This is a genomic window from Streptomyces spororaveus, from assembly GCF_016755875.1.
Lineage (GTDB): Bacteria > Actinomycetota > Actinomycetes > Streptomycetales > Streptomycetaceae > Streptomyces > Streptomyces spororaveus.
Genome location: NZ_BNED01000005.1, coordinates 2,560,354 through 2,616,638 on the forward strand (window position 1 = coordinate 2,560,354; position 56,285 = coordinate 2,616,638).

Below are 56,285 nucleotides of genomic sequence, written 5' to 3' on the forward strand. Positions count from 1 at the left end.
GTGGGCGAGGGCCGGCACCAGGTAGCCGAGGGACTTACCGGTGCCGGTGCCGGCCTGGATCAGCCGGTGGGAGTTGTCGTCGATCGCTTCGGCGACGGCTTCGGCCATGGCCACCTGGCCGGGGCGCTCCGTGCCGCCGACGGCGGAGACGGCGGCGTGCAGCAGGTCGGGGAGGGAGGGCTTCGTCATAGCACTGCCAACCCTACGGGGCCGCACCGACAACGGACGCACCGGCGAGTGATCACGGCCGGTACAAGGGGTTCGGTACGGTGCCGTGCTGCACGGCGTGCGGGCGGTCGGGGCGGTCTCGGTAGCCGTCCTCGTAGAGCCGGTTGCGGTTCAGGCAGAGCCGTCCGATGCGTTCGCCGAGCAGGTCGAAGAGCTCGTAGCGCTCCTTGAGCTCCGGGAAGCGGGCCTGGTGGCGCAGGATCTCCGCCCGCACGAGCGACCAGAACTCGCTCTCCGGGACACCGAGGCCGTCCTCGCACAGGGCCGAGAGGTAGCGGAACACGCCGACGAACAGCCCGGAGTGGATGAACTGGGGGAGGAAGTCGGCCGGCTCGGTGAGCAGGACCGCCCGCACCTCGTCGGGCAGGGACTCCAGCTCCGGCAGCGGTTCGTCACTGATGTTGACGTCGTCCACGAAGTCCTTGACCGCGAGCCGGACCGGGACGTCGTGCTCGTCGAAGATCACGATGGTGTTCTCGCCGTGCGGGGAGAAGACGGTCCCGTAGCGGTAGAGGAAGTGGAGCAGTGGGGGCAGGAGGGCGGCGAAGAGGCGCTGCAGCCAGACGGCCGGGGCCAGCCCGGACCTGGCGACCAGCTCGGCGGTGAAGGAGCGGCCGCGCGGGTCGGTGTGCAGGAGGGAGGCGAGGGTGCGGGCGCGCTCGCCGGGGGCGAGCAGGCCGGTGAGGGGCTCGCGCCAGATCGCGCCGAGGAGCTCCTTGTACTGGTAGGGGACCTCGGGCAGCTCGTCGTAGACGGGGTGGCGGACGGTGACGGAGGCGACCTCGCCGAGCAGGACGACCCGGCACTCGTCGCGGAGGAAGGGGTCGCCGTCGCGGAGGGAGTGGATCCAGGCGGTGACGGCGGGGGCCGCGAGCGTGAGGTCGCCGGGCAGGCCGCGCCAGACCATGGTGTTGAAGACGGAGAGCGGGAGTTTGACGCTGTGCCGGTCGGGCCGGCTGACGTTGAGGAAGGTGCGGACGGACTGCTGCGGGAGACGCACGTCGGGGTCGGCCGGCAGCGGTACCAGGGCGCAGGAGGCGAGCGCCGGGGCGAAGAGGGGGAGGACGACCTCGTCCCACTGCCAGGGGTGGACCGGCAGGTAGAGATAGTGGAGCGGGTCGAGGCCGCGGTCGCGCAGGGACCGGTCGAAGGCGGCCCGGGTGACGGGGTCGAGCTCGGCGGTGTAGAGGCGGGCGGGGTCTTCCAGGCCGGCGGTTCCCCGGTAGGTGGCGAGCGAGGTGTGGGCGGCGAGCCAGGGCAGCCGCTGGCGGGTGCGGGCCTCGGGTGCCCAGGCCGCGGTGTCGGAGGCGGAGAGTCCGAGGCGTCCCTTGTTGGGGACGAGCCAGGGGTGGCCGGTCTGGTGGCCTTCGAGGCCGGCGTAGTCGAGGTCGGCGAGGACGTCGGCGGTGAGTGCGGTGTGGTCGAGCCGGGCGTCGGCGGTGAGGGTGGCGCTGAGCTCGCGGACGAGGTGACCGAGGGTGGGTCCGTCGAGGCCGAGGAGGGTGCGGGCCCGGATGAGGAAGGCGTACGGGTCCCCGAAGGCGGCCGGGCTCCCGAGGTGGCCCGGCACGCCGGGTGAGGGAGGTGAGCCCGGCGCGGGCGCGGGTGGGGTGAGGGTGATGGTGTCCGGGGTGACGTGCCAGCTGCCGTACGAGCGGCGGCGGGCGCGGAAGCCGAGGCTGCTGCCGTCGTCGAGGGTCAGGGTCCAGGCGTCGCCGGCGGCGGCCGGGGTGGGGACGGGCCGGACGATCTCCTCGTAGGCGAACTCGCCGATCATCTTGGCGAGCAGCCGTCGCGCGGCGACGTCCCAGGTCGCGCGGTTGAGTTCGGGTGGGATGCAGGGGTGCTGGGGTGAAGGTGGCACGGCGGGTTCGGCGGCGTCGTGGGCTGCGGGGAAGTTCGGCACGGGACTCCTCGGAGGTCGGGAACTCTGCTCCGCTACGCAGAGTTATCAAAGGGAGAGGTGCGAAGCCGCCGACGACGGGTCGGGGTGTGCGGTGCGGCACTCAGAGGAGATTGCGCAGCACCCGCTCCCGGACCATCAGGGCGGCCCGCTTCTCGGGAAGGTCGATTTCCGCGGAGCAGCGGAAACCGGAGCTCAGGAAGGCCGATACGGAGGGGGTGTTGCGGATGTCCGGTTCCGCGACGACGCGTGTGCAGCGGGGGCGGTTGCCGAGGACCAGGTCGGCCACGGCGCGCAGCAGGGCCGTGCCCAGTCCGCGGCCACGGTTCGTGCCGTCTCCGATGAGCAGGTGGATACCCATGTCGTGGGGGCGCGCCGGGTAGTAGCCGGAGAGCGGGTCGAGGTCGGCCCGGTAGATCTCCCAGTAGCTCATCGGTGTGCCGTCGAGGAGACCGAGGCAGGGGATGCTGCGGCCGTCGCCGTCGAGCTGGGCCCGCAGGTGGGCCGCGGTGACGGCGGCGGGGCCGGCGAGCTCCCAGTAGGCGGCCACCTCGGGATCGTTCATCCAGCCGGTGAGCAGCTCCAGGTCGCGGCCGGGTCGCACGGGTTCGAGGCGGAAGGCGCCGGCGGGTGTGGTGACGCTGCCCCAGATGGCGGGGGAATCGAGCAGGTCGGCCTCGGCGAGCAGGGGCAGCAGGTCCGCGTTGAGGCGCTGTTCGCGCCTGCCGTCGGCGACTTCCAGGAGGCCGGTGGCAGAGCGGGCATCGTGGGCGGAGCCGGTGGCTGCGACCGGGGCCGGGGCTGAGGTGTCGGTGGAGGGCATCGGGGCTCTTCTCCGCGTCGGCGCCGACGCGTCAATCGTGAAGGGGGTTGGTGATGGTGACGTAGACGGACTGGGTGTCGACGGGGCCGACCAGCTCGTCGAGTCCGCCCAGGCGGGTGAGCAGGTTCGCCTTGCAGCGCAGGGTGGGCGAGTCGAGCAGCCGGGCGGGGAGCGGGCCCAGGCCCGTGGCCTTGGCGAGGAAGCGGCGGAAGGCGGCGAGGAGGACGCGTTCGTCCGCGAGCCGCTGGGATCCGAAGGCGCCGATGAGGCCGAGCACGTTGTTGATGCCGAGGTAGTAGGCGAAGCGTTCGTCGGTGACGGCGTCGGAGACGAAGGTGTCGCTGGCGCTTCCGATGCCGGGGAGCCGGTGCTCCAGTTCCGCGCGGCGGGATGCGCGGAAGTAGTAGCCCTGGTTGTCGCGGTAGCGGCCGCCGATGGGCCAGCCGGCCGGGTCGAGGAGCACCAGGGTGTTCTGCTGGTGCGCTTCGAGGGCGATACCGGCGAGGGCGTCGAAGGCGAGGACCGGCAGGACCACGTGGTCGAGGTAGCGCAGGAACCACTCGGCCGCGACGGCGGACGTGGTGTGGCCGGTGGCGGTGGCGAGACCGGTGACGAGTTCCGCGAGGCGGGAACTCATGGTGGTCCGGCCGGGCCAGGGGCGGGGAGCGGTGAGCGCGGCGATGCATACGGGGTCGTCGCCCGAGCGGAAGGGGTTGTGGCGCAGCAGGGCGTCGAGTCCGGGCACGGGGGTCCCGTCCGGGGCGTCCACGGCGACCCAGGCGGGGTCGCGGACGATGTCGAAGGCGGGGTGGGACGCCTGCCACTGCTCGGCGAGGCCGGTGCGGAGCAGCCGGTGCACCTCGACGCCGCGGTGGAGTTCCTTGCGGAGGTTCTCCCGGCGGGAGTTGGTGATGCGCAGGCCCAGGGAGAGCTTGAGCATCGCGGGGGCGCCCGGGCGGTGGACGGTGCGGACGGAGGAGGTGGGGTACCAGGGCTCGCCGTGCGGGCCCAGGTCGTGCAGGAGTCCCGCGTCGAACAGGGCGGTGACGGCGGGGCGCTGGAGGAGGTCGCGGGCCTGCCAGGGGTGCAGGGGAAGGGGGGTGGTGCCGTGGGGCAGGGGGATCCCGGGGGCGAGCCGGCCGAGGAGCTGCGGGGCGGAGACGGGGCGGCCGCTCTCGGTCCAGGCGGATTCGGTCGCGAGAGCCGCGGGTTCGACCGCGAACCAGTGCAGGGGGAAGGAGCCGTGGAGTTCGGGTGAGTAGCGGCGTACCTCGGCCTCGGAGAGTCCTTCGCGGCTCTTCGGGTCGGGCTGGAGGGGGTGTCCGAGGAGGAGTGCCTGTTCGGCGGTGAGGAAGCGGTCCCCTCCGACGGGGGCCGGGGCGGTGGGGCGTTCGCGCCGGTCGGCGATGAATTCGGCGGTGCGGCGGACCGAGTCGGCCACGCGGCCGACGAGGTCGGCGGCGCCGCGGCCGCCGCTCGTGCCCTCACGGGAGATGAGCGCGGCGATGGTGACGGCGTCGAGGGAGGGTGCGGCGGCGGCCGTGCCTTCGAGCCTGACCGCACCGAATCGGTGCCAGCCGGTGTGGGACCAGTGGCGGACCGGGACGATCAGGGCGGCGCCGGAGGCGGGAAGGGGGATGCGCAGGGGGGTTCCGGCGGGGCCGTCGGGGCGGCCGAGACCGGATTCGCGGACCCAGCAGCGGAGCAGGTTCTCCACGGCCGCGGCCTCGGCGGCGGTGGCCGGGTCGGGGTGGTTGAGGAGGTCGGGCAGGGTGGTGGGCTCCAGACGGAGGGGGCTCGTCCATCCGGAACGGGGCCGGGGTGTTCCGTCCTTCTGCCTCGGCACGGTGGCCGTTGCCCCGGCGGGGGCCCCGGTACCGGCTCCGGTGCCGGCTCCGGTGCCGGCCGTGGCCGCCGGCTGACGGAGCTGCTCGGCCGGAGCGCCGGGTGCGCCGGCCGGGCCCGGCCGCGCGTGCTCGGCCGTGGCCCCGTCGGCGTGGGGCAGCGGGCCGCCGGCCGGGGATGGGGCCGGCGCGTCCTCGGCGGGTGCGGGCCGGGCCGGCGGGCCGGCCGCGGGCCCCGAGCCCTGCGCCTCGGGCAGGTCGGGCCGGGGCGCCGGAGAGGGCGGCTGCGCGGCCTCCCGTAGCGGCGCCGCGGCGCCGTACAGCGATGACGGCTGCCCCGGGGCGACGGCCTCGGGGTCCGGGATCGGCTGCGGCGGCGACAGCGGCTGCACCGGTCCCGCCGGTGCGGCGGGCCGGTCGGGAGACGGCGGTTGGGTGTCTGTGATGGGGGTGGACTGGTGCGGGTCTGGCATCGCGGGTCCTCGGGGGTACGGGTCAGTGGGTCCGGCGGGAGGCGGCCGGGATGGCGTCGGCCAGGCGGTCGAGGACCGCCGCGGCCTGCTCGTCGGTCAGGGTCAGCGGGGGCAGGAGGCGGACCACGGCGCCGTGACGGCCGCCGAGTTCGACGATCAGGCCGCGGTCCAGGCATTCCTGGCGGACGGCGGCGGCGAGGGCCGGGGCGGCCGCCCCGGTGTCGGGGTCGACGAGTTCGACGCCGATCATCAGTCCCCGGCCCCGTACCTCCCCGATGCAGGCGTGGCCGCCGGCCAGGCCGCGCAGGGCCGCCAGCATCCTCTCCCCCAGGGTGGCGGCCCGCTCGGCGAGCCGGTTCTCACGGACGAACGCGAGCGTGGCGGTTCCGGCGGCCATGGCGAGCTGGTTGCCGCGGAAGGTGCCCGCGTGCCCGCCGGGGGCCCAGACGTCCAGACCGGCCCGGTACACGATCACGGCGAGCGGCAGACTGCCGCCGATCGCCTTGGAGAGGACCATGACGTCGGGCACCACCCCGGCGTGGTCGACGCCCCAGAAGGCGCCGGTCCGGCCGACACCCGTCTGCACCTCGTCGGCGATCAGCGGGATCCCCCGCGCCGCGGTGATCTCGCGCATCCGCCGCAGCCAGCCGTCCGGGGCGGGGATCACCCCGCCTTCGCCCTGCACGGGCTCGACGATCATTCCGGCGGGGGCGGGCACCCCGCCCTTCGGGTCGTCCAGCAGGTTCTCCGTCCAGCGCGCGGAGAGTTCGGCGCCCTCGGGCCCGCCGACGCCGAACGGGCAGCGGAGGTCCTGCGGGTATGGCAGCCGGGTCACCCGTACTCCGGGGGCGCCCCCCGAGGCGTCCAGGGCCCCGGCCGTCATGCCGTGGTAGGCCCCGGTGAAGGCGAGCAGCCCGGAGCGGCCGGTCGCGGTGCGCACCAGCTTGAGCGCGGCCTCCACGGCATCCGTGCCGGCGGGCCCGCAGAACTGGATGCGCGCGTCGGCGGCCAGCTCGGGCGGCAGGTTGGCGAAGAGCTCGGTGGTGAAGTCGTCCTTGACCGGGGTCGCGAGGTCCAGCACGTGCAGCGGTGCACCCGAGTCGAGGACGCCCCGGATGGCTTCGAGCACCACCGGGTGGTTGTGCCCGAGGGCGAGCGAGCCGGCGCCGGAGAGGCAGTCGAGGTAACGCCGCCCGTCGGCGCCCTCGATGGTCAGCCCGCGGGCCCGCACGGGGACGATGGGCAGCGAGCGCGCGTACGTCCGGGCGGCGGACTCCCGCTGCGCCTGCCTGCGCAGGATGCCCTCGGGGGCGAGGGGACCCCCCGGCCCGTCGCCTGCGTCCGGGCCGTGCGGCACGTGTCGGCCGTGCGGACCGGGCTCCCGGCTTCCCTGCGTCGGCACTTGAAGCGGGATCTCTGTCGCGGCCGCCGCCGCGGCCGGCTCGGTGACAGCCACGAGTGTCGGTCCTCCCGCAGTGATTGCTCTTCCGGATTGCGTCTCGAACATGAACGCTGCTCCCCCATCCCCCGTACGTACCAACGACGGTGACGGCGACGGATCACGGGTTGACTCAAGATCCTTGTCACGCAAGGCAAAGAGGGCCAGGAACCGCGGCCCCGGCCTGTGTCGTCCTCGGCGACAGCGGCATAGTGGGGGCCTGCACTCCACTCCTCGAACTCCCAGGGGGACGAACGACATGCGACCGAACCGACCGGTCACCGCGATTCTGTGCGCGGCCACGCTCGCGCTGACCGCGGCTGCCTGCGGCCCCGGCGACGGGGAGGCCGGCGGCGACGCCAAGCCGACCGTGGCTGCGAGCCTGCCGAGCCAGGACGGGGGGATAACCATCCCCGACCAGCTCAAGGACAAGCTCAAAGAGCACGGATTCGACATGGAGAAGTGGAAGGGGGGTGAGTGGAAGAACTGGAAGAGGGAGGACTGGCTCCGCGAGGCGGGCGACTACATCAACCCGGTCATCGAGGGCCTGTGGGACCCGGACCGCATGCGTGACGCCGAGCAGCCGCAGCGCCCGTCGGTCGACCCCGACGCGGGCAAGGACCAGGGTGTCACCGACCCGACCCCGGTACCGGTGACGGCCAAGGTGGCCAATCCGCCTTACCACACGAACATTCCGGCGTCCGGCAAGGTGTTCTTCGACGGCCCCGAGGGCTCGATGGTCTGCTCTGCGACCGTCGTCAAGGACCCGGCCCACCCCGGCAAGTCGAACATGGTCTGGACCGCGGGCCACTGCGTGCACGCGGGCAAGGCCGGCGGCTGGTACCGCAACATCGCCTTCGTCCCGTCCTACAACAACGCGGGCAAGCCGGCGGCTCAGCTCAAGGGCGCGCCCCGCGAGCAGGTGGCCCCGTACGGCGTCTGGTGGAGCGACTGGGCGCAGACCTCCGACCAGTGGATCGCGAGCGGCGGCCCGACCGGTGGCGCGGGTGCCCCGTACGACTTCGCGGTGCTGCACGTGGCGCCCGAGAAGGGCAGCACCAAGTCCCTGGAGGAGACGGTCGGTTCGGCGCTCCCCGTCGAGTTCGGCGCTCAGTCCGTGCCGAAGGTCGCGAGCATCACGGCGACGGGCTACCCGGCGGCGGCTCCGTTCGACGGCCAGCGGGCCTTCCAGTGCACGGACAAGCCGGGCCGGCTGTCCCTGAACGCGAACGACCCCGTGATGTACCGCATCGGCTGCACCATGACCGGCGGCTCCTCCGGCGGTGGCTGGGTCGCGGCGGGCGCCGACGGCAAGCCGGCGCTGGTGTCGAACACGTCGATCGGCCCGGCCAAGGCGGGTTGGCTGGCTGGACCCCGGCTGGGGCCTGAGGCGAAGGGCATCTTCGACGCCGTCAGCCGCAAATTCAAGTAGGGCACAAGTACTGACATGACGGCTGAGGCCCCCTGCGTCGCAGGGGGCCTCAGCCGTTGCTTCGTCGAGCCGTCGAGCCGTCAAGCCGTCAGACGGTCAGGCGCGCTCAGTGCTTCGCGAGCGCGTACGGCGCCAGGTCCGCAGCCAGTTCCTGGTGGACCCGCGCCTTGAGCAGGGTGCCGTCCGGGGTGTGCTCCTCGGAGATCACCTCGCCCTCGGCGTGCGCCTTGGCGACCAGCGAGCCGCGCGTGTACGGCACCATGGCCTCCACCTCGACCTCGGGCCGCGGCAGCTCGGAGTCGATGAGCGCGAGGAGCTCCTCGATGCCCAGGCCCGTCCGCGCCGAGACGGCGATGGAGTGCCGCTCGATCCGCAGCAGCCGCTGCAGCACGAGCGGATCCGCGGCGTCCGCCTTGTTGATCACGACGATCTCGGGCACGTTCACCGCGCCGACCTCGCGGATCACCTCGCGCACCGCCGCCAGCTGCTCCTCCGGCGCCGGGTGCGAACCGTCCACGATGTGCAGGATCAGGTCGGAGTCCCCGACCTCCTCCATCGTGGAGCGGAAGGCCTCGACCAGGTGGTGGGGCAGGTGCCGGACGAAGCCGACCGTGTCGGCCAGGGTGTAGACCCGGCCGCTCGGCGTCTCGGCCCGGCGCACGGTCGGGTCGAGGGTGGCGAACAGCGCGTTCTCCACCAGTACGCCCGCGCCCGTCAGGCGGTTGAGCAGCGAGGACTTGCCCGCGTTGGTGTAACCGGCGATGGCGACCGAGGGCACCTTGTTGCGGCGCCGTTCCTGCCGCTTGATGTCCCGGCCGGTCTTCATCTCCGCGATCTCCCGGCGCATCTTCGCCATCTTCTCGCGGATCCGCCGCCGGTCGGTCTCGATCTTGGTCTCACCGGGGCCTCGGGTGGCCATGCCGCCACCGCCGCCGCCACCCATCTGCCGGGACAGCGACGCACCCCAGCCACGCAGGCGCGGCAGCATGTACTGCATCTGCGCGAGCGCGACCTGCGCCTTGCCCTCTCGGGACTTGGCGTGCTGGGCGAAGATGTCGAGGATCAGGGCGGTCCGGTCGACCACCTTGACCTTGACGACGTCTTCGAGCGCGATGAGCTGGCCGGGGCTGAGCTCGCCGTCGCACACGACGGTGTCGGCGCCGCTCTCCATGACGATGTCACGCAGTTCGCGCGCCTTGCCCGAGCCGATGAAGGTGGCCGGGTCCGGCTTGTCACGGCGCTGGATCACGCCGTCGAGTACGAGGGCACCCGCCGTCTCGGCGAGGGCGGCGAGCTCCGCGAGGGAGTTCTCCGCGTCGTTCACCGTGCCGGAGGTCCAGACCCCGACCAGTACGACGCGCTCCAGGCGCAGCTGCCGGTACTCGACCTCGGTGACGTCTTCGAGCTCGGTGGAGAGGCCGGCCACGCGGCGCAGCGCTGCGCGCTCCGAGCGCTCGAACTGCTCGCCGTCCCGGTCTCCGTCGATCTCGTGGCTCCAGGCGACGTCCTCTTCCATCAGGGCATCGGCCCGAAGGCTCTCGGTGTAGCTCTGCGAGTCCCGCACGTCCTGTGCGTCCCGCGCGTCCTGGGAAGGGGAAGAGGAGGTCATTGGATCCTTACGTCGATTCGAATAGCCGTGTCACGTTAGCTGGCACGTGGCACGTTATCTGTCACGTCCAACGTGTCACACCGCCGGGGGATTCCCCGTGCGGCCCCGTCGATGGTGACATGCCCGTTCCTCGCCGGTCACACCCTTTTATCGGGCGCTCCCGCCCGGCGCGGCCTTCCCGGAGGCCGTCTTTCCGCTCCACTCCGGGTGCCCGGGCATCGGCGGGGTGGTGGTCCCGTACAGCCAGGGCTCCAGGAAGGCCTGAAGGTCGCGCCCCGCCTCCTGCGAGGCCAGGCGTACGAAGTCGGCCGTCCCCGCGATCCCGTCCCGGTTCTCTGTGACCCAGCGCCGCTCGATCCGCTCGAAGGCCTCGGTGCCGATCTCCTGCCGCAGGGCGTAGAGGATCAGTGCGGCCCCGTCGTAGACCACCGGCCGGAACAGTCCGATCTTCTCGCCGGGTGCGGCGGCCTTCGGGGCGGCCGGCGGGCCGCCCGCCGCCCGCCACTGGTCGGAGCGCTGGTACGCCTCGCGCATGCGCCGCTCCAGGGAGTACTTGCCCAGCCCGTCGGCGTACAGGGCCTCGTACCAGGTGGCGTGTCCCTCGTTGAGCCACAGGTCGGACCAGGTCCGCGGGGTGACGCTGTCACCGAACCACTGGTGGGCGAGCTCGTGGACCATCACGGACTCGACGTACCAGTCGGGGTAGCCCTCACCGGCGAACAGGCTGCTCTCGAAGAGCGAGAGGGTCTGCGTCTCCAGCTCGAAGCCGGTCGTGGCCCGGGCGATCAGTACCCCGTAGTTCTCGAAGGGGTAGCGGCCGACCCGCTCCTCCATCCACGCGATGTGGCCCGAGGTCTTCTTCAGCCAGGGGTCGAGCCGCTCCCGGTCCTTGGCGGGTACCACGTCGCGCAGCGGCAGCCCGTGCGGTCCGGTGCCGTGCACGACGGCGGAGCGGCCCACCGAGACCTGGGCCAGCTCGGTGGCCATCGGGTGCCGGGTCCGGTACGTCCAGGTCGTCGTGGGGCCGAGCCGCAGGGCGGGGGCCACCGGCTCCCCGTTGGCGACGGCGGTGAGACCCTGCGGGGCGGTGATCCGGAAGGTGAAGAAGGCCTTGTCGGCGGGGTGGTCGTTGCAGGGGAAGACGCGGTGCGCGGCGTCCGCCTGGTTGGCCATGGCCAGGCCGTCCTCGGTGGGCACCCAGCCGCCGTCGCCGCGGCCGCGCGGGTCGCTGGTGTGCCGGATCGTGATGTGCAGCGGCATGTTGTCCGCCACCGGGCGGGCGGGGGTCAGGACCAGGTCCTCCGCCACGCTCTCGAACCGCGCCGGCTCCCCGTTGACCTCGGCGGACGCCACCTTGCCGTGGGTGAAGTCCAGGTTGATGAGCTCCAGCCGCTCCAGGGCGCGGGCGTCGATGACGGTGACCGCGTCGAGCGGGCTCAGGTTGTCCTTGTAGGCGAGGGACAGGTCGTACGAGAGCACGTCGTACCCGGGGTTGCCGAGCTCCGGGAAGAGCCGGTCCCCGATGCCCAGCGGCTTCGGTGGGGGCAGGACGGCGGCGACGAGGGTGAGGGAGGCCGCGGCGAGCAGGGCGGCGCGCAGGCGCGGGGAGGAGAGCTGCATCCACCACCGCTTACCAGCGCCCGCCACACGGCCGCGTACGGCGCGCGACGGTTCCACCCGAACGGGACCTTCCGGAGCCGTCCCGGCCTACGTCGGCACCCGGCAGGCGTCGGCCTAGACCCGGCTGACGTCGTACACGCCCGGCACGTCCCGCATCGCCCGCATCAGCGCGGGCAGCCCGGCCGCGTCGGGCAGCTGCAGGGTGTAGCTGTGCCGCACCCGCTGCTCGACCGGCGGTTCCACGGTCGCGGAGACCACCTCGACGCCTTCGCGGGCGATGGCCTCGGTCAGATCGGCCAGCAGATGCGGGCGGCCGAACGATTCAGCGAGCAGGGTGACCCGGCAGTCCGCCGTGGCCCGCCAGTGCACGGCGACGGACGTGCGCCCCACGGCGCGCATCTGCGCCACCGCCGCGCAGTGGATGCGGTGGACGGTGACGGCGCCGCCCCGGACCAGGAAGCCGGCGACGGCGTCCGGCGGCACCGGGGTGCAGCACCCGGCCAGCCGCACGGTGGCGTCGGGCAGATCGGCGACCGCGTTGCCCCCGCCGCCGCGGGCTCCGACCACCGACAGCGGCGCCCGGGCGGCCGAGGTCGTGGACATGGCCCGGTCGGGGTGGGCTTCGAGCCAACTGCTGATGGCGATCCGGGCGGCGGGGGTCCGCGCGTGGTCCAGCCACTCGGCGGCGGGTCCGGAGGAGGCGTCCTGGGCGAGCAGCAGCTGAACGGTGTCCCCGTCGGACAGCGGGGAGGACAGGGAGGTGAGGCGCCCGTTGACGCGGGCGCCGATACAGCCGTGGGCCGCCTCGCCGTGCTGCGCGTAGGCGGCGTCGATACAGCTGGCCCCGGCCGGCAGGCCCAGGGTGCCCCCGTCGGCCCGGAACACGGTGATCTCCCGGTCCTGCGCCAGCTCGGCCCGGAGCACGGTCCAGAAGGTGTCGGGGTCGGGCGCGGACTGCTGCCAGTCGAGCAGCCGGGACAGCCAGCCGGGCCGCGTGGGGTCCACGCGCTCCTCGTCCGGGTCGGCGGCGGCGTCGGGCGTGGCGGTGGCGTACGGGTTGCCGAGGGCGACCACGCCGGCCTCGGCGACGCGGTGCATCTGCCGGGTCCGCACGATGACCTCGGCCACGTAGCCCTCGGGGGTGGCGACGGCGGTGTGCAGCGACTGGTAGAGGTTGAACTTCGGGGCGGCGATGAAGTCCTTGAACTCGGAGACGACCGGGGTGAAGCAGGTGTGCAGCTCGCCGAGCACGGCGTAGCAGTCGGCGTTCTCGCCGACGAGGACGAGGACGCGGCCGAAGTCGGAGCCGCGCAGTTCGCCGCGGGTGCGGGCGATGCGGTGAACGGATACGAAGTGCCTCGGGCGTACCTGTACTTCGGCGGCGATGCCGGCGTCGCGCAGGACGCCGCGTACGGAGTCGGCGATGGCGGGCAGCGGGTCGCGTTCCCCGGCGTGGGCGGCGATGAGCGCGCGGGTGCTCTCGTACTCCTCGGGGTGCAGGATCGCGAAGACGAGGTCTTCCAGCTCGGTCTTGAGTGCCTGGACGCCGAGCCGTTCGGCGAGCGGGATGAGGACGTCGCGGGTGACCTTGGCGATGCGGGCCTGCTTCTCGGGGCGCATCACGCCCAGGGTGCGCATGTTGTGCAGCCGGTCGGCGAGTTTGATGGACATGACGCGGACGTCGTTGCCGGTGGCGACGAGCATCTTGCGGAAGGTCTCGGGTTCGGCGGCGGCGCCGTAGTCGATCTTCTCCACCTTGGTGACGCCGTCGACGATGAAGCACACCTCGTCGCCGAACTCGGCCCGGACCTGATCGAGGGTCACATCGGTGTCCTCGACGGTGTCGTGGAGCAGAGAGGCCGTCAAGGTCGTGGTCTCCGCGCCGAGTTCGGCGAGAATCAGGGTAACGGCGAGCGGATGTGTGATGTACGGCTCACCACTTTTTCGCATCTGGCCGCGGTGCGAGGTCTCCGCGAGGAGATACGCACGGCGCAGAATGGACAAATCGGCGTCCGGATGGTGGGCGCGATGCGCCTCGGCGACATGGCCGATCGCGTCCGGAAGCCGGTCTCGTGACGTCGGCCCGAGCAGGGCCGCACGCCCGAGCCGGCGCAGATCGAGCCTGGTCCGCCCCCGTCTGCGGAGCTCAGGGCGCGCTTCGGGGTGTGCTTCGGGGTTCGTGGCCTCTGCACTCATGGGCACCTCCGGCGGCTTCGACCGGCGGTGGCGGGCATGGGGTGAGCCCTCAGGGCCGGTGCCTGATGTTACCGACCCCACCACGTGGCGCAGTCCACCTCTCGCTCAGCGTGAAACGGATCACCCATTAGAGGGAAGCTTCAGGCGAAAGCCGTTTCGGTGAGCCAGGCCTCGTCGAACTCTCCCGAAGCCACGATCACGGCCGGTCCGGTCATGTCGATCTGCCCGTCGGGGTGTTCGGTGATGATCAGGGTTCCGCCGGGCAGGTCGACGGTGTACGCGACCGCGTCCCCGGTGGTGGCCGGGTCCGCCCCGTCGCGGCGGATGGCCGCCACTGCCACGGCGCAGGCGCCGGTGCCGCAGGAGCGGGTCTCGCCGGAGCCGCGCTCGTGGACGCGCATGGCGACGTGCCGGGGGCCGCGGTCGACGACGAACTCGACGTTGACCCCGGTCGGGTAGGCGGACGCCGGGCTGAACGGCGGGGCGGTGTAGAGGGTCCCGGCGTCGTCGAGGCTGTCGACGAAGGCCACGGCGTGCGGGTTCCCCATGTTCACGTTGCGCGCGGGCCAGCTCCGCTCCCCGACGCTGACCGTGACCTCGCCCTCGGGCAGCCGGGCCCGGCCCATGGAGACGGTGACGTCGCCGCCCTTGTCGAGGTGCACGCGCTTGACGCCGCCGCGGGTGGCGACGGCGAGGTCGCCGGGCTCGACGTGTCCGGCGTACTGGAGGTAGCGGGCGAAGACGCGCACGCCGTTGCCGCACATCTCGGCGATGGAGCCGTCGCTGTTGCGGTAGTCCATGAACCACTCGGCCTCGTCGGCCAGGTGCGCGGCCTCCGGGTGCGCGGCGGAGCGGACGACGTGCAGCACCCCGTCGCCCCCGATCCCCGCGCGCCGGTCGCACAGCTTCACGACGGCGGAGGCGGGCAGCTCGATGGCGTTGTCCGGGTCCGGGACGATCACGAAGTCGTTCTCGGTGCCGTGGCCCTTGAGAAAGGAGAGGGTGGTCTGCGTCACCCGCCCATGGTACCGAGCCCCAGCTCAGAGGTGCCGGAGCGTCCGAGGGGCGGAATCGGAACAGGGACCGGACGGGGGACTGGACGGGCGACGGACGGGGGACTGCGCGGGGCCGTACGAGGAACCGGACGGCCGCGGTCAGCGGAGCCGGGCGACCCGGTACACGGCGAGGCCTACGACGGCGAGCGCGACGACGGCGTACAGCGCGGCCATGCGCCAGTCCGGCCGGCGGCCGCTCCCCCGGGCCGGGAGACCGGGCCACGTGTAGCCGACCCGTCGGGCGGCCATCATTCCCCAGCCTCCGGCGCAGCAGCTGATCAGGAAGCCGAGCATGGCGACCACGGCTCCGCCGTCGCCGAACTCGAAGGCGAGCGGGAAGGCGAACATCAGCGAACCGGTGGCGGCGAGCATCGCGATGGGGGCGATCTGCCACAGGCGCAGGCGGCGCTGCGGGCGCAGTTCGACCTCGAACTCGGGTCCGGCGGCGGCCTCGGCCTCGGCGGAGTCCGGGGCGTCCGGGCCGTCCGGGGTCAGGCGCGCCGGATCGGCGGGCAGCCCGAGCCCCGCGGGCCCGTCCGTCCCGTCCAGAAGCATCGGATCCGCTTCCCTCCGGGTGTCGTCCCGCCCGGTGTCACGAGGGCCGGCCTCCATCGCCACGCGCCCTCCCCACTCGGACTCAGTACGCCGCCGTTCATCGCAGGTGATCGCACCCGCTGGAGTTTGATGATGGCACGCCCCCGGCCCCGCTACTGGCGCGTGAGGCGTCCCGATGCCATCACGTGATCAGGCTGTGACCGCTCGTTCGACCAACGACTGCGCGAGTCCGGGGAGTTCCCCCCGGTCGGCGGCGGCCCCGCTGAGCCAGTGCACGCGCGGGTCGCGGCGGAACCAGGAGTCCTGGCGGCGGGCGAACCGCTTGGTCGCCCGGACGGTCTCGGCCCGTGCCTCGTCCTCGGTGCACTCACCGGCGAGGGCGGCCAGGACCTGCTGGTAGCCGAGCGCCCTGGAGGCGGTGATTCCGTCGCGCAGCCCGCGGGCCTCCAGTGCGCGGACCTCGTCCACGAGCCCGGCCTCCCACATCCGGTCGACCCGCAGCGCGATCCGCTCGTCGAGCTCCGGCCGGGCCACGTCGACGCCGATCTGCACGGTGTCGTAGACCGACTCGTGGCCGGGCAGGTTGGCGGTGAAGGGGCGGCCGGTGATCTCGATCACCTCCAGCGCGCGGACGATGCGGCGGCCGTTGCTGGGCAGGATGGCCTGCGCTGCGGCCGGGTCGGCGGCGGCGAGCCGGGCGTGCAGGGCGCCGGGGCCGCGCAGCGTGACCTCTTCCTCCAGGCGGGCGCGGACCTCGGGGTCGGTGCCGGGGAACTCCATGACGTCCAGGGCGCCGCGGACGTAGAGGCCGGATCCGCCGACGAGGACGGGAGTGCGGCCCTCGGCGAGCAGTTTGTCGATCTCCAGGCGGGCCAGCCGCTGGTAGTCGGCGACGTTCGCGGTGTCGGTGACGTCCCAGATGTCGAGGAGGTGGTGCGGGACACCGCCGCGCTCCTCGGTCGTCAGTTTGGCGGTGCCGATGTCCATCCCCCGGTACAGCTGCATGGAGTCGGCGTTGACGACCTCGCCGTCGAAATGGCGGGCCAGGGCGACGCCCAGGTCGGACTTTCCTGCCGCGGTGGGACCTACGACGGCGATGACCCGCGGGGCGGTGGCTGCTTTCCTCACCGCCCCAGTCTCGCAGCCCCAGGTCAAGGCGCAGGCATGTACCCGATCGAGTGACGTGACGAGGTGCGGTCGGGGTCGTTGCCCTGGCGAGGTTCCGGCCGGGCGTACGCCCGGCGCAGGCCGGTCCGGTCGACGCGGAACTTCACTCACACGAGTAGCGTTACGGGAGTAGACATGGGCGTTTTTGATCGGTTTTTTCGTCGTAAGGAACAGGTTGTGACCGAGGAGGTCGCGACGGAGGACCTGACGGCGGAGTCCGCCGCGGCCGAGGAGGCCGAGCCTGCTGCCGAGAACTCTCCTGGGGCGGAAGCCGTGGAGATCCCGAAGCAGCAGTCGGCCCCCGTGGCCGCGGACAGCGAGGCCGGCGAGGGCGCCCGTACGTAGCGATCGCCAACGGAAGGTGACCCATGGGCCTGCTGGACAATCTGAAGGCCAAGCTCGCTCCGGCGAAGGACAAGGTCGGCGATCTCGCCCTGCAGCACGAGGGCAGGATCGGCGAGAGTCTGGACAAGGTCGCCAAGGCCGTGGACTCCAAGACCAAGGGCAAGTACAGCGGCCAGATCACGAGCGGGACGGGCAAGGCGAAGGACGCCCTGGGGAAGATCGCGCACAAGGACACCCCCGGCGGGCCGACACCGCCGGCCGCCTCCTGACGCGGTCCGGTGAAGGGGCGCGGGACCGGCTGATGCCGGTCCCGCGCCCCTTCACCGTTCCCTGGGCGCCACCCGTGCCCCCGGCGGCGCTGCGGCACGTACGCGGCCGGGAGCCGGTACGCGGCTACGACCAGGCGGCGACGAAGTACCCCACGCCGTAGGGCGCGTCCTCGTACAGCAGGCGCCCTTCCAGCCCGGCGCCCTCGGCGGCAGCGGCCAGCACCTGCCAGGGGGCCCGTCCGGCGGCCTGGAGTTCGGTCGCGAGAGCGGCGTCGATCCCGGCCAGCGCGGCCACGTCGGCGGTGCCCAGCGCGCGGGCGGCGGCCGCGTCGAAGGCGGCGGCGCGCTCGTCGAGGTAGCCGGGGGCTTTGAGGGTGCGGCAGGCGCTGCCGTCCCCGAGGACCAGCATGGCCACGCGTTCGGCGGCACCGCCCAGGTCCGCGCCGAGGAGTCCGCAGCCGCTCGGCGCGAGGTCCGCGGCGACGGCCACTCCGGCGACGGGCGCGGCCGCCCAGCGGGCCCGGCCGAGCAGCCAGCCGGCCACCGCGAGGGAAGGCGGCAGGGTGTCGCCGGTGGCGTGGCCGCTCGGCGGTTCGCCCGGGTCGGGGCCGAGGGTGACGGTCAGGTCCACGCCGAACCCGGCGAAGCTGCCGGGGGTGCCCTGGTCGTACGCGCCGCCCTCGGCGGCGGCTCCGATCACGACCAGCAGGTCGGGCCTGGACGCGGCGAGCACCGCCAGCGCGTCGGAGCAGGCGGCACGGGCGTCGCCGAGTTCGGCGGCGGCCCCCGCCGCGACCTCCGGCACGAGCAGCGGCGGGGCAGGACAGACGGCAGCGGCTACGAGCATGATCCGCAGCCTAGCCGGACGTCCTGGAGTGGTGGGAGGCGCGTCGCCGCGCCCCCCGCGGCAGGCCGGACCTCAGGACGAGGCGGGTACCGAGCAGCCGGACTCGACGGCCGGCAGGGGCGCCGGGACGCCCAGCTTCGGGATGCCGAGCATGACGCCCGCCGGCTGGGCGGGGGCGGCGTTGCGCTTCTCCCAGGCGTCGCCGGCCCGGGTACGGCGCACGGTCAGCGTCGGGCCCTCGGCCAGCAGGTGGTGCGGGGCCGCGTAGGTGATGTCCACGGTGACCACGTCGCCCGGGCGGACCTCCGCCTCCGGCTTCGTGAAGTGGACCAGGCGGTTGTCGGGGGCGCGGCCGGAGAGGCGGTGCGTGGCGCCGTCCTTGCGGCCCTCGCCCTCCGCGACCATGACCTCCAGCCTGCGGCCGACCTGCTTCTTGTTCTCGTCCCAGGAGATCTCCTCCTGCAGGGCGACCAGGCGCATGTACCGCTCCTGGACGACCTCCTTGGGGATCTGCCCCTCCATGTCGGCCGCCGGGGTCCCGGGGCGCTTGGAGTACTGGAAGGTGAACGCGTTCGCGAAGCGGGCCTCGCGCACCGCGTGCATCGTCTGCTGGAAGTCCTCCTCCGTCTCACCGGGGAAGCCCACGATGATGTCGGTGGAGATCGCGGCGTGCGGGATCGCGGCGCGGACCTTCTCGATGATGCCGAGGAACCGCTCCTGCCGGTACGAGCGGCGCATCGCCTTCAGGATCGTGTCCGATCCGGACTGCATCGGCATGTGCAGCTGCGGCATGACGTTCGGGGTCTCGGCCATCGCCGCGATCACGTCGTCCGTGAAGTCGCGCGGGTGCGGGGAGGTGAAGCGGACCCGCTCCAGGCCCTCGATCTGGCCACAGGCGCGCAGCAGCTTGCTGAAGGCCTCGCGGTCGCCCAGGTCCGACCCGTACGCGTTCACGTTCTGGCCGAGCAGGGTGATCTCCGAGACGCCCTCGGCGACCAGGGCCTCCACCTCGGCGAGGATGTCGCCGGGACGGCGGTCCTCCTCCTTGCCGCGCAGGGCCGGGACGATGCAGAAGGTGCAGGTGTTGTTGCAGCCGACGGAGATCGAGACCCAGGCGGCGTACGCGGACTCGCGGCGGGTCGGGAGCGTGGAGGGGAAGGCCTCCAGCGACTCGGCGATCTCGACCTGCGCCTCCTCCTGGATGCGGGCGCGCTCCAGCAGCACGGGCAGCTTGCCGATGTTGTGCGTACCGAAGACGACGTCGACCCAGGGGGCCCGCTTGACGATCGTGTCGCGGTCCTTCTGCGCCAGGCAGCCGCCGACGGCGATCTGCATGCCGGGGCGCTTCGTCTTCATCGGGGCCAGCCGGCCGAGGTTGCCGTACAGCTTGTTGTCGGCGTTCTCGCGGACCGCGCAGGTGTTGAAGACCACGACGTCGGCGTCACCGTCGGCGCCCTCGGGCGCCCGGACGTAGCCGGCGTCCTCCAGCAGACCGGAGAGCCGCTCCGAGTCGTGCACGTTCATCTGGCACCCGTAGGTGCGCACCTCGTAGCTTCTTGGTACGGCTACCTCATGCTCGTGCTTCTCGTCCACTGCTCCACCCGGCTCCACGCTGCTCATGCAACAAGGGTAAGGGCGTGCTCCTGGGCGTTCAGTCGCGCGGCAAGATCAGGACCCGGGCACACGAGGAGCTGTGTGTGCGTGCCCTTGCGAGCGGCACCGCCACGACCAGCCTTCTTACGGTAGGCAGCAACCAGCGTGAAGGCTCCTTCCATGAGCAGGCGCCTACGTCCGTCCCAGCCGAGTCGGGCCCACCGCTCCGCGTTTCTCAAGCTGCGCCATGGATTCCGCGTGCTCTCCCATGGCCCTGAGCACGACGTCCATGGCCGGGTCGGCCGGGACCATGCCGAGCCGCTTGCGCTTCACCTGCCGTAGGTGGAGCTTGCCGCCGCAGTCGCAGTACGCCACGTCAAGGAGCGGGGCCGACTCGGACCGGCATGCCGTCGTCGCAGTAGACAATCTCCCGGTTGTGGGACATGCGTCCCCGGATCGTCGGAGAAGTGACGATGTTCCGCAGCGTCTCGGGGCACCACTCGGCGCGAATCTCCGGCACCGGCTTCTCCGGCTACTGATCAGTCGACGCGCACAGCAGAGGGGCCCTGGTGGAGACAGCCGCCGGGGCCCCGTTCCGTACCCGCACCCCTCGGGACCAACGCCCTTGCCGGCCGCAGGACCAAAGTCCCACCGCGGAGGTCCCTGCCCCGCCCTCGACAACGGCTCGCGCGTCATCAAGGTGGGCAAACCCAAGGGCAGCTCGTACGGTTCCTCGGGGAGTAGCCGCTAGCGACGCCGCCGCACCTGCCACATGTTCTTGTGGGCCTCCATGATGGCCGCGCGGTCGCAGGGCTTCGTGTCGCGCATGACCTCGCGGAACGTGTAGAGCTTGGCGAGCATCGTCATGCCGAACATGACCAGGCCGGCCAGGCTGGGCGGGACGACGGGGTTGTTGAGCGCCAGCTCGACGATCGTCGGGTTCATCAGGTCCTCTTTCAGCGGGCAGTGGCTAGCGCCTTCGTAGAGAGGCGGCCCCGCTGAGGGACGCGCCGACCTCAACGAAGACAGGTGTGAGTTCCCTGTCAAACACGGCGCCCGCTAGACCGTGCCTCCGTCGGGACGTCCTTTGTCCTCTGGAGTATTCGTTGAGATCGGTAAGTAGAACTCCGAAACTCAAATGATGCTAGAACTGCATAGCGAGCCCCCTGGCGAGGTACATATCCCTAGCGCCAAAGGCTGAACCGGGTCAGTGCATTCCCGGTCAGACGATTTCCTTGCGGATACCGTCTTGGATCGGCGGACAACTGCGCCTGCCGATCGATGTGTATGTGTGTTTGTAGGTGACACAAGGCGACTCGGGCTGGCAAGCCCTATCGCTCCGCGCCGGGTTAGGGCACGTCGTCTGCAATGACGGTAGCCCAACCTTCGCAGCATCAGCAAACACCAAGGTCAGAAAGGAGATTGAAGATCCACGGCAGTGAACATCCCGACTGGTAGACCTACTTCGTCGGCATCGCTGAGGCGGTGTCAGCCCGCGGCGACTGCATCCGGTCCCACATCGGGGCCGTCCTCGTCCACCCCGACCGGCGCATGGCCGCGACCGGCTTCAACGGAGTGCCAGCCAGAGTGAGGCCCGCATCCAGGCAGGCATCCCCGGGGTCTCCGGGGATACCAGGCCCCTAAGAGGGCCTCTCCATACAGGACCTCTCGGTAAGCACCCCTACCCACAGCACCCCACCACTACAGCCAAGCGTCAGTGAATAACTGATTCAGCCTCTATCCACAACCACACACTCACTCATTAGCCACTCACTCAATCCGCGTGCACATGCGAGCCACACACACCCGCTCCATGTGTGCACCACACTGCACCGCTACATGTACGTACACACACATATAAGCGTGAGCGATTGAAGCGATGAGTTAGAACATAAAGCCTGAAAGCTTGCTGATCAGACGCAAACAAAAGCCTGCCCAAACACGAGTCGGCTACTTTCGGCTTGAGTAAAGGGTCATGGTCGGGCAGGTGGGGACCCCCGATTGATCAAGGGTTTTGGCCGGTACGCGATAGGCAGCGAAATCGTCCCGGGGTTACCAAAATGAAGGACGAGTGGTCCGGTGACGAACGAAGCCCCGGCTTCCCCTGAGAGGGAGGTCGGGGCCTTTTCCTGTGTCGAGTTGAAGGTTCCGCGGTGGAGCGGGCGGCCGGGTTGACCTGCGATGTTCTGAGAGAGGCGTTCTCAACTCGGACTAGGTACGGCCTACGGATCGTCGCACCGAGGCTTGATGTCAGACCGGATTGTTCGGTAGGTCGAGCCACGGAGTCTGGCCGTCAGGGCCCACGGTGAGCCCGAACCGGGTGAAGTCCGGGCGTCCCTGCTCCTCCCACCATCGGTAGGCGGCTTCCGTCTCGTCCCACAGCTTCCGGGGGCCGGACTGGACTACGAGGTACTCACTCGCCCCGGGTTCGTAGTCGACGGACGCCCACGACTGCCGGTCGTCGCCGTAGAACCACACGACGTAAGAGCCGTCCGTGTCGTGCTCCACAGACCAGAACGTTCCCGGTACCCGAAGGCTGATGGCGAACTGTTCGGCCCATCCGTCGATGCCCTCGGGTGAAAGCGTCGTGGTGCTCTTGACGCCGTCCCCGGGCCACTCCTGGCCTTTGAGGTAGGCGGCGTGGTCGGCACGGTCGGGACGCTGCTGCCGGAGCCGCATGAAAGCACTGGAGCGGGTGAAGTGTCCGGAAGCCGTGCCGTCCTCGCCCACGACAAGCCGGGCGATGGCTTCGCCCCCGTAGCCGGTGCCCCACGGGGCGATGGTGATCCCGCCGGTACGGGTCTGCTGAATCCACGCGTAGGGCACGTCCCCGACAGAGCACGTGGCCATGGCGCGATCGTACGGACCGCCGTCCGCCTGACCACGCCTGCCGTCTCCCACGATCACCAGCGGGGACAGTCCGGCATCTCGCAAGTTCCCGACGGCGGCCCCCTTGGCTACCTCAGGGCCGTACTCGATGGAGACGACGTTCTCGCAACCGAGACGGTGAGCCAGGAGACCCGCGTTCCAACCGGTCCCGGTACCGATCTCAAGGACCCTGTGCCCCTCCCTCACATCAAGGTCAGACAGCATCGAGAAGACCATGTGAGGCCGAGAGTTCGAGCTGGTAGGGGTAGTCCCTACGTCGTCGCCGGTGTGCTGTCCGTCGTCCCACTGAGTGGTGAGGGGGATGTCGGAGTACACGGCAGTGAGCCACGCGTCCGGGTCCGTGTCGCGGTCCACCAAAGCGCGCTGCCGGGTGCCTGACGCGATGCCCGGCCAGATGCGGGCCGGTACGAACATGTCCCGGGGGACCGCGTGGAAGGTGGACGACCAATCCCTCTGCAACGCGCCCGATGCAACGAGCGCGGAGGCGAGCCCCTGAGGGCCCGCCCCCTCTTCGCGCTTGGTCATATACCCCTACTTCTTTGCGGGGCCGGAGCCGTCCGAGGAGTTACCGCCGCTCCCCGTGTCCGTGCCGCCGCCGCCGTGTCCGCGCCCGGAGCTGCCGTCGTCCTGCTGGCTTCCGCCTTGGCCGTCTCCGGTACCGCCACCGTGCTTGGGCATATCGGTACTCCTTCACTCGTGAGGGTGTGGGGGCTCTCGCTTGCCAACCCGCCCTGGCGGGGCGGGAGTCTGTTGGGCCGTCCATCCCCGGGCAACGATCATGGCGACCGTTGCAACCCAGGCGATAGCGGCGGCAAGGGTCAGTAGTCGGGGGATGCGGGGGAGCTTCTCCCCGTCGTCGTCGGCCACTGGCTCACCCGCTGAACAATGGCGACGTCTTCGAAGGTGCGGCCGAACATCGCGTGATGCGGGCTGAGACCCGTGTGGCTCATGCCCTGCCGGTCAACAACGGCCAAGTCGTCGCTCGTTTCTGCTGTCCAGCCGCACCCCTCGTACAGACACTTCGCAGACACGACAGGCCGCTTCCGGGCAAGCGGGATGATTCGGTGATTCACGAACCGCATTACCGTTCGCATCAGGCACCAACCCTTCGCCTCATGTGCGGGTGGTTTCCGATCTCCTGGTTGATCTTGGATACCTCGCGCCACTCGCCCGCGTCAGCGGCCTCGTTCCGCTCCGCGTCCAGTGCCGTGCACACGCCGCACGAGGGGTCGTAGGCAGGCCACGTAGCCCTGTTGATGCAGGCGGGTGCACTCACGCGTGCCCCCGGGCGGCGTGGCGACGCATCAACACGTTCATGTCGCTGACGACCGTGCCCCGGCACGGCCCCTTGGCCAGCACGCGCACCTTGGCCCACTTCTGACAGCGCTCACAGTTGGCGGGAGGCTGTGGCCACGGGGGCATGAAGAGCTTTGCCACCTGCTGCTGTGCCGTCGTTGCCGCCATCACCGCGCCCTCCGCCGTTGTCTCAGTCCGGGGGAATCCTTCACCGGACTGCGGCGGTGGAGCGCGATCATGCGCGTCATGGACTAAAGATCATCGGAGGGCGGTCGCGCACCCACCGAGAAAGGCCCGTGCGTCGTCTCCGAAGAGGGCTCTGTCCTCAAGGTGCGAGAACTCCTCGAGGTGGCTCACCACATCCCGAGGGTCCCGGAAGACCATGACACCGGTGGACAGCTCAACTGTGGCGATGCGGTCGTCGTAGACCGTGAAGGTGTTGAGCGGAGCGGGACCGGTCGGGACCGTCATGGGGATCACTCCGAGCCGCACGTTCGGCAGGTGCGTAAGCGAGGCCAAGTGGTCGATCTGCACGGCGAGCGCGTCGGGGCCGACGAGGGGCCACCGGACTGCCTGCTCGGTGAGTATGAACGTGAAGCGCTTCGAGCGGTCGTACAGGACCTGTTGCCGCTCCAACTTCCTGGCGATGGTCTTCGAGTGATCTCCGGGGATGTGGGCGAGACTCGCCCGGATGTACTCCGGAGTCGAGAGCAGGCCCGTGACCATCGAGAGCAGGAAGAAGCGGAACTCTGACGACGATGCTTCGAGGCCGGCCAATTCAAGCTGCTTCTTGTCCAGGCCCTTGCGCCGCATGCCTCGGGCTCCCTGCCACTCCGTATTCGCGAGACGAGCCAGGGTCATGACCTGGGTGACCAGAGCGGGGGCCGCATCGCAGGCCCTCAGGAGTTGCTCTACGTCCACGAGGGACGGGCGGACCTTGCCGTTCTCGATCCGGCTGACCTTCGACTGAGACATGTTGCAGCGGGCAGCGGCCCGAGCCCCTGAGAGCCCGGACCGCTTGCGTACCGCTTTCAGCAGGGCCGCCAGCTCCTCGCCTGACTGGCCAAGCTCTTCTGGTTCGACACTCACCTCGCGGCGTACTCCAGGAACGGCACGGACGCGGCTACGGCGATGCGCTGGTATTCGATGAACGGGGCGGGGTCGCCCTCGTAGAGTTCGCGGCTGATCTGCTTGCCGTGCGCCTCGTAGTGCATGAGGACGATCGTGGAGCGGTCGAACATCCAGAAGTCTTCGACGTCCGCCAGCGGGTTCGGCCGGTCGGTCACGTCAAGGATGCGGATGTCTTCTCCGGCCGGGGCCTGGTGCTGGTAGTACCGCTCGAACTCGAACCGCAGGTAGTCGCTCAGCGGCTGCGTGAGGACGTGGACGCGCCCCACGTTCCGGGTGCGCACCATCTCCGTCCACGAGTCCTCGTACGGGCCGGGGAACCGAGCCCCCGCCTTGAAAGCTGCGAACTCTTCCGCTTCCTGCGGTACGAGGTACTGGGGCAGGGTCTCAAGCCGCCAGGCTTCCGTCTGGAACGTCTTGAACTTCGACGCCCAGTCTTCACCATCCAAGAGCACGGAATGCCTCCCTGAGTACCGCTTCGGGGATCTCTACGAGTCCCTCGCCGGCCGGCGGGGTGAAGGCTGCGGATACGTCGCCCTGGACGATGAACGTCCCGGATGCGGTCTGGTAGACGTTCGGGCAGTCGCCCTGCCCGCACTCACCGTTTCCGTTGCCCGTGAGCCGGGTCAGTTCCTCACGCGCCATGTGAAACCCCCTCGGTGCCAAGCCCCCGCCGGGCCTGATGACCATGACCGTACGGACGGATCGGCGAGGCCGTCCATGCGCGAACGCGACTATGCGCGTCTTCGCATAAACGCGTCTCCCGGCCTGCCATCGTCGTCGGGTCCCTGGAGTCGCCTGCGGGGTGGATCGGCGCTCTGCGCGGCGTGCAGCCGGCTTCCTGGGGCTTGGGGAGGCAGAAGACCCCCCGACCGGCCGTTGTGGCTGATCAGGGGGCTACCTGCGTTTCAAAATGACCAGAGGTCTAGGTGCGCACCTCGTAGCTTCGCTTCACGTCCACTGCCTGGCTCCGGTCGCTGCTGGTCATGCAACAAGGGTAGGCGGTACCCGGTGGCCCTCCGGTCCCCCGTTCGGCCGACCCGCCCGCAAGCCTCCGGGGCGGCTCCGCTCGGGAGCCCCCGGGCGGCCCGCGCCGTGACAGGACGGCGGACGGGTGGCAGGATCGCGGCCATGCCTCTCGTACCGCCCCGGATCAGCAGGCGCCACGCCCTGCGGGTCCTGGTGGCCGTACTCGCCGTACTCGGCGTCCTGACGTGGTGGCTGAAGCCCTTCGGGCAGCCGGAGCTGGAGGGCGAGCTGACCTTCAGCACGGGCGCGCGGACCGGGGTCTACCACCGGTACGGGCAGCTGCTGGAGCAGGCGCTCGCGCGGGACATGCCCGGGGTGGACGTACGGCTGGAGACCAGCGAGGGCTCGCAGGAGAACCTGAAGCGGCTGGCCAGCGGTGAGGCGGACTTCACCGTGGCGACAGCGGACGCGGTCGCCAAGTACCAGCTCGACAAGAAGCCCGGCGCGGACCGGCTCCAGGGCGTCGCACGGCTCTACGACGACTACGTGCAGCTGGTGGTCCCGGCCGGCTCCCCCGTGCAGTCGGCCCGGGACCTGCGCGGCAAGCGGGTCGCCATCGGCCAGCCGGGTTCCGGGGTGCGGCTGGTCTCGGAGCGGCTGCTGCGGGCGGCCGAGATCGATCCGGTACTGGACCTCACTCCGGTGTCCATAGGCATCGACACCATGCCGGGCGAGCTGGAGGCCGGCCGGATCGACGCGTTCTTCTGGTCGGGCGGCCTGCCGACGAACGCCGTGCGGGAGCTGTCGGAGCGTTTCGACATCCGGCTCGTGCAACTCGGCGACCTGGTGGAACCGCTGCAGGAGAGCGGCAGCCCGGCGCGCTACTACCGGACGGCGGTCATGCCGCAGGACGCCTACGCGCGGGCCCGCAACACCAGCGCCGTGTCGACCCTGGCCGTACCGAACCTGCTGGTGACCACCGAGAAGCAGGACCCCGAGCTCACCGAGCAGCTGACGCGGACCGTGATCCTCAGCCGCGACCTCGTCGGGCGCCAGGTGCACGCGGCGCAGCTCGTGGACCTGCGGACGGCGATCTACACCGACCCCCTGCAACTGCACGAGGGCGCGCGCCGCTACTACCGGTCCGTCAAGCCCTGAGGGCCCGGTGAGCCCCGGGGCCGGTCCGGACGCTCACGCGGAGGCCGGCGGTGCCGGCAGCAGCATGGTCGCCGCCGCGGCCGCGCCGATCAGGCCCGCGTGGGTGCCCAGCATCGCCGGCACCACCTGGATGTCCTGGGCGAAGGAGAGCGTGGCGTAGGCCGCGAGGTGGCTGCGGATCGGGGCGAAGAGCGTGTCTCCGGCGGCGGCCACTCCCCCGCCGATGACCGCGATGTCCGTCTCCACCAGGGTCGCCGTGGCCGCGATGGCGGCGGCCAGGGCGCGGCCCGCCCGGTCGAAGGCGGCCAGGGCGATCGGGTCTCCCTCGGCGGCGGCGGCCGCCACGCCCGCCGCCGTGGCATCGCGCTCACGCCCACCGCTCGCGCCGCTCGCGCCGTCCGGGGTGCCGGCCGGCGTCCAGCCCTGTTCCAGGGCCCAGCGGGCGATCGCCGTACCGGAGGCGATCGACTCGACGCACCCGTGGCCGCCGCAGGCGCACGGCTCGCCGTCGAAAGCCACACTGATGTGGCCGATGTGGCCGGCGTTGCCCGTGGGGCCGGGGTGGATCTGGTTGTTCAGGATCAGGCCGCCACCGACACCCGTGGAGACCACCATGCACAGTGCGTTCGCGTGGCCCCGGGCCGCACCCAGCCAGTGCTCGGCGGCGGTCATCGCCACCCCGTCACCGGCCAGCACGGTCGGCAGGTCGGCTCCGCGCGCCGCGAGTTCCGCCACGACCCGCTCCTGGACCGGGAACTCCCGCCACGCCCCGATGTTGACCGGGCTGACCGTGCCCCGGGAGGTGTCCACCGGGCCGGCGCTGCCGATCCCGCAGCGGACCGCCGAGGCCCACACCGGCGACTCGGAGAGGTCGGCGACGACCTCGGCGACCGCCGCCATGACACCGTCCGCGTCCGCCCCGCGCGGGGTCGGTCGGCGGGTGGTGGCCGTCATCGTGCCGTCGGGGTGCACCAGCGCACCGGCGATCTTCGTACCGCCGATGTCGATCGCCACCGTCGGGCCGGAGGCCGCTGCGGCGGCCCGCGGTGCGGGGTACGGGACGCTGGGAATGATCACGGTGGCGACTCCAGGAGGGTTTCAGGATTAAGTATGCGCCGGGGGTGGCGCCGTGCTCTCGCGCGGCTCCAGCCGCGGCCGCTCGCTGATCCGCACCCCGGGCGGGCCGCCCGCGAGGACGGCCAGGAGTTCCTCGGCGGCCAGTCGGCCGAAGCCGGCGGTGTCCCGTACGAGAGCGGTGAGCCGGGGATGGGTGACCCGGCAGAGCGCGGAGTCGTCCCAGGCCACGATCGAGAGCCGGCCCGGGACGGGGATGCCCAGCCCGGCGGCGACCGCGCTTCCGGCGACGGCCATCACGTCGTTGTCGTAGACGAGCGCCGTGGGCGGATCCGGCTCGGCGAGGACCCGTCGGGTGGCCGCCGCTCCCTCGGCATCGGAGTAGTCCGTGACCACCGAGCGCACCTGGTCCGGTCCGAGGCCGCGCCGCCCGGCCTCGGCCCGCAGGGACTCCATCCGGCGGACCGTGTGGGCGAGGCCGGGCAGGCCGGCGACGTGGACGATCCGGCGGTGGCCGAGCCCGTACAGGTGCTCCAGGACCTGGGCCATGGCGCCGGCGTCGTCGGCCCGCACCGAGGACAGCGTCGAGGGGGCTGCGGGCGGGGCCGGGGCCGCGGCGCCGTCCGGGGACAGGGCCTCGCCGATGGTGACCGCGGGCAGGGCCAGTGCCTCCAGGAGCGCCGGCCTCGGGTCGCTCGTCCGCGGGTCGACGACCAGGACGCCGTCGACCCGCCGCTCGGCCCACCAGCGGCGGTAGACCGCGCATTCGGCGTCGATGTCCTCGACGACCTGGAACAGCAGGGCGGTCCGGGCCGTGGAGAGGACCTCCTGGATGCCGGAGACGAGCTGGAGGAAGAAGGACTCGACGCCGAGCGTGTGCGCGGGCCGGGCGAGGACCAGGCCGACGGCTCCGGAGCGTTCGCCGGACAGGGCGCGGGCTGCGCTGTTGGGCTGCCAGCCCAGCTCCTCCGCGACGCGGCGGATCCGGGCCCGGGTGTCCTGCGAGACGCCCGGCCGGTCGTTGAGCGCGAAGGAGACGGCGCTCTCCGACACTCCGGCCTGCCGGGCGATGTCCTTGATCGTGGGTCTGCGGGCCATGGCCTGCCTCATTCGTCCTTCGGGTGCGTCACACGTGGCGGAATACGGATGGCGATGGCCGGACCGTACGCGATCCTGCCCTGACAGACGGCTTTTATGACGATCCAGTTGATTCCGGCAGGGGTTTCGAGCGGCGGGTCCGCCGTCCACCGCGAAGCCGGGCGTGCCACTGACCAGGATCCCGACGGGGCGCTGCGCGTACGGAGCTTCGTGCGCGGCCACCCCGGCCGGCCGCCCGGGGGCCTCGGGCGGCCGGTGGCGGCGATGGCCCGGGCAGGTTCGGACGGGGACCCGTGTGCACCGGGACCGGCGGGCCACAGTGACCGAAATACAGCTGTTCCTTTCCGCGCGGTTCCTTGTGGCCCCCGACAACTAAAGCGCATTAGTTTCCCGAGGTTCTTCCGTGCGGACCCCTTGTGTCAACTGGACTGAAGCGCATAAGTACACCGGCTTCGGCCCTGTTGACTTTCCTCACCCGCACGGGCAGGTTGTGGCGCATCCGGTGAATTCCTCCAGAACTCCAGGACGCCCAGTGCCCGATGACGCGCTCCGCTTCGGCGCCAACTACACACCGGCCCGCGGCTGGTTCCACCACTGGCTGGACTTCGACCTCGACGAGCTGCGGGCCGATCTGGACTCGATCGCCGCACTCGGGCTGGACCACGTGCGCGTCTTCCCGCTGTGGCCGGTGTTCCAGCCGAACCGGACGTTGATCCGGCCGCGTGCCGTCGAGCAGCTCGTCGCGCTCGCCGACGCGGCCGCCGAGCGCGGGCTCGACGTCAACGTGGACGGATTGCAAGGGCACTTGTCGAGCTTCGACTTCCTGCCCGCCTGGACCCGGACCTGGCACCGGCGCAGCATCTTCACCGATCCCGACGTGGTCGCCGGGCAGGAGGAGTACCTGCGCACGCTGGCCGCGGCCCTCGCCGACCGGCCGAACTTCCTGGGCATGACCGTCGGCAACGAGATCAACCAGTTCTCCGGCGCCCCGCACCCCGACCCCGACCGGATCACCCCGGACCAGGCCGCCCGCTGGCTGGAGCGGATGCTCGCCGCCTGTGAGGAGGGCGCACCGGGGCGGCTGCATCTGCATGCCGAGTACGACGCCGCCTGGTACCGGGACGGGCACCCCTTCACCGCGGCCCAGGCGGCCCGGCTGGGCGCGGCCACCGCCGTGCACTCCTGGGTGTTCAACGGCACCGCGCAGCGCCACGGCCGGTGCGGGACGGCGACGGAGCACCATGCCGCGTACCTGATCGAGCTCTCCAAGGCCTGGGCCGTGGACCCGCACCGCCCGGTGTGGCTCCAGGAGGTCGGAGCCCCGGCGCCGCTGATCCCGCCCGCGCACGCGGCGCGGTTCACCGAGGCCACGGTCGCGAACGCCCTGGACTGCCCGGACGTGTGGGGCGTGACCTGGTGGTGCTCCCACGACGTGTCCCGGGAGCTCGCGGACTTCCCGGAGCTGGAGTACGGCCTCGGCCTCATGACCAACGACCGCCGGACCAAACCGGTCGGCGCCGCGATCGCCCGGATCACCGAGCAGTGGCGGGGCCGCGCGCACCGCCCGGCCCCGCGGTCCACCGCGCTCGCCGTGGACGCCGGCGAGGACGCCGACGGCGGTGCGGCGGGGGCGCCCGGGCGCTCGGTGTGCGCCCCGGGCGGGGCGTTCTTCGAGGCCTGGGCCGTGCTGACGGCCCAGGGGGTGCGCCCCGCGGTGGTCCTCGCGGAGCGCGCCGCGGATCCCGCCCATCTGGCCGCGCGCGGCATCACCGAGGTACTGCGCGTGCACGACGTGACCTGACCGCCCGATCCCCCCATGCCCCGATCCGCCCGATCCCCTCGTGAGGAGCCCCGCATGCCCGAGACCGACCACGGCGTCGATCCGCGTACGCCGCCCGCCGCGACACGGCCGACCCGGCGCAGGGTGCTCGCCACCGGGGCCGGGGCCGCCGCGCTCCTGGGCCTGGGCCTGGCGGGCCGCGCCCGGGCCGCCGCCGCGCCCGCACGCTTACCGGTGGCGGCACCCGCGGCACCGGACCCGGCCGGCCTGGCCCCGTACGCCTCGTACTGGTTCCCCGACTCCCTGCCGTCGGGGACCCCCGGCCCCGGGATCGTGTGGCGCTCGCTCAGCGGGTGGGCCCCGGAGAGCGATCCGGATCTGGCGTACAACACCTCGACCGTGCCCCTGGCGGAGCGCTTCACCCCGGTCCCGGCGAACCGGGACGCGCGCGCCGGCCAGGCCCGTATCGCCTCGCTGGTGTCCTTCGGGCCCACGGCCGGGAACCCCTCCCAGGGCTCCCCGACCGCCGACCACTACGCGCTCACCCACTGGGCGTACATCGACGAGCTGGTCTTCTGGGGCGGCTCCGCCGGCGAGGGCATCGTGCTCGCGCCCAACGCGCCCGTGGTCGACGCCGCCCACCGCAACGGGGTCCGGGTGCTGGGCAATGTGTTCCTGCCTCCCGTCGCCTACGGCGGCGACCTCCGGTGGACCCGCGACCTGGTGCGACAGGACGCCCTGGGCCGTTTCCCGATCGCCGACGCGCTCGTCCGGGTGGCCCGGACGTACGGCTTCGACGGCTGGTTCGTGAACGCCGAGACCGACGGCGGGGACAGCGCGCTCGCCACCCGGATGCGGGGGTTCCTGCGCGCCCTGCGGACGGCCGGCGAGCCCCACGGACTGCGCATCACCTGGTACGACGCCATGAACAGCACCGGCCGGGTGGGCTGGCAGGGTGCCCTCAACGCGCTCAACCAGGAGTTCTTCGAGGACCGGGCCGGGAAGGTCTCGGACACGATGTTCGTGGACTTCCGCTGGACCCCGGACACCCTGGCCGCCTCGGGCGCACTCGCCGACCGCCTCGGCCGCTCCCGCCACGACCTGTGGGCCGCCGTGGACACCGAGTCCCGCGGCTGGGACTCGGTCGTCGACTGGGACGCGATCGTCCCGCGCGAGCGCGAGCACGTCGTCAGCTACGGCTTCTACCGGCCCGAGTGGACCCGCAACCACCTCGCCGACCGCTCCCCCGGGGCCTTCCACCGCGCCGACGACCGGTTCTGGACGGGCGAGTCCCTGGACCCGGCCCGGCCCGCGCCCGGCGCCCGCTGGCGGGCCCCCGCCACGGCCGTCGCCGACCGCTCCACCGTCACGGCCCTCCCCTTCGCCTGCTCCTTCAACACCGGGCACGGGCTGCGCTGGTACGACGGCGGCAGGGCCGTCTCGGACGCCGCCTGGAACCACCTCGGGCTCCAGGACCGGCTCCCGGGCCGCCGCTGGGCCGTGGACACCGCCGGGGCGCGCCCCTCGGTCACCCTGGACTTCGCGGACGCCTGGCGCGGCGGCTCCAGCCTGCTGGTGGAGGGCGCCCTGAGCGCGCCCGCGGTCATCGGGCTGCATGCGACGCGGCTGCCGCTGACCCGCGGGACGGTCCTGGAACTGGTGCACGCCACGGGCTCGCCGGAGCCGGTCGCCGTGGAGCTCGGGGTGGCCGTCCGCGAGCCGTCCGGCCCCGGCGAGCCGGTCCCGTACACGTGGCTGCCGGCCGGAACCCGGGACAGCGGGCAGGGCTGGCGCACCACACGGGCCCGGCTGTCGTCCCTGGCGGGCAGGACCGCGTACGGCCTGGCGGTACGGATCACCGCGCTCGGGAGGAAGCCGGTGGTGTGGCGGATCGGCGCCGTGTCGGTGCACGACGAGCCGCGCACCCGGCGCCCGGCACCGCCCGCGGCTCCGGTCGTGGACGCCTCGGCCCGCCACGACGGCCGGGCCTGGCTGCGCCTGTCCTGGCGGGCGGCGGCCGGACCCGGCGGGCGGCCCCGCCACCACGAGGTGTGGCGGGTCCTCCCCGACGGCACCCGCACCTTCCTCGGGGGCACCTGCGGCACCGCCCTGTATCTGCCCGCCGTCCCGCGCGCCGGGCGGGAACGGGCGGCGGCCTTCGAGGTCCGGGCCGTCGACGAGCTGTACGCGGCGTCCGAGCCGGCCTGCGCCACGCTGACCTGGTAGGCGCCAGGGGGTGGGGTGTCCTGTCGGTCAGGGCGGGTCAGGAGCCCTGGGGGTCGGTGCGCGGGACGGCCACGGTCACGCGCAGCCCGTGCGGCGGGTTCTTCTCGTAGGAGAGGGACCCGCCGCCCGCGGCGAGCAGGGCACGGGAGATCGACAGGCCGAGCCCGGAGCCCTTGACGTTCTGGTGGCGTCCGCTGCGCCAGAACCGGTCGCCGACGCGGAGCAGCTCGTCCTCGGTGAGTCCGGGGCCGCGGTCGGCGACGACCACGCGGACGGAGCGCCCCTCCGTGGAGACCGACACCTCGACCTCCTCGCCCGTGGGGGTGAACTTGAGGGCGTTGTCGATGACGGCGTCGAGCGCGCTGGACAGTGCGATGGGATCGGCCCAGCCGGTGACGGCGGCCCGGCCCGTCCCGGTGAGCCGTACGCCCTTCTCCTCGGCGTACGGGCGCCACGCGGCGACCCGCTCGGCCGTCAGGGCGCCGATGTCGGTGAGGCTGATCTCGGCGGAGGCGTGCTCGGCCAGCGCCAGGTCCAGCAGGTCGTCCAGGACCTGGGTCAGGCGCTTGCCCTCGGTGCGCACGGAGGCGATCTCCTCGTTCCCCTCGGGCAGTTCGAGGGCGAGCAGCTCGATCCGCAGGAGCAGTGCCGCAAGCGGGTTGCGCAGCTGGTGGGAGGCGTCGGCGACGAACGCCCGCTGCTGCTCCAGGACCTCTTCGACGTTGTCGGCCATCTCGTTGAACGAGTGGGCCAGGCGTTGGAGTTCCGGGGGCCCGCCGGCGGCCGCGACGCGCGAGTTCATCCGTCCGGTGGCGATGCCGTGGGCGGCCGCGTCCAGGGTCTGCACGGGCTTGAGCACCCAGCTGGTGAGCCTGAGGGCGGCGGCGAAGGCGACCAGCATGGCGGCGGCGAGCCCGCCCGCGATGAGCAGCCAGCCCCGGAGGATCCGGGCGCGCATCTGGTCGGTGGGTGATTCGGTGGCGACGACCGCGACCACGTCGCCGTCGAGGACGACCGGGGAGACGACGAGCAGTTTGCCGTCGGTCTGCCAGGGCCACACCTGCGGGGGATCGTGGCTGCGCCGGCCGGCCAGCGCCTCCTCCAGGGCCCGGCGCCCCTCGCCGGATTGCGGGAGGCTCCACCAGCCCGGGGACCGGACGAGGGCGTTGTCGTCGCGGTAGAAGATGCCGGCGCGGATTCCGTACAGGGTCTGGTAGCGGGCGAGTTCGAGCCCGAGGATCTCGCGGCGCTCGGCGGCGCCGGTGGATCCGGAGCCCTCGGCGTCGATGAAGAACTGCGCGAGGGCGGCGAAGCGGGCGCTGTCGTCGATCCGGTCGACCACCACCCGCTGCTGCTGCCCGGCGGCCAGGCTCACCGCGAGCGGGAAACCGAGGGCGAGCAGCGTGCCCGCCATCAGGATGACGAGCAGGGGGAGCAGACGGGCACGCACGACGGAGGGCCCCTAGGGGGCGGCCGGGGCGACGAGCCGGTAGCCCACCCCTCGGACGGTCTCGATGAGGGCGGGCATGCGCAGCTTGGAGCGCAGCGAGGCGACGTGGACCTCCAGGGTGCGCCCGGTCCCCTCCCAGCTGGTGCGCCACACCTCGCTGATGATCTGCTCGCGGCGGAAGACGACGCCGGGCCGCTGCGCGAGCAGGGCCAGCAGGTCGAACTCCTTGCGGGTGAGGGGTACGTCGGCGCCGTCCACGCTCACCCGGCGGGTGGGCAGCTCGATGCTGACGGGGCCGAGGCGGACCGTGGCGGGCGTACCGGTGCCGGGGGTGGCGGCCTCCTCGGCGGCGCCGGTGCGCCGGGCGACGGCGTGGATCCGGGCGAGGAGCTCGCCGGTGTCGTAGGGCTTGACCACGTAGTCGTCGGCGCCCATGTTCAGGCCGTGGATGCGGGAGCGTACGTCGGCCCGCGCGGTCACCATGATCACGGGTGTGGCGGTGCGCTTGCGGATCTTGCCGCACACCTCGTAGCCGTCCTGATCGGGCAGACCGAGGTCGAGCAGGATGACGCCGTACGGCTGCGGACAGGTCGGCGTACCGGCCGGCAGGAGCGCCTGCAGGGCCTCTTCACCGTTGCGGGCGTGGGTGACCTGGAAGCCGTGGCGGGCGAGGATCGCGGACAGGGCTGCCGCGACGTGATCGTCGTCCTCGACGAGCAGCAGTCTCATGTCTCCCCCTCTCCTCTTCACTCACTCGGGCTTCACCACGCTTGGTCACGCGCAGGGCCGCACGTAGGGCCACCATGCATCCACGCCGATGCGGAGTCCCACGTCAAGAGGGTCCCGCCCCGGCGCGCCTTCCGTTATGCACCCGGTACGCGGACATGATCGACCACATCGGTGCCGCGCACGGAGCGTATCCGGAAGAGGCCGGATCGTTATGCTCAATTCTCCCTCAGATGTGATGACGTTGTGCGCGTCACGTCACTACTGTCCTCCCAACCGAGGAGGACGGAGCAAGAAGCCGATGAGCGGAGTATCAGTGACCAAGGACGTGCAGGACGCGGCCGGTGCCGCAGACGACCTGGTCGTACTGAGCAACGTCAACAAGCACTTCGGCGCGCTGCACGTGCTTCAGGACATCGATCTGAGCATTGCCCGCGGTGAGGTAGTCGTGGTGATCGGTCCCTCGGGATCGGGCAAGTCCACGCTGTGCCGGACCATCAACCGCCTGGAGACCATCGACTCGGGCACCATCACGCTCGACGGCAAGGAACTGCCCTCCGAGGGCAAGGAACTGGCCCGGCTGCGCGCCGACGTCGGCATGGTCTTCCAGTCGTTCAACCTCTTCGCGCACAAGACGGTGCTGCAGAACGTCATGCTGGGCCAGCTCAAGGTCCGCAAGACCGACCAGGCCGCGGCACGCGAGAAGGCGCTGTCCCTGCTGGAGCGGGTGGGTGTCCACTCGCAGGCCGACAAGTACCCGGCGCAGCTCTCCGGTGGCCAGCAGCAGCGTGTGGCGATCGCGCGGGCGCTGGCCATGGAGCCGAAGGTGATGCTCTTCGACGAGCCGACCTCGGCCCTGGACCCGGAGATGATCAACGAGGTGCTGGAGGTCATGCAGCAGCTCGCCCGTGAGGGGATGACCATGGTGGTCGTCACGCACGAGATGGGCTTCGCCCGCTCTGCGGCCAACCGGGTCGTCTTCATGGCCGACGGCAAGATCGTCGAAGAGGCCACCCCCGAGCAGTTCTTCAGCAACCCGCGCAGTGACCGCGCCAAGGACTTCCTGTCGAAGATCCTGCACCACTGAGGATCGCGTCTGGTAGTCATCCGTATGCGGATCGCCGCCGGATCGTTCCTGTCGGCCGCGCGGGCGCCGTAAGCCTCGCTCGTCGTTCAACAACGTCTCATCCGAGGGAAGTTCATCATGAAGATCTCCAAGGCCGCTGCGGCCGCGGCCGTCGCCGTCGCCCTTTCCCTGACCGCGACCGCCTGTGGCGGCAGCAAGCAGGACGCCGCCAGTGACGGCGGTGCCTCCGGTGGCGCCAAGGACAAGATCGTCGTCGGCATCAAGTACGACCAGCCCGGTCTGGGCCTGAAGACCCCGGACGGCAAGTTCACGGGCTTCGACGTCGACGTCGCGACCTACGTCGCCAAGGAGCTCGGCTACGAGCCGAACCAGATCGAGTTCAAGCAGGCCCCCAGCGCCGAGCGCGAGAACCTGATCTCGAACGGTGACGTGAAGTTCGTCGTCGCGACGTACTCGATCAACGACAAGCGCAAGGAGAAGGTCGACTTCGCCGGCCCGTACTTCCTCGCGCACCAGGACCTGCTGGTCCGCGCCGACGACACGAGCATCACCAAGGCCGAGGACCTGAACAAGAAGAAGCTCTGCTCGGTCACCGGCTCCACGTCGGCGCAGAACGTCAAGACCAAGCTGGCCCCCGAGGCCGACCTGCTGGAGCAGGGTGGCTACTCCGAGTGCCTGACCGGCCTGGAGAACAAGGCCGTCGACGCCCTCACCACGGACAACTCGATCCTGGCCGGCTACGCGGCACAGGAGAAGAACAAGGGCAAGTTCAAGCTGGTCGGGCTGAGCCTGAGCAACGAGAACTACGGCATCGGTCTGAAGAAGGGCGACAAGGAGCTCCAGACCAAGATCAACGCCGCCCTCAAGAAGATGGTCGAGGACGGCAGCTGGCAGAAGGCCGTGGACAAGAACCTCGGCCCGGCCAACTACAAGAACGAGCCTGCCCCGCAGATCACCGAAGGCAGCTGATTCATCGGTGAGGAGCGTCGCCGCCCGCCTGCCGCGGGCGGCGGCGCACCTCACCGGCCATCCTGGGGAGAGCGCAGGGCATCGTGTTCGATTTTCTTGATTCCGGGCAGTACGACGTGCTCGGAGCCTTCTGGGTGACGGTTCAGCTCACCCTCTACTCGGCGGCCGGATCCCTGATCTGGGGCACCGCCCTGGCCGGGATGCGGGTCAGCCCGGTCCCGCTGCTGCGGGGCTTCGGCACCGCTTACGTCAACCTGGTGCGCAACACCCCGCTGACGTTGCTGATCATCGGCTGCTCGCTGGGACTCAACCAGACCCTCGGCATCGCCCTGGGCGGCAGCACGTTCAAGGAGATCGGCTTCCGGCTCGCGGTCCTCGGATTCATCGCGTACACCGGGACCTTCGTCTGCGAGGCCCTGCGCTCCGGCATCAACACCGTGCCCGTCGGCCAGGCCGAGGCGGCCCGCGCGCTGGGACTGAGCTTCTTCCAGGTGCTCACCCTGATCGTGCTCCCCCAGGCCTTCCGGGCGGTCGTCGCACCGCTCGCCAACGTACTGATCGCGCTCACCAAGAACACCACGGTGGCAGCGGCCATCGGCGTGGCCGAGGCGGCCCTGCTGATGAAGGAAATGCTCGAGAACGAGCCGCAGGCGCTCTTCGCGGTCTTCGCGATCTTCGCCCTCGGTTTCGTCCTTCTGACCCTGCCCACCGGTCTTCTGCTGGGCTGGGTCGCCAAGCGAGTGGCGGTGAAGCGATGAGCTCCGTGCTGTACGACACCCCCGGCCCCAAGGCCAAGGTGCGCAACTGGATCTACAGCGGGATCTTCGTCGTGCTGTTCGGGCTCGTCCTGTGGTGGGCGCTGTCCCTCATGGGCGAGAAGGGCCAGCTGGACGCCGACAAGTGGACGCCGTTCGTCACCGACAGCCAGGTCTGGACGACATACCTGCTGCCGGGCCTGCTGGAGACGCTCAAGGCCGGCGCCCTGTCCATGCTGATCGCCCTCCCGTTCGGCGCGCTGCTGGGCATCGGCCGGCTGTCGGACCACGCGTGGGTGCGGGGACCGGTCGGCGCATGGGTGGAGTTCTTCCGTGCCATCCCGGTCCTGATGCTGATGCTGTTCGGCAGCGCGCTGATGGCGCCGCGGTTCCTGGACGTTCCCTCCGACACCCGGCCCTTCTGGGCCGTGGTCACGGGCCTGGTCCTCTACAACTCGGCCGTCATCGCCGAGATCGTCCGGGCGGGTGTGCTCTCCCTGCCCCACGGCCAGAGCGACGCCGCCAAGGCGATCGGCATGCGCAAGGGCCAGACGATGGTGTACGTGCTGATCCCGCAGGCGGTGACGGCGATGCTGCCGGCCCTGGTCAGCCAGCTCGTGGTGATCCTCAAGGACACCGCGATCGGCGGCGCCCTGCTGGGCTTCGCGGAACTGCTGTCGGCGAACCGGCAGATCTCGGCCAACTACAGCAACACCATCCCGACCCTCGTCGTGATCGCGCTGATCTACATCGCCGTGAACTTCGCCCTCACCTCGTCCGCCTCCCTGCTGGAAGGCCGGCTGCGGAAGTCGAAGAAGAGCACCGGTGCGGTGGTCGGCGTCAATGATGTGAACGACATGGCCACCGGGGCGAACTCGGGCGGGATCTGACGGCCCTCCCGGTTCGGGGAGCCGTGGCCGACCGGCGTACGGTCATGCGTAGTGCGTAGCCTGTGTGGTGCGGCGGAACTCATCCGCCGCACCACACCGCGTTGTGGCGGTCGATCCGGGCCGCCGGCAGAACTCGCCGCACCGGATACCGCCCGGCCGACCGGTGTCACTTGACGCGGGCACCTACAGTGGGTTGCATACGTTCTGTGATCACATACCGGACATCGGGAGCCGCGCCATGGACCCGGTGATCGTCGTGGGCGCGGGGCCCGTCGGGCTGTCCCTGTCGCTCGCCCTGGCGGGCGCCGGCGTGCCCTCCGTCGTGCTCGACGAGGGGCCCGGCAAGGAGGAGGTCCGCCCGGCCCGTACCGTCGTCCTGCACGCCGAATCGACCGCCATGGCGCACCGGCTGGGCTGCAGGACGCTGCGCGACGAGGGGGCGTACTTCGCCGCCTGGCGCACCATGCGCCGGAGCCGGCCCGACCGGCGGATCACCTTCGAGGACCACCCGGCCCCGCTGCACGTGCCGCAGCACGCGCTGACGCGCGGACTGCGCGACGCCGCCGCGGCCCACCCGCTCGTCCAGCTGATCACCGACAGCAAACTCGACGCCCTGGAGCAGGACGGCCGGGGCATCACCGCGCACACGCGGGGTGCCGAGACCACCTGGTGGCGCGGGAGTTACCTGGTCGGCTGCGACGGCGCCCGCTCCACCGTGCGCAAACTGCTCGGCATCCGCTTCCCCGGCCGTACCGCCGTCGAACGGCACGCCGTGGCCGCTCTGCGCACCGAACTGCCCTGGCCCGGCGAGGCCTTGCTGCACCGCAGCCCGCCGCAGGAGGTCACCTCCCGGCCGCTGCGCGACGGGGTGTGGCGGCTGGACTGGCTGCTCCCGCCGCGCGGGGAGCTCGTGACGCCCGACGCGCTGGTGACCCTGATCCGCGACACGCTTGCCGCGTGGTGCGGCGGCACGACACCCCCGTACGACCTCATCGACACCGGGGTCCACACGCTGCACCACCGTCTCGCCCGGCGCTGGCGTGACGGCCGCGCCTTCCTCGCCGGAGACGCCGCGCACCTGCTGGGCGCGCTCGGCACCCAGGGGGTCGAGGAGGGGCTGCGCGACGCCGAGAACCTGGCGTGGAAGCTCTCCCTGGCCTGGCACCAGGGGGCCTCCGACGCCCTGCTCGACAGCTACGAGGCCGAGCGGCGCACCGCGGTCGCCTCCCGGCTGCGCGCGGCCGACCAGGCGATGCCGTCGCTGCGGGCCGGGGGCGGCCTGCGCACCTACCTCCCCGGCGCCGCACGCAGCGCCCAGTCCCTGCTCACCGACGGCCACCTGGGGCGCGGGCCGCTGGGCGCGGAACCCGCGTACGCCCCGCCGGTCGCCGTCCGGGAGGTGCCGACGGCCACGGAGCCGGGCGGCCCGGTCGCGAACGTCCCGGTGACCGCGCCGGACGGGGCGACCGTGCCCCTGCGGGACCTGCTCGGGCAGGGGCGGCTGCTGGTGGTGCTGGTGGCTCCCGGCACCGGGGTCTGGGACCGGCGCCACTGGCTCGGCGCCGGGCTGATGCCCCGTCTGGCGGCGGCGGTGAGCGCCCTGCCGGTCCGTACCGACCTGCTGGTCGCGGACCGCTACCCGGGGGCTCCGGCGCACACCGTGCTGCTCGTCCGGCCGGACGGGCACCTGGCGGCGACCTTCGCGGGGGTCCGCCCGGCGGAGCTGTACGAGGCCGCGGACGCGGTCCGGGCGGGCGCGCCCGCGTCCCGGGTGCCGAAGCCGACACCCTCCACGGCGGCACCGGCGCCCGCGCCGGCACCGACACCGACCGTGGTGATCGATTGACCGTCTCCGGGACTCCGTGGTTCACTCGCGGAATGACCGGCAACGACGTACGCCTGTGGCGGAGGGTCCATATGGACCTGCTCCGCTACGCGGGCTGCGTGTGTCGCCCTTCCTGCTGATTCGCCCTTCCCGCCGCGCGCCCCGTGCCGTCCACCGGCCTGCGCGCACCTCCGCGAACCCAGGAATGGTCTCCTTTCATGTCTGCACCCGCATCCGCACCCTCGTACGCCCCGGAGTCCTTGCCGGCGGCCGGGGGGCCCTCGGCCGCCGAACTCCTCGACTTCGCCCTCCGCACGGCGGCGGACCCCGCGATCGTGTCCTCGCTGCCGCTCGACCCCGAGGGCCGCACCTGGATCCGGCTGGAGGGGCCGGGCGGCAGTGAGGCCTGGCTGATCGGCTGGCCGCCGGGCACCGGCACCGGCTGGCACGACCACGCCGAATCCCGGGGCGCGTTCGCCACGGCCCGGGGCCGGCTCACCGAGCACTCGCTGACCGTGCGCCTGCCCTCCGAGGGCTGGAAGTCCCTGGAACTGGCCCCTGACGTCGACCGCCACCGCACGCTGGGCGCGGGTTCGGGGCGCGCCTTCCGGGAGCACCACGTGCACGAGGTCCTCAACGAGTCGCCGGCCGAGCACGCGATCTCCGTGCACGCCTACTATCCGCCGCTCCCGCTGATCCGCCGCTACAGCCGCAGCGGCCCGGTTCTCCGCCTGGAGCAGGTCGAGCGTCCGGCGGACTGGCAGTGAGCGCCCCGATCGGCATCGACGAACTGCTGGAGCGGGTCCGCGCCGGCTACACCCGCGTGGACGCGCGGGAGGCGTACGCCGCTTCCCGCGCCGGGGCCCTCCTGGTGGACATCCGCTACCAGGCGCTGCGCGAGCGGGACGGGCTGATCCCGGGAGCGTTGGTGGTCGAGCGCAACGAACTGGAGTGGCGGCTGGATCCGCAGGGCAGCCACCGCGCGGCGCAGGCCACGGGCCACGACCTCCAGGTGGTGGTGATCTGCAACGAGGGCTACGCGTCCAGCCTCGCCGCGGCCTCGCTCCACGCCCTGGGCCTGCACCGCGCGACGGACCTGACGGGCGGCTTCCAGGCCTGGAAGTCGGCGGGCCTCCCGGTCACACCCGCCTGAGCTCCCCCGGCTCCGCCCGGACCCGGTCCTCACACGCCGGACGGGAAGGACGATCCAGCCCCGCCGGCGTGAGAGGCGTGGGGGCCGGGCGGGCCGGGCGGGCCGGGCGGGCCGGGCGGGCCGGGCGGGCCGGGCGGGCCGGACTACCCCTTCGCCGTGGCGACGTCCACCGGCGGTACGCGCAACGCCACCCGGCCCGGGAGGGCGGTGGCCGCCAGGGCCAGTACCCCGGCCACCCCCACCACCGCCGCGTAGGCCACCGGCAGCACCGCGGGCGCCGCCGCCCCCGTCATGCCCACGCTGAAGGCGGTCAGGACCGCCAGCGCGATCCCCGATCCCAGTGCCGTCCCGATCAGGACCACCGCCAGCGCCTCCGTCCGCAGCATCCGCAGCACCTGACGGCGCTTCGCCCCGGCCAGCCGCAGCATCGCGAACTCCCGGAACCGCTCGGCGGTCGACATCGCGAGCGTGTTCACCACCGCGATCGCGGTGAAGGCCAGCACCAGCCCCATCGCGAGCAGGTTGATCTCCGACGCGTCGTCCTGGCGCTGTACCCGCGCCGCGTCGGCGTCCGCCGCGGAGAGCACCCGTACACCCGGGAACGCCTCCACCGCCGCGGCCAGTTCCTCCCGCCCGGCTCCCGAACCCGGTTCCGTCGCCACCAGCACGCTGCCGGCCAGGGGATTGTCCGCGTGCGCGGCCACCAGCCCGTGGGGCAGCGTCAGATCGCCGAAGCCGAGCCCCCGCGCGTACACGGCCGAGACCGTCAGCGTGACCGGGGTGCCGTCCCCCAGCGTCAGCTTCAGCGGGCTCCCCGGCTTCAACCCCAGCTGGTCGGCGGCGAGTTCGCTGACCGCCGCGCTGCCCTCGCCGAAGCCGTCCAGGCCGCCCCCGGTGACCTCGGGGTCCCAGGTACGGGTCAGCCCGGCCGGGGTCACGCCCTGCGCGGCGTACTTCGTCAGGCCCACCCGCACGGACGTGTGCACGATCTCGGTGGCCGCCGTGACCCCCGGGGTACGCCGGATCCGCTCGCCTGCCTCCCGCGTGACGCCGGGCCCCTGCGCGGCCAGTACCCACGGGGCCCGGATCCCTTCGCGGGCCTGGGCCCGGGCGGCGTCCCCGAGCGTCGGGGTGATGAAGAGCACGGTGCAGGTCATGCCGATCAGCAGGGCGAGCGGGGTGACGGCGGAGGCCATCCGCGTGGCGTTCCCGCGCAGGTTGGCGGTGGCCATGTGGCCGCCCGGGCCGGCCAGCCGCAGGGGGCCGGCGAGCAGCGCGGTGGCGCCCCGTACGAGCGGCGGGCCGAGCAGCGAGACCGCCCCGGCCAGTACCACCACCGCGAGGAAGGTGACCGGGGTGGACGCCGGCTCGGTGCGCAGCGAGCCGAGTACGACGACCAGCACGGCCCCGCCCGCCAGCAGCAGCACGCCGAGCACGCTGCGGATCCAGCCGGGCCGCCCCCGCTCGACGGCGGCTTCGGCGAGCGCCTCGGCCGGGCGGATCCGGGCGATCCGGCGGCCGGTGATCCGGGCGGCGGCCCAGGCTCCGAGCAGGCTGGCGGCGACGGCCGCGCCCATCGGGAAGATGCCTGCGGTGCGTTCCAGGGTGGCGGGGACGACCCCGCTGTCGACGAACCGGCCGTGCAGCCAGGCGGCGAGCGGCAGCCCGGCGAGCGCCCCGGCGACGCCGGCGGCGAGGCCGACGAGCAGCGCCTCCCGGCCGATCATGCGGCTCAGCTGCCCGGGGGTGGCGGCGATGGCCCGCAGCAGGGCGAGTTCGCGGTAGCGCTGCCGGACGGAGAGCGCGAAGGTGCCGACGACCACGAGGATCGCGACGAGCAGCGAGGTGCCGCCCATCGCGCCGCCCATGGAGACCAGCTTGATGCGGGCGCCGGCGGCGTCGAGGCATTCGACGGGGCCGCGCTCGTCGCCCGTGGCGACCTGCGCGGTGGTGCCCTGCAGCGCCCGCTCGACCCGGGCGGCGAGCTCGGTGGTGCTGACGCCCGGTGCGGGCAGTACTCCGACGGCGCTGACCCGGCCGTCGCGGGCGGCGAGCCGCCGGGCCTCGTCGTCGCCGAAGAAGAGCGCGCTCTGGCGGGAGAGGTCGCCGCGGTCCGTCTTCGCGACCCCGCTGACCCGGTAGGTGCGGGGTTCGCCGGTGGACTGCACGGCGAGCTCGGAGCCGGGCCTCAGACCGGCGCGGGCGGCCAGCGCCCGGTCGACGACGATCTCGCCGCCGTTCTGCGGGGCGCGGCCCTCGGTGAGGGTGAAGGGGGTCAGGGCGGCGGAGGTCCAGGCGTGCCCGTAGGCGGGCACCGGCTTCCCGGGAGTCCTGACCAGGGGGACGGCCTGGAAGGTGAGCTCGGGGACGGCCCGTGCGACGCCGGGCACGGCGCGGACGGTGTCCACGGTGGCGGCGGGGAGCCAGGCCCGCTCGGCGACGGGCTTGGCCTTGTGCTTGGTCTTGGTGCGTCCGCCCTTCTTCTCCTTGACCGTGGTCGCGTGGACGTTCTGGTCGGCGGAGACGAGGATCGGTGTGGCCGCGTAGCGCTCGGTGCCGATCTTTCCGCGGAGTCCCGTTTCCAGGAGCGTCCCGCAGGCGGTGACGAGGGCGGCCGCGCACAGCAGTGCGACGAAGGCGCCGAGGAAACCGGCCTTGCGGTCCCTGACGGTCTGAAGGGCGTAACGCAGCATCATGCGGCCAACTCTGCCGCCGCGCCCGGCGCCTGACATTGGCGCGCCCCGGCGTCCGGTCCCGGGGGCTACCCCCACCCCGGGCCCACCGGCTCACTCCCCCGGATACCCGAGGTCGTCGGCGTCCTCGCCCTCGGCCTCCAGCGCGCGGCGCACCACCCGCAGGGCCATGCCTTCCGGGTATCCCTTGCGGGCGAGCATCCCGGCGAGGCGCCGGATCCGCTTGTCCCGCTCCAGGCCACGGGTGGAGCGGAGCTTGCGCTCCACGAGCTCCCGGGCGGTCTGCTCCTCCTGGTCGGAGTCCAGCAGCTCCAGGGCCTCCTCCACGAGGGTGGCGTGCACCCCCTTGGTCCGGAGCTCCTGGGCCAGCGCCCGGCGGGCCAGGCCCCGGCCGCGGTGCCGGGACTCGACCCATGCTCCGGCGAAGGCCGCGTCGTCGATCAGGCCCACCTCCTCGTACCGGGAGAGGACCTGCTGCGACACCTCCTCGGGGATGCCCCGCTTGTGCAGGGCGTCCGCGAGCTGGCGCCGGGTACGCGGGCTCCCGGTGAGCAGGCGCAGACAGATCGCCCGCGCCTGCTCCTCGGGGCTCTGGGGCGGCAGCTCCGAACGGCCCTCACGGCCGCCTCGGCGCTCGCCGCCCCCTTCCTGCTCCCGCACGACGGGTCAGCTCTTGGCCACGGCGGCCTTGGCCGTCGTCTTGGCCTTCGTTGCCGGGGCGGGCACGGCGGTGGCTGCGGCGTCGGCCGCGTCCGCGCCGGCTTCGGCGGCGTCCTTGCGGACACCCACGCCCAGCTTCTCCTTGATCTTCCGCTCGATCTCGTTGGCGAGGTCGGGGTTGTCCTTCAGGAAGTTACGGGCGTTCTCCTTGCCCTGGCCGAGCTGGTCGCCCTCGTACGTGTACCAGGCGCCGGCCTTGCGCACGAAGCCGTGCTCCACGCCCATGTCGATCAGACCGCCCTCGCGGCTGATGCCCTGGCCGTAGAGGATGTCGAACTCGGCCTGCTTGAACGGGGGCGCGACCTTGTTCTTGACGACCTTGACGCGGGTGCGGTTACCGACCGCGTCCGTGCCGTCCTTGAGGGTCTCGATGCGGCGGATGTCGAGACGCACGGAGGCGTAGAACTTCAGCGCGCGGCCACCGGTGGTGGTCTCGGGCGAGCCGAACATCACGCCGATCTTCTCGCGGAGCTGGTTGATGAAGATCGCGGTGGTCTTGGACTGGTTGAGCGCACCGGTGATCTTCCGGAGGGCCTGGCTCATCAGTCGGGCCTGGAGACCGACGTGCGAGTCGCCCATCTCGCCCTCGATCTCCGCACGCGGCACGAGGGCCGCCACGGAGTCGATGACGATGAGGTCGAGGGCACCGGAGCGGACCAGCATGTCCACGATCTCCAGCGCCTGCTCGCCGGTGTCCGGCTGCGACAGGATGAGGTTGTCGGTGTCGACACCGAGTGCCTTCGCGTACTCGGGGTCGAGCGCGTGCTCGGCGTCCACGAAGGCGACCGTGCCGCCGGCCTTCTGTGCGTTGGCCACGGCGTGCAGGGTCAGGGTCGTCTTACCGGAGGACTCCGGGCCGTACACCTCGATCACACGGCCGCGGGGCAGCCCGCCGACGCCGAGGGCGATGTCCAGCGCGGTCGACCCGGTCGGGATGACCTCGATGGGGTCGTTCGGCTTGTCGCCGAGGCGCATGACCGCACCCTTGCCGAATTGCCGTTCAATCTGTGCGAGAGCGGCGTCGAGGGCCTTCTCGCGGTCGGTGCCTGCCATGGGTTCCACCCGGTTTGCTTGAGTCGATCGCTTCACGTCACTGACGCTAATGCCTGCCACTGACAATGCGCCTCCACGAGCGTTTCGGCTGTGGATAACTCATCAGAATGGATGTTCGATTTCCCTGTCAAGCGCGCCACGCCCACCCCGCCCCCACCTGCGCGGGTACCGGGCTGCCCGTCGTCCTCGCCCGTGACCGCGCGGCGCCCCACGCCGGGCTCGACACGGTTCCCGGCCCGGCGACGGGGCCGGGTCACTTGGCCGCGGCCAGGCCCGCCTTGATCAGCGTGACCGTGCTCACCAGTTTGGGGAGGCCCTCCGTCTGGACCGCCCTGATACCCCGGGAGACCTGGCCCTCCTCGTTCTTCGCGGCCCCGTCGGCGCACTCGGCCGCTCCCCGCCTGAATCCGCCGAGGGCCTCCTTCCAGTACCGCTGGGCGCCTTCGTCCGGGATCGGGTCGAGCTTCTCGGCCTTGGCGGTCTGGGCCAGCAGGTCCCAGCAGGCGGGACCCTGGACGTCGATCGTGCGCATGCTCACTTCGTTGACCCGGCCGGCGTCCTCGTTCAGCTTCCTGATCTGGGCCTCGCCGCCCGAGCCGTACCACTCCTCCAAGCGCTCGCCCGGGGTCTGGGAACAGCCTCCCAGCGCCAGCGTGACGGCTGCGACGGTGACGGTGACGCGGGTCGCCGCGGGGACACGCACACGGAATCTCATGGAACCTGGACCCCCCTGGACCGGTTCCGACCGATGCTGTCAGGGCCGCTCCGGTCCCGTGCCGCTCGTGACGGTTTCGTGACGGGTCGCCGGTCAGCGGGAGACCGCCGTCCCGAGGGATTCGGCGGCCAGGAACTTCGGCGCGCCCTCCTCGTAGAAGACGTCGAGGGCGGTGATCGTGAATCCCGCCGCCGCCAGCAGGTCCGGGGCGGAGCGCGTGAGGTGGCAGCCGCCCAGGAGCCGCTTGTTCAGCGGTTCGAGCCGTCGCTGCAGGCGGCGCACGCGCCGGTCGCCCTCGGGGGCGATCCCGTGCTCGACGAAGTGCAGCGTTCCGCCGGGTCTGAGTACGCGGCGCAGCTCGCGCAGTGCGGCGACGGCGTCCGGGATGGTGCACAGCGTCCAGGTGGACAGCGCAGAGTCGAAGACGTCGTCGCCGAAGGGCAGCGACTGGCCGTCCAGGCCGGCCCGGCGCACCGGGACGCGGGCGTTCCGTACACGCTCCGCGGCCAGCCGCCAGGCGACGTCGGACGGCTCGACCGCCGACACGCCCGTGACGCCCTGCGGATAGAAGGGGACGTTGTGTCCCGTGCCGAAGCCGATCTCGACGACCTCGCCCACCAGCCCGCCGCAGACCCGGCGGCGCAGCGGCCGGGCCATCCTGGCCCCGCAGGCGACGTCGAGGATCCGCGGCAGCGCCTGCTCGGCGTAGAACCCCATGCCCGCCTCCGCGTCTCGCACCCTTCCTTCCCCCTCAGGATGGCACCGCGCCCCCCTGCCCACGACACCCCACCAACTGACAACCCAGGGTTGACACTCGCCGAAGTGTCAACCTAGGGTTGCCTCTATGACGAACCCTTCGGTGGAACCCGTTCGCATGACCAATCCGGTACGCCTCGACGACCTGATCGAGGCCATCAACAAGGTCCACACCGACCCCCTGGAGCAGCTCAGCGACGCCGTCGTCGCGGCAGAGGCCCTCGGGGACGTCGCGGACCACCTCATCGGCCACTTCGTCGACCAGGCCCGCCGTTCCGGAGCTTCCTGGACCGACATCGGCCGCAGCATGGGCGTCACCCGCCAGGCGGCCCAGAAGCGCTTCGTACCCAAGGCGGACAAGGAGGGAGCCGGCGGCCTCGACCCGAACGCGGGCTTCGGCCGCTTCACCCCCCGCGCCCGCAACGTGGTCGTGACCTCGCAGAACGAGGCCCGCGCCGCCGGCAACACCGAGATCCGCACCGAGCACCTGGTCCTGGGCCTGATGGCCGAGGCCGACGGCCTCGCGGGGCTCGTCCTGCGAGCCCAGGAGGTCTCGCCGGACGACGTACGGGCCGCCGCGACCGCCGCACTCCCGCCGGCCCAGGCCGAGCTCCCCGCCCTCGTCCCCTTCGACGCCTCGGCGAAGAAGGCCCTGGAGCTGACCTTCCGCGAGGCCCTGCGCCTGGGCCACGACTTCGTCGGCACCGAGCACATCCTGCTCGCGCTCCTGGAGCTGGAGAACGGCGAGGGCCTGCTGAGCGGCCTCGGCCTGGACAAGGCCGCCGCCGAGGCGACCGTCACCGAAGCCCTGGCAGCCGTACTCGGCGGCGAGGACGGGAAGTAGGGGAGTCCGCGTCCCGCGTCAGCTCGTAGCGCTTGACGTACGCGCCGGCCGGTACCCGGCCCGGGCGTACCGCACCTGCCGCTCGCTTCCGCAGCGAGCGGCGCCTGCGTTTCCGCCTCGGCCCTGGCGCCCTGCGAACGACTGACGCAACCACGGGGCCGCCGGGGCGGCCGTCACCGAAGCCTTGGCAGCCGTACTCGGCGGCGGGGACGGGAAGTGGAGGAGTCCGCGTCCCGCGTCAGCTCGTAGCGCTTGACGTACGCGCCCAGGAAGGCCTGCAGCGTGGCGACGGCCGGGATCGCGATCAGCGCCCCGACCGCGCCCAGCAGGGCGGTGCCCGCGATGACCGACCCGAAGGCCACCGCCGGGTGGATGTCGACGGTCTTCGAGGTCAGCTTCGGCTGGAGCATGTAGTTCTCGAACTGCTGGTAGACCACGACGAATACGAGGACGTACAGCGCGTACCAGGGATTGACGGTGAAGGCGAGCAGGACCGGCAGCGCACCCGCGAGATAGGTGCCGATGGTGGGGACGAACTGCGAGACCAGCCCCACCCACACGGCGAGCGCGGGCGCGTACGGCACCCCGAGCACCGCCAGCACGATGTAGGTCGCGACACCGGAGATCAGCGCCATGAGCCCGCGGGAGTAGAGGTATCCGCCCGTCTTGGCGACGGCGATCTCCCAGGCGCGCAGCACTTCGGCCTGCTTCGCGGGCGGCAGTACGGAGCACAGCGCGCGCCGCAGCCGTGGTCCGTCGGCGGCGAAGTAGAAGGAGAACAGCCCGATCGTCAGCAGCTTGAAGAGTCCGCCGAGCACGGTGGCGGACACGTCGAGCACGCCGGACGCGCTGTTCTGCACGTACTTGCGCAGCCAGTCGGAGCGCAGCACGCTCTCCTGGATCTCCAGCCGGGACAGCTCGGTGTGGAAGGTGGAGTTGATCGCGTTGATCACCGAGTCGAGGTAGCCGGGGAAGCCCTCCACCATGGCGACGATCTGCCCGGCGAGCAGGGAGCCCAGCAGCGCGAGGAATCCCGCGGTCACGACGGCGACCGCGCTGAACATCAGGAAGGTGGCGAGACCCCGGCGCATGCCGGCGGCCGCCATCCTGGCGACGGCGGGTTCGATCGCGAGCGCGAGGAAGAACGCGATCAGGATGTTGACCAGCAGCCCGATCAGCTGGTGGAAGGCCCAGCTGCCGAGCTGGAAACAGGCGACGAGGGCCAGTACGAGGACCACGGCGCGCGGCAGCCAGCGCGGCATGCGTTCCTCTCCCCCGGCCGGCGGAGCTCCGGCCGGGGGCCTGCCGGGGCCTGCGGGGCCTTGCGGTGAGGCGGGATCGGCGGGCCGGGCCGCCGACGTGCCCGGCGGCGCGCTCGTGCCCGGCGCGCCCGGGTCCGGTTCCGGTTCCTGTTCCGGGCCGGAGGCGACCGGTCCGGCGGGGGCGGCGCCCTGGTCGGCCGCCCGCGGCGGCGGCAGCGCGCCCTGGACGGCTACGGGCTGCTGGTCGGTCGTCTCTTCGGTGGCTCCCACACCGCCAAGTCTGTCCCACCGACGGCCCGTGCCGCGCAAGGGGCACCCCTCACCCGGACGGTCAGCGCAGCGAGGCCGGCACGTCCATCGCCGAACACACCGCGCGCCACACGTCCTTGGTCTCCCAGCCCGCCTCCAGCGCCTGGTGGACGGTCCGGCCGCCCAGCTCGGTCATGACGTGGTCCCGCGCGAAGGAGTCGGCGTAGCCGGCGCCGAAGTGCTCGGCCATCCGCTCCCAGAAAATCGTCAACCGCATGCCCCCAGTATCCCGCCCCGGGAGAGTGCACCGGCGGCGTTCGCCCGGCGCCCCCGCGTCACCGCGTCCTACGTTGCACGCATGCCCGGAGACGAAACTTCCCCGCAGAGCCCGCATTCCCCGCGATCCCCGCGATCCCCGCGCCCCCCACAGGCCCCGGCGCACACCCCCCACACCCCGCCCGCGCCGCCCGCCCCCCGGCCTCCTTCGGACCCGCTGCCCGCGCTGGACCGCGCGGAGCGTTTCATCTGGCTCACGGCCCGAGTGCTGGAGCAGCGGCGGTTCGCGTTCCACTTCCTGGGCGGGGACGCCGACCCGGTGGACACGGCCCTCGGCTCCTACCTCAACGCGGACGGAGGCTACGGTCACGCACTCGATCCGGATCTTCGCGGTCCGCTCAGCCAGCCCCTGCACACCGCGCACGCGCTCCGCGTCCTCGACAGCCTCGGCCGCTGCGCCGGGCAGCGCATCGAGCGGCTCTGCCGCCACCTGACCGGGGTCTCCACCGTGGACGGCGCCCTTCCGGTGGTCTTCCCGGCCGCCCGCGACTACCCCGCGGCCCCCTACCACCCGACGCACGACGACCCGCCGGGCGAGCTGCTGGCCACGGGCCCGGTCGTCGGCGTACTGCACCGCAACCGGGTCTGGCACGCCTGGCTCTTCCGGGCCACGGACTTCTGCTGGGACCGGGTCGAGACGCTGCATCACTCGCATCCGTACGAGGTCCAGAGCGCGGTGGCCTTCCTCGACGGCATCCCCGACCGGGCGCGCGCGGCGGCGGCCGCGGACCGGCTGGGCCGGCTGGTGCGCGAGCAGCGGCTGGTGGTGCTCGACCCGGTGCGGCGGGCGGAGTACCCGGAGGCTGCCGGCTACGCGCCGGGCGAGCGGCTGTACCCGCACGACTTCGCCCGGCGGCCGGAATCCCTGGCCCGCGGCTGGTTCACCGACGCGGAGATGCGCCGCTCCCTGGACTTCCTGGCTTCCGAGCAGCAGCCGGACGGCGGCTGGCCGGTGCGCCGGCGGGCCTGGGCGCCGGGGAGCTCGCTGGAGCGGCGGCCGATCGCCACCCTGGAGGCCCTGCTCACCCTGCGGGCCTACGGGCGCCTGACCGCCACGGTCAGCCTCCCAGGGCCCGTACCCCCGCGGTGACGACGACGGCGGCCGCGACCACGACCAGGAACGGGGCCCGCAGCAGCAGCGCCAGCCCGGCGGCCGCGAGTCCGGCGGCGCGGGCGTCCACCACGAGCGCGGATCCGGTGCTGAAGGTCTGCTGGGCGGTGAGCGCGGCGAGCAGCGCGACCGGCAGCAGGGCGGCCAGGCGGCGCACGAGGGGCCGTTCCAGGGCCCCGGCGGGGACGAGCAGCCCGGCGAGCTTGACGGCGTAGCAGCCGACGACGGTGATGCCGATGGCGATCCAGACGTTCACGGACGGCGTCCCTTCATCCACAGCACGACGGGGGCGGCCAGGGCCGCGATCAGCACGGGCACCCCGGCGGGCAGTACGGGCAGGAAGCCGAGCCCGAGGACGAGCGCGAGGGCGGCCACGGCCCGCTCGGTGGAGGTCTTCAGCATCGGTGCCAGCAGGGCCAGGAACACGGCGGGTCCGGCGGCGTCCAGCCCCCAGGCCCTGGTGTCCCCGATGGCCTCGGCGCCGAGCGCGCCGAGCAGGGTGGTGAGGTTCCACAGCACGTAGAGGGTGAGCCCGGTGACGGTGAAGCCGAGCCGGGCCGACCTCCGGTCGGGCTGGGCCAGCGCGACGGCGGTGGTCTCGTCGATCACCCAGTGCGCGGCGAGGGGCCGCAGGGGGCGGGGCAGCTTGAGCAGCTGCGACAGGCGCAGCCCGTAGAAGGCGTTGCGGGTCCCGAGGAAGAAGGCCCCGGCGGCGGCGGTGAACGGGTTTCCGCCCGCCGCGAGCGCCCCGACCAGGGCGAACTGCGAGGCGCCGGTGAAGACGAGCAGGCTCAGCACACAGGCCTGCAGGGTGCTGATGCCGACCCCGGCGGCGGTCACCCCGAAGGCGAACCCGGACAGGCCGACGGCGACGCCGACCCCCAGCGCGTCCCGTACGACCGCGGCCCGCGGCCGTACCCCGGGTGCCGGTGTCTCTCGTATCTCTGGCTCGGTGACCAGCTGCTTCTCTCCCACGCCCCGAAACTACGCGGGGCCGGGCCGAACGGTCTTGTACGTTCTTGCGCGCGCGGAGGCCATTCCGGGCCCGGTCCCGGTCCGGTCCGGGCCCGGCACGATCCGGGAGAGGGGGCCGGACCCCCCTAGGCGGCCCGCTCCCGCCGGTAGGCCCCCGGTGGGACCCCCACGATGCGGGTGAAGTGCCGGTTCAGGTGGGGCTGGTCGGTGAAGCCGACGGCGACGGCCGCCTCCGCGGGCGCCGTGCCCGCGTCCAGGAGCCTGCGCGCCTGCCGGACGCGGGCGTCGGTCAGCCAGGTGTGCGGCGGCATCCCGTACCGCCCGCGGAAGGCCCGCAGCAGGGCGAAGGGGCTCGTGCCCAGCTCCGCCGCGAGCTGCTCCAGCGACGGCGGGTCCGCCATCCGGGCCTGCAGCACCGCGCGGGCCGCCACCGCGTCGGCGCCGCCCGCGCCACGGACCGTACGGGCGGGCAGCGGTCCCGCGTGCCGGATCAGCATCCGGGCGACCACCCCCCGCAGGAGCGTGTCGGCGGCCAGCGCGTTCCCGGCCTCGGCGGCCCGGTGCACCTCGGTGATGGTGCGCGAGGCCTGCGGGTCGGCGACGATGTCGGCGGTGAAGCCGGGGGTGCCGCGCAGGGTGCCGATCTCTTCGGCGACCTCGGCGATCAGCTCGCCGGAGGGGTAGAGGGTGGCGTACGCCCAGCCCTCGGGCGCCCCGGCGCGCGCCGTGTGGGGCACCTCGGGGTTGATCAGGACCACACTGCCCGGGCCGGCGCGCACGGTGTGGCCGGGAAGACCGACCTCCTCGACGCCTCCGGTCACGGCCGCGATGACGTACCCGTCGTGCGCGTGGCGGGGGAAGGTGTGGCGTACGTAGTGGGCGCGCAGCAGGTCCAGCCCGGGCAGTTCCGGGTACTGCCAGTGCCGTGCCCACTCCCCGCGGGCCTCGTCCGTCCCCATCCCCCCATTCTGCGCCCCCTCGCCGACGCGCGTTTGCCCAGGTCCGGGCCGTTGTCAGTGGCCGGGTGCACGATGGGGGCATGGCAGGCGCTGCGCTCGACTCGTTCTCCCCCGCGACCCGCTCGTGGTTCACGGGGGCCTTCGTCACGCCCACCGACGCGCAGGAGGGCGCCTGGCGGGCGATCGGGGAGGGCTCGGACGTGCTGGTGGTCGCCCCCACCGGCTCCGGCAAGACCCTGGCCGCGTTCCTCGCCGCCCTCGACCGGCTCGCTTCGGCCCCGCCGCCCGCCGAACCGAAGAAGCGCTGCCGCGTGCTGTACGTGTCGCCGCTGAAGGCCCTCGCCGTCGACGTGGAGCGCAATCTGCGCAGCCCGCTGACCGGGATCCGCCAGGAGTCGGTCCGCCTGGGCCTGCCCGAGCCGGACATCCGGGTCGGGATCCGCTCCGGCGACACCCCGCCCGCCGAACGGCGGGCGCTGGTCACCCGCCCGCCGGACATCCTCATCACCACGCCGGAGTCGCTGTTCCTGATGCTGACCTCGGCGGCCCGGGAGGCCCTCGCCGGGATCGAGACGGTGATCCTGGACGAGGTGCACGCGGTCGCCGGGACCAAGCGCGGCGCCCATCTCGCCCTGTCCCTGGAGCGGCTGGACGAGCTGCTGCCGCGTCCCGCGCGCCGGATCGGGCTGTCGGCGACGGTCCGGCCGGTGGACGAGGTGGCCCGGTACCTGGCGCCGCGCGGCAAGGTGGAGATCGTCCAGCCGCCGTCGGCCAAGGAGTTCGACCTGTCGGTGGTCGTCCCGGTGCAGGACATGGGCGAGTTGGGCGGCTCCCCCGCGACCGAGGGCAAGGAGGGCGGGGACAAGCCGTCGATCTGGCCGCATGTGGAGGAGCGGATCGCCGACCTGGTGCAGGCGCACCGCTCGACGATCGTGTTCGCCAACTCCAGGCGGCTCGCCGAGCGGCTGTGCAACCGGCTCAACGAGATCGCGTACGAGCGCGCCATGGGCGAGAAGCTGCCGGAGGGCAAGCCCCCGGCCGAGATCATGGCCCAGTCGGGCGCCGCCCTGGGCGCCCCGCCGCTGCTGGCCCGTGCGCACCACGGCTCGGTGTCCAAGGAGCAGCGGGCGCTGGTGGAGGAGGACCTGAAGGCGGGCAGGCTGCCCGCCGTGGTCGCCACCTCCAGCCTGGAGCTGGGCATCGACATGGGCGCGGTGGACCTGGTGGTGCAGGTGGAGTCGCCGCCGTCGGTGGCCTCCGGGCTGCAGCGGGTGGGCCGGGCCGGGCACCAGGTGGGCGCGGTCTCCACCGGGGTGGTCTTCCCCAAGTACCGCGGCGACCTGGTGCAGGCGGCGGTGGTCACCGAGCGGATGCGCACGGGGGCGATCGAGTCGCTCCGGGTGCCCGCCAACCCCCTCGACGTACTGGCGCAGCAGCTGGTCGCGATGGTGGCGATGGACACCTGGCAGCTGGACGACCTGCTCGCCCTGGTGCGGCGGGCGGCGCCCTTCGCGGCGCTGCCGGAATCGGCGTTCACCGCGGTGCTGGACATGCTGGCCGGGCGCTATCCGTCGGACGCGTTCGCCGAGCTGCGGCCGCGCGTGGTGTGGGACCGGGTGGCGGGGACGGTCACGGGCCGGCCGGGCGCCCAGCGCCTGGCGGTGACCTCGGGCGGCACGATCCCCGACCGCGGGCTCTTCGGTGTCTTCCTCGCCGGCTCCGATCCCAAGAAGGGCGGCGGGCGGGTCGGGGAGCTCGACGAGGAGATGGTCTACGAGTCCCGCGTCGGGGACGTCTTCACCCTGGGCACCACCTCGTGGCGGATCGAGGACATCACCCGCGACCGGGTCCTGGTCACCCCCGCCCCCGGGGTGCCGGGCAGGCTGCCGTTCTGGAAGGGTGACCAGCTCGGCCGGCCGCTCGAACTGGGCCGCGCGGTCGGCGCGTTCCTGCGCGAGCTCGGCGGCCTGAGCGAGGAGGACGCCCGGCTGCGGCTGCTGGCGGCCGGCCTGGACGCCTGGGCCGCCGAGAACGTCACGGCGTACCTCGCCGAGCAGCGCGAGGCCTGCGGACACGTCCCCGACGACCGGACCATCGTGGTCGAGCGGTTCCGCGACGAGCTGGGCGACTGGCGGGTCGTGGTCCACTCCCCCTTCGGCGCGCAGGTGCACGCCCCGTGGGCGCTGGCGCTGGGTGCCCGCCTCGCCGAGAAGTACGGCATGGACGCGCAGGTCATGCACGCCGACGACGGGATCGTGCTCCGCCTGCCCGACGCCGACCTGCTGTCCATGGATCTCCTGGACCACGACCCAGCCGCCCCGCAGCCGTTCGAGTTCGACGACGAGAAGGCCCCGCTGGGCGCGGCCGACGTCGCCTTCGACCGCGGCGACGTCCAGCAGATCGTCACCGACCAGGTCGGCGGCTCGGCGCTGTTCGCCTCCCGCTTCCGTGAGTGCGCGGCCCGTGCCCTGCTGCTGCCGCGCCGGAGCCCCGGCAAGCGGACCCCGCTGTGGCAGCAGCGCCAGCGCGCCTCCCAACTGCTGCAGGTGGCATCCGAGTTCGGATCCTTCCCGATCGTGCTGGAGGCCGTACGGGAGTGCCTCCAGGACGTCTTCGACGTGCCCGGCCTGACCGAGCTGATGGGGGACATCGAGGCACGCCGCGTCCGGCTGGTCGAGGTCACCACGCCGGAGCCCTCGCCCTTCGCCCGGTCCCTCCTCTTCGGGTACGTGGCCCAGTTCC

Annotated in this window: 52 protein-coding genes and 1 pseudogene (2 of these 53 only partly in view); 17 read left to right on the plus strand and 36 right to left on the minus strand. The window is 72.3% G+C overall.

Features of this window, described 5'->3' with window-relative positions; all coding sequences use genetic code 11:
- From Sspor_RS13655 to Sspor_RS13675, 5 genes are all read right to left on the minus strand, one after another.
- Window positions 1–189 carry the 5' end (the start) of an ATP-dependent DNA helicase gene (locus Sspor_RS13655; RefSeq protein WP_202199389.1) on the minus strand. 1,782 nt of this gene lie to the left of the window's left edge, so 189 of the gene's 1,971 nt are visible here — the first part of the coding sequence; it begins with the start codon at window positions 187–189; its stop codon lies beyond the left edge, outside the window.
- A 52-nt stretch (window positions 190–241) separates the two neighbouring features.
- Window positions 242–2,134, minus strand: a complete 1,893-nt coding sequence (locus Sspor_RS13660; protein ID WP_202199390.1) for an IucA/IucC family protein — start codon at window positions 2,132–2,134, stop codon at window positions 242–244.
- Window positions 2,135–2,234: 100 nt separating this feature from the next.
- A complete protein-coding gene (locus Sspor_RS13665; RefSeq protein ID WP_202199391.1) occupies window positions 2,235–2,954 on the minus strand; it encodes a GNAT family N-acetyltransferase in 720 nt (239 codons plus the stop codon).
- Window positions 2,955–2,985: 31 nt separating this feature from the next.
- Window positions 2,986–5,271, minus strand: coding sequence for an IucA/IucC family protein (locus Sspor_RS13670; RefSeq protein ID WP_202199392.1), 2,286 nt, complete (start codon window positions 5,269–5,271; stop codon window positions 2,986–2,988).
- Window positions 5,272–5,293: 22 nt separating this feature from the next.
- Complete coding sequence (locus Sspor_RS13675) at window positions 5,294–6,778, minus strand: diaminobutyrate--2-oxoglutarate transaminase family protein (protein ID WP_237403858.1); 1,485 nt, start codon at window positions 6,776–6,778, stop codon at window positions 5,294–5,296.
- A 190-nt stretch (window positions 6,779–6,968) separates the two neighbouring features.
- Here Sspor_RS13675 and Sspor_RS13680 point away from each other — a divergent pair, with 190 nt between their 5' ends.
- Window positions 6,969–8,141, plus strand: a complete 1,173-nt coding sequence (locus Sspor_RS13680; RefSeq protein ID WP_202199393.1) for a trypsin-like serine peptidase — start codon at window positions 6,969–6,971, stop codon at window positions 8,139–8,141.
- A 106-nt stretch (window positions 8,142–8,247) separates the two neighbouring features.
- On the opposite strand, the gene hflX is transcribed toward Sspor_RS13680, so the two are convergent.
- The 6 genes from hflX to miaA all read right to left on the minus strand — a co-directional run bounded on the left by hflX (window position 8,248) and on the right by miaA (window position 16,304).
- Window positions 8,248–9,750: a GTPase HflX gene (hflX, locus tag Sspor_RS13685; protein WP_202199394.1), complete on the minus strand. Its 1,503-nt coding sequence runs from the start codon at window positions 9,748–9,750 to the stop codon at window positions 8,248–8,250.
- A gap of 147 nt (window positions 9,751–9,897) precedes the next feature.
- Entirely contained in the window at window positions 9,898–11,370 is a 1,473-nt protein-coding gene (locus Sspor_RS13690) for a M1 family metallopeptidase (protein WP_202203645.1), read from the minus strand.
- A gap of 114 nt (window positions 11,371–11,484) precedes the next feature.
- A complete protein-coding gene (locus Sspor_RS13695; protein ID WP_202199395.1) occupies window positions 11,485–13,566 on the minus strand; it encodes a RelA/SpoT family protein in 2,082 nt (693 codons plus the stop codon).
- Between the two features lie 140 nt (window positions 13,567–13,706).
- Complete coding sequence (gene dapF, locus Sspor_RS13700) at window positions 13,707–14,582, minus strand: diaminopimelate epimerase (RefSeq protein ID WP_202199396.1); 876 nt, start codon at window positions 14,580–14,582, stop codon at window positions 13,707–13,709.
- Between the two features lie 138 nt (window positions 14,583–14,720).
- A complete protein-coding gene (locus tag Sspor_RS13705) occupies window positions 14,721–15,233 on the minus strand; it encodes a hypothetical protein (protein WP_202203646.1) in 513 nt (170 codons plus the stop codon).
- 132 nt (window positions 15,234–15,365) lie between these two features.
- Window positions 15,366–16,304 (minus strand): tRNA (adenosine(37)-N6)-dimethylallyltransferase MiaA, encoded by a 939-nt coding sequence (miaA, locus tag Sspor_RS13710; RefSeq protein WP_202199397.1) that lies wholly within the window; start codon window positions 16,302–16,304, stop codon window positions 15,366–15,368.
- A gap of 216 nt (window positions 16,305–16,520) precedes the next feature.
- Between miaA and Sspor_RS13715 the strand changes: the two genes are divergently transcribed.
- Together Sspor_RS13715 and Sspor_RS13720 are read left to right on the plus strand one after the other, a co-directional pair.
- On the plus strand, window positions 16,521–16,688 hold the full coding sequence (locus Sspor_RS13715) for a gliding motility protein (RefSeq protein ID WP_308296077.1): 168 nt from the start codon (window positions 16,521–16,523) through the stop codon (window positions 16,686–16,688).
- Window positions 16,689–16,711: 23 nt separating this feature from the next.
- A complete protein-coding gene (locus Sspor_RS13720) occupies window positions 16,712–16,957 on the plus strand; it encodes an antitoxin (protein ID WP_202199399.1) in 246 nt (81 codons plus the stop codon).
- Between the two features lie 124 nt (window positions 16,958–17,081).
- On the opposite strand, the gene Sspor_RS13725 is transcribed toward Sspor_RS13720, so the two are convergent.
- The 11 genes and pseudogenes from Sspor_RS13725 to Sspor_RS13765 all read right to left on the minus strand — a co-directional run bounded on the left by Sspor_RS13725 (window position 17,082) and on the right by Sspor_RS13765 (window position 25,355).
- Complete coding sequence (locus Sspor_RS13725; protein ID WP_202199400.1) at window positions 17,082–17,804, minus strand: class III extradiol ring-cleavage dioxygenase family protein; 723 nt, start codon at window positions 17,802–17,804, stop codon at window positions 17,082–17,084.
- A gap of 72 nt (window positions 17,805–17,876) precedes the next feature.
- Window positions 17,877–19,424: a tRNA (N6-isopentenyl adenosine(37)-C2)-methylthiotransferase MiaB gene (miaB, locus tag Sspor_RS13730; protein WP_202199401.1), complete on the minus strand. Its 1,548-nt coding sequence runs from the start codon at window positions 19,422–19,424 to the stop codon at window positions 17,877–17,879.
- A gap of 165 nt (window positions 19,425–19,589) precedes the next feature.
- The gene (locus tag Sspor_RS13735) at window positions 19,590–19,823 is read right to left on the minus strand and encodes a hypothetical protein (protein ID WP_202199402.1); all 234 of its coding nucleotides are present in this window, start codon (window positions 19,821–19,823) and stop codon (window positions 19,590–19,592) included.
- 321 nt (window positions 19,824–20,144) lie between these two features.
- On the minus strand, window positions 20,145–20,342 hold the full coding sequence (locus tag Sspor_RS13740) for a hypothetical protein (RefSeq protein WP_202199403.1): 198 nt from the start codon (window positions 20,340–20,342) through the stop codon (window positions 20,145–20,147).
- Between the two features lie 1,305 nt (window positions 20,343–21,647).
- Window positions 21,648–22,811 carry a methyltransferase domain-containing protein gene (locus Sspor_RS13745; protein ID WP_202199404.1) on the minus strand — a complete coding sequence of 388 codons (1,164 nt, stop codon included), beginning with the start codon at window positions 22,809–22,811 and terminating at the stop codon, window positions 21,648–21,650.
- A gap of 6 nt (window positions 22,812–22,817) precedes the next feature.
- Complete coding sequence (locus tag Sspor_RS13750; RefSeq protein ID WP_202199405.1) at window positions 22,818–22,964, minus strand: hypothetical protein; 147 nt, start codon at window positions 22,962–22,964, stop codon at window positions 22,818–22,820.
- Between the two features lie 140 nt (window positions 22,965–23,104).
- Window positions 23,105–23,380, minus strand: coding sequence for a DUF7848 domain-containing protein (locus Sspor_RS41730; RefSeq protein WP_444546262.1), 276 nt, complete (start codon window positions 23,378–23,380; stop codon window positions 23,105–23,107).
- A 460-nt stretch (window positions 23,381–23,840) separates the two neighbouring features.
- The gene (locus Sspor_RS13755; RefSeq protein WP_308445574.1) at window positions 23,841–24,395 is read right to left on the minus strand and encodes a DUF5753 domain-containing protein; all 555 of its coding nucleotides are present in this window, start codon (window positions 24,393–24,395) and stop codon (window positions 23,841–23,843) included.
- A gap of 117 nt (window positions 24,396–24,512) precedes the next feature.
- Window positions 24,513–24,671 (minus strand): annotated as a pseudogene (locus Sspor_RS41330) (helix-turn-helix domain-containing protein); the annotation flags it as partial.
- On the minus strand, window positions 24,668–25,165 hold the full coding sequence (locus Sspor_RS13760; RefSeq protein WP_202199407.1) for a DUF6879 family protein: 498 nt from the start codon (window positions 25,163–25,165) through the stop codon (window positions 24,668–24,670). The pseudogene Sspor_RS41330 and the gene Sspor_RS13760, both read right to left, overlap by 4 nt.
- The gene (locus Sspor_RS13765) at window positions 25,149–25,355 is read right to left on the minus strand and encodes a hypothetical protein (protein ID WP_202199408.1); all 207 of its coding nucleotides are present in this window, start codon (window positions 25,353–25,355) and stop codon (window positions 25,149–25,151) included. The genes Sspor_RS13760 and Sspor_RS13765 overlap by 17 nt, the downstream gene beginning before the upstream one ends.
- A gap of 486 nt (window positions 25,356–25,841) precedes the next feature.
- Between Sspor_RS13765 and Sspor_RS13770 the strand changes: the two genes are divergently transcribed.
- Entirely contained in the window at window positions 25,842–26,837 is a 996-nt protein-coding gene (locus Sspor_RS13770) for a TAXI family TRAP transporter solute-binding subunit (RefSeq protein WP_202199409.1), read from the plus strand.
- A 33-nt stretch (window positions 26,838–26,870) separates the two neighbouring features.
- On the opposite strand, the gene Sspor_RS13775 is transcribed toward Sspor_RS13770, so the two are convergent.
- The gene (locus Sspor_RS13775; RefSeq protein WP_237404305.1) at window positions 26,871–27,908 is read right to left on the minus strand and encodes an ROK family protein; all 1,038 of its coding nucleotides are present in this window, start codon (window positions 27,906–27,908) and stop codon (window positions 26,871–26,873) included.
- A 33-nt stretch (window positions 27,909–27,941) separates the two neighbouring features.
- Complete coding sequence (locus Sspor_RS13780) at window positions 27,942–29,009, minus strand: LacI family DNA-binding transcriptional regulator (protein ID WP_202199410.1); 1,068 nt, start codon at window positions 29,007–29,009, stop codon at window positions 27,942–27,944.
- Window positions 29,010–29,541: 532 nt separating this feature from the next.
- Here Sspor_RS13780 and Sspor_RS13785 point away from each other — a divergent pair.
- Window positions 29,542–30,810: a glycoside hydrolase 5 family protein gene (locus Sspor_RS13785; RefSeq protein ID WP_202199411.1), complete on the plus strand. Its 1,269-nt coding sequence runs from the start codon at window positions 29,542–29,544 to the stop codon at window positions 30,808–30,810.
- A 54-nt stretch (window positions 30,811–30,864) separates the two neighbouring features.
- Window positions 30,865–33,015, plus strand: coding sequence for an endo-beta-N-acetylglucosaminidase (locus Sspor_RS13790; RefSeq protein ID WP_202199412.1), 2,151 nt, complete (start codon window positions 30,865–30,867; stop codon window positions 33,013–33,015).
- 37 nt (window positions 33,016–33,052) lie between these two features.
- On the opposite strand, the gene Sspor_RS13795 is transcribed toward Sspor_RS13790, so the two are convergent.
- Both Sspor_RS13795 and Sspor_RS13800 read right to left on the minus strand, forming a co-directional pair.
- Window positions 33,053–34,465: a sensor histidine kinase gene (locus tag Sspor_RS13795; protein WP_202199413.1), complete on the minus strand. Its 1,413-nt coding sequence runs from the start codon at window positions 34,463–34,465 to the stop codon at window positions 33,053–33,055.
- A gap of 12 nt (window positions 34,466–34,477) precedes the next feature.
- A complete protein-coding gene (locus Sspor_RS13800) occupies window positions 34,478–35,194 on the minus strand; it encodes a response regulator transcription factor (protein ID WP_202199414.1) in 717 nt (238 codons plus the stop codon).
- A 298-nt stretch (window positions 35,195–35,492) separates the two neighbouring features.
- Between Sspor_RS13800 and Sspor_RS13805 the strand changes: the two genes are divergently transcribed.
- From Sspor_RS13805 to Sspor_RS13835, 8 genes are all read left to right on the plus strand, one after another.
- Window positions 35,493–36,278 (plus strand): amino acid ABC transporter ATP-binding protein, encoded by a 786-nt coding sequence (locus Sspor_RS13805; protein WP_202199415.1) that lies wholly within the window; start codon window positions 35,493–35,495, stop codon window positions 36,276–36,278.
- A 117-nt stretch (window positions 36,279–36,395) separates the two neighbouring features.
- Window positions 36,396–37,247, plus strand: coding sequence for a glutamate ABC transporter substrate-binding protein (locus Sspor_RS13810; protein ID WP_202199416.1), 852 nt, complete (start codon window positions 36,396–36,398; stop codon window positions 37,245–37,247).
- Between the two features lie 83 nt (window positions 37,248–37,330).
- The gene (locus Sspor_RS13815) at window positions 37,331–38,005 is read left to right on the plus strand and encodes an amino acid ABC transporter permease (protein WP_202199417.1); all 675 of its coding nucleotides are present in this window, start codon (window positions 37,331–37,333) and stop codon (window positions 38,003–38,005) included.
- Window positions 38,002–38,892 carry an amino acid ABC transporter permease gene (locus Sspor_RS13820; RefSeq protein ID WP_202199418.1) on the plus strand — a complete coding sequence of 297 codons (891 nt, stop codon included), beginning with the start codon at window positions 38,002–38,004 and terminating at the stop codon, window positions 38,890–38,892. The genes Sspor_RS13815 and Sspor_RS13820 overlap by 4 nt, the downstream gene beginning before the upstream one ends.
- Window positions 38,893–39,130: 238 nt before the next feature.
- Window positions 39,131–40,738 (plus strand): FAD-dependent monooxygenase, encoded by a 1,608-nt coding sequence (locus tag Sspor_RS13825; RefSeq protein WP_202199419.1) that lies wholly within the window; start codon window positions 39,131–39,133, stop codon window positions 40,736–40,738.
- Between the two features lie 32 nt (window positions 40,739–40,770).
- Window positions 40,771–40,857, plus strand: coding sequence for a putative leader peptide (locus Sspor_RS41565; RefSeq protein ID WP_311318651.1), 87 nt, complete (start codon window positions 40,771–40,773; stop codon window positions 40,855–40,857).
- Window positions 40,858–40,935: 78 nt separating this feature from the next.
- Complete coding sequence (locus Sspor_RS13830) at window positions 40,936–41,484, plus strand: cupin domain-containing protein (protein ID WP_202199420.1); 549 nt, start codon at window positions 40,936–40,938, stop codon at window positions 41,482–41,484.
- Window positions 41,481–41,870, plus strand: coding sequence for a rhodanese-like domain-containing protein (locus tag Sspor_RS13835; RefSeq protein ID WP_372499749.1), 390 nt, complete (start codon window positions 41,481–41,483; stop codon window positions 41,868–41,870). Before Sspor_RS13830 ends, Sspor_RS13835 begins: the two co-directional genes overlap by 4 nt.
- A gap of 143 nt (window positions 41,871–42,013) precedes the next feature.
- Here Sspor_RS13835 and Sspor_RS13840 read toward each other — a convergent pair whose 3' ends face one another.
- From Sspor_RS13840 to Sspor_RS13860, 5 genes are all read right to left on the minus strand, one after another.
- The gene (locus tag Sspor_RS13840; RefSeq protein WP_202199421.1) at window positions 42,014–44,566 is read right to left on the minus strand and encodes an FtsX-like permease family protein; all 2,553 of its coding nucleotides are present in this window, start codon (window positions 44,564–44,566) and stop codon (window positions 42,014–42,016) included.
- Window positions 44,567–44,656: 90 nt separating this feature from the next.
- Window positions 44,657–45,223: a recombination regulator RecX gene (gene recX, locus Sspor_RS13845; protein WP_109778225.1), complete on the minus strand. Its 567-nt coding sequence runs from the start codon at window positions 45,221–45,223 to the stop codon at window positions 44,657–44,659.
- A gap of 6 nt (window positions 45,224–45,229) precedes the next feature.
- Window positions 45,230–46,345, minus strand: a complete 1,116-nt coding sequence (recA, locus tag Sspor_RS13850; RefSeq protein WP_202199422.1) for a recombinase RecA — start codon at window positions 46,343–46,345, stop codon at window positions 45,230–45,232.
- A gap of 244 nt (window positions 46,346–46,589) precedes the next feature.
- Complete coding sequence (locus Sspor_RS13855) at window positions 46,590–47,039, minus strand: hypothetical protein (protein WP_202199423.1); 450 nt, start codon at window positions 47,037–47,039, stop codon at window positions 46,590–46,592.
- Window positions 47,040–47,144: 105 nt separating this feature from the next.
- Window positions 47,145–47,768 (minus strand): class I SAM-dependent methyltransferase, encoded by a 624-nt coding sequence (locus Sspor_RS13860; RefSeq protein WP_202199424.1) that lies wholly within the window; start codon window positions 47,766–47,768, stop codon window positions 47,145–47,147.
- A 127-nt stretch (window positions 47,769–47,895) separates the two neighbouring features.
- Between Sspor_RS13860 and Sspor_RS13865 the strand changes: the two genes are divergently transcribed.
- The gene (locus tag Sspor_RS13865) at window positions 47,896–48,651 is read left to right on the plus strand and encodes a Clp protease N-terminal domain-containing protein (RefSeq protein ID WP_202199425.1); all 756 of its coding nucleotides are present in this window, start codon (window positions 47,896–47,898) and stop codon (window positions 48,649–48,651) included.
- Window positions 48,652–48,824: 173 nt separating this feature from the next.
- Here the strand turns inward: Sspor_RS13865 and Sspor_RS13870 are convergent, their stop codons facing one another.
- Together Sspor_RS13870 and Sspor_RS13875 are read right to left on the minus strand one after the other, a co-directional pair.
- A complete protein-coding gene (locus tag Sspor_RS13870; protein ID WP_237403860.1) occupies window positions 48,825–50,183 on the minus strand; it encodes an AI-2E family transporter in 1,359 nt (452 codons plus the stop codon).
- Window positions 50,184–50,244: 61 nt separating this feature from the next.
- Complete coding sequence (locus tag Sspor_RS13875; RefSeq protein ID WP_202199426.1) at window positions 50,245–50,439, minus strand: DUF3046 domain-containing protein; 195 nt, start codon at window positions 50,437–50,439, stop codon at window positions 50,245–50,247.
- Between the two features lie 81 nt (window positions 50,440–50,520).
- Here Sspor_RS13875 and Sspor_RS13880 point away from each other — a divergent pair, with 81 nt between their 5' ends.
- Complete coding sequence (locus Sspor_RS13880; protein WP_372499748.1) at window positions 50,521–51,588, plus strand: hypothetical protein; 1,068 nt, start codon at window positions 50,521–50,523, stop codon at window positions 51,586–51,588.
- Here Sspor_RS13880 and Sspor_RS13885 read toward each other — a convergent pair.
- The 3 genes from Sspor_RS13885 to Sspor_RS13895 all read right to left on the minus strand — a co-directional run bounded on the left by Sspor_RS13885 (window position 51,557) and on the right by Sspor_RS13895 (window position 53,543).
- On the minus strand, window positions 51,557–51,865 hold the full coding sequence (locus tag Sspor_RS13885; protein WP_189972872.1) for an AzlD domain-containing protein: 309 nt from the start codon (window positions 51,863–51,865) through the stop codon (window positions 51,557–51,559). The two genes, Sspor_RS13880 and Sspor_RS13885, sit on opposite strands and share 32 nt — an antisense overlap.
- Window positions 51,862–52,551 carry an AzlC family ABC transporter permease gene (locus tag Sspor_RS13890; RefSeq protein WP_237404308.1) on the minus strand — a complete coding sequence of 230 codons (690 nt, stop codon included), beginning with the start codon at window positions 52,549–52,551 and terminating at the stop codon, window positions 51,862–51,864. The genes Sspor_RS13885 and Sspor_RS13890 overlap by 4 nt, the downstream gene beginning before the upstream one ends.
- A gap of 158 nt (window positions 52,552–52,709) precedes the next feature.
- Window positions 52,710–53,543 carry an AraC family transcriptional regulator gene (locus Sspor_RS13895; protein ID WP_202199427.1) on the minus strand — a complete coding sequence of 278 codons (834 nt, stop codon included), beginning with the start codon at window positions 53,541–53,543 and terminating at the stop codon, window positions 52,710–52,712.
- A gap of 80 nt (window positions 53,544–53,623) precedes the next feature.
- Here Sspor_RS13895 and Sspor_RS13900 point away from each other — a divergent pair, with 80 nt between their 5' ends.
- A protein-coding gene (locus tag Sspor_RS13900; RefSeq protein ID WP_202199428.1) for an ATP-dependent helicase crosses the window boundary here: on the plus strand, window positions 53,624–56,285 show its 5' portion. 1,928 nt of this gene lie beyond the right edge of the window; the window shows 2,662 of its 4,590 coding nt (coding positions 1–2,662); the start codon lies at window positions 53,624–53,626; its stop codon lies off the right edge, out of view.

Bases quoted from the DNA above. Each gene is read 5' to 3' on its own strand.
- Sspor_RS13755 (WP_308445574.1), bottom strand. From the start codon at position 24,395: ATGCGGCGCAAGGGCCTGGACAAGAAGCAGCTTGAATTGGCCGGCCTC.
- Sspor_RS13830 (WP_202199420.1), top strand. From the start codon at position 40,936: ATGTCTGCACCCGCATCCGCACCCTCGTACGCCCCGGAGTCCTTGCCG.
- Sspor_RS13690 (WP_202203645.1), bottom strand. From the start codon at position 11,370: ATGCAGCTCTCCTCCCCGCGCCTGCGCGCCGCCCTGCTCGCCGCGGCC.
- Sspor_RS13725 (WP_202199400.1), bottom strand. From the start codon at position 17,804: ATGCTCGTAGCCGCTGCCGTCTGTCCTGCCCCGCCGCTGCTCGTGCCG.
- Sspor_RS13695 (WP_202199395.1), bottom strand. From the start codon at position 13,566: ATGAGTGCAGAGGCCACGAACCCCGAAGCACACCCCGAAGCGCGCCCT.
- Sspor_RS13765 (WP_202199408.1), bottom strand. From the start codon at position 25,355: ATGGCGCGTGAGGAACTGACCCGGCTCACGGGCAACGGAAACGGTGAG.
- Sspor_RS13825 (WP_202199419.1), top strand. From the start codon at position 39,131: ATGGACCCGGTGATCGTCGTGGGCGCGGGGCCCGTCGGGCTGTCCCTG.
- Sspor_RS13665 (WP_202199391.1), bottom strand. From the start codon at position 2,954: ATGCCCTCCACCGACACCTCAGCCCCGGCCCCGGTCGCAGCCACCGGC.
- Sspor_RS13670 (WP_202199392.1), bottom strand. From the start codon at position 5,271: ATGCCAGACCCGCACCAGTCCACCCCCATCACAGACACCCAACCGCCG.
- Sspor_RS13745 (WP_202199404.1), bottom strand. From the start codon at position 22,811: ATGACCAAGCGCGAAGAGGGGGCGGGCCCTCAGGGGCTCGCCTCCGCG.
- Sspor_RS41730 (WP_444546262.1), bottom strand. From the start codon at position 23,380: ATGCGAACGGTAATGCGGTTCGTGAATCACCGAATCATCCCGCTTGCC.
- miaB (WP_202199401.1), bottom strand. From the start codon at position 19,424: ATGAGCAGCGTGGAGCCGGGTGGAGCAGTGGACGAGAAGCACGAGCAT.
- Sspor_RS41565 (WP_311318651.1), top strand. From the start codon at position 40,771: ATGACCGGCAACGACGTACGCCTGTGGCGGAGGGTCCATATGGACCTG.
- Sspor_RS13865 (WP_202199425.1), top strand. From the start codon at position 47,896: ATGACGAACCCTTCGGTGGAACCCGTTCGCATGACCAATCCGGTACGC.
- Sspor_RS13860 (WP_202199424.1), bottom strand. From the start codon at position 47,768: ATGGGGTTCTACGCCGAGCAGGCGCTGCCGCGGATCCTCGACGTCGCC.
- Sspor_RS13810 (WP_202199416.1), top strand. From the start codon at position 36,396: ATGAAGATCTCCAAGGCCGCTGCGGCCGCGGCCGTCGCCGTCGCCCTT.
- Sspor_RS13720 (WP_202199399.1), top strand. From the start codon at position 16,712: ATGGGCCTGCTGGACAATCTGAAGGCCAAGCTCGCTCCGGCGAAGGAC.
- Sspor_RS13895 (WP_202199427.1), bottom strand. From the start codon at position 53,543: ATGGGGACGGACGAGGCCCGCGGGGAGTGGGCACGGCACTGGCAGTAC.
- Sspor_RS13840 (WP_202199421.1), bottom strand. From the start codon at position 44,566: ATGATGCTGCGTTACGCCCTTCAGACCGTCAGGGACCGCAAGGCCGGT.
- Sspor_RS13680 (WP_202199393.1), top strand. From the start codon at position 6,969: ATGCGACCGAACCGACCGGTCACCGCGATTCTGTGCGCGGCCACGCTC.
- Sspor_RS13770 (WP_202199409.1), top strand. From the start codon at position 25,842: ATGCCTCTCGTACCGCCCCGGATCAGCAGGCGCCACGCCCTGCGGGTC.
- Sspor_RS13875 (WP_202199426.1), bottom strand. From the start codon at position 50,439: ATGCGGTTGACGATTTTCTGGGAGCGGATGGCCGAGCACTTCGGCGCC.
- Sspor_RS13805 (WP_202199415.1), top strand. From the start codon at position 35,493: ATGAGCGGAGTATCAGTGACCAAGGACGTGCAGGACGCGGCCGGTGCC.
- Sspor_RS13740 (WP_202199403.1), bottom strand. From the start codon at position 20,342: ATGAACCCGACGATCGTCGAGCTGGCGCTCAACAACCCCGTCGTCCCG.
- Sspor_RS13880 (WP_372499748.1), top strand. From the start codon at position 50,521: ATGCCCGGAGACGAAACTTCCCCGCAGAGCCCGCATTCCCCGCGATCC.
- Sspor_RS13705 (WP_202203646.1), bottom strand. From the start codon at position 15,233: ATGGAGGCCGGCCCTCGTGACACCGGGCGGGACGACACCCGGAGGGAA.
- Sspor_RS13780 (WP_202199410.1), bottom strand. From the start codon at position 29,009: ATGGCCCGCAGACCCACGATCAAGGACATCGCCCGGCAGGCCGGAGTG.
- hflX (WP_202199394.1), bottom strand. From the start codon at position 9,750: ATGACCTCCTCTTCCCCTTCCCAGGACGCGCGGGACGCACAGGACGTG.
- Sspor_RS13750 (WP_202199405.1), bottom strand. From the start codon at position 22,964: ATGCCCAAGCACGGTGGCGGTACCGGAGACGGCCAAGGCGGAAGCCAG.
- Sspor_RS13790 (WP_202199412.1), top strand. From the start codon at position 30,865: ATGCCCGAGACCGACCACGGCGTCGATCCGCGTACGCCGCCCGCCGCG.
- Sspor_RS13800 (WP_202199414.1), bottom strand. From the start codon at position 35,194: ATGAGACTGCTGCTCGTCGAGGACGACGATCACGTCGCGGCAGCCCTG.
- Sspor_RS13675 (WP_237403858.1), bottom strand. From the start codon at position 6,778: ATGTTCGAGACGCAATCCGGAAGAGCAATCACTGCGGGAGGACCGACA.
- Sspor_RS13820 (WP_202199418.1), top strand. From the start codon at position 38,002: ATGAGCTCCGTGCTGTACGACACCCCCGGCCCCAAGGCCAAGGTGCGC.